The organism is Arenibacterium sp. CAU 1754 (assembly GCF_054482635.1).
Genome location: NZ_JBTLRG010000003.1, coordinates 283,431 through 337,819 on the forward strand (window position 1 = coordinate 283,431; position 54,389 = coordinate 337,819).

Genomic DNA, 54,389 nt, shown 5'->3' on the forward strand with positions numbered 1-54,389 from the left:
GTGACTGCAACGGCAACGCCCGCCCCGATGGCTAGCGTTGACCTGTCGGTTGTCGCACCCTGTCAGGGGAACGAACGCCTGACCATTCATCATACGGGCATGATGTTCACCGAAACCACAAATGCGGACGGACGTCTGGCCGTCACCATCCCGGCCCTGTCCGAGGATGCTATTTTTGTTGTCGAGTTCGAAAATGGAAAGGGCGCGGTCGCAATGGCCCATGTCCCGTCACTGGCCGAATTCGACCGCATTGCATTGCAGTGGAACGGCCACAGCGGCTTTCAGGTGCACGCCCGCGAATTTGGCGCCTCGTATGGTGACAAGGGCCACGTCTGGTCCGGCAATTCCGAAGCGGCCAGCGATATCGCCAGCGGCGGTGTTGTGACACGTCTGGGCGATGGCGAAACCCTGATCCCGCGTCTGGCCGAGGTTTATACCTATCCCACGGGCACCACGAAACAGACCGGTGTCGTGACGCTGACCATCGAGGCCGAAGTCACGCAGGCCAATTGCGGACGCGATATTGCCGCGCAGGCGATCGAACTGCGCCACGACAAAAAGCTGCGCACCCAGGATCTGGTGCTGGCAATGCCAAATTGCGGGGCTGTTGGTGACTTTCTGGTGTTGAATAATCTGGTCGATGACCTGAAGATCGCCTCCAAGTAGTCTGCGCAACACCAGGAACTTTCATGGCTTGGCATCGTGCGGCGATTTTCGCCGCACTTCTTCTTTTTGGAACGGTCTCATCTGCGCTAGCGCAGGACGTCACGCTGACATCGCGGGACGGTGCGGTTGAAATCACCGGTACCCTGCTGGGGTTCGACGGTGAATTTTATCGTGTCGATACGAAGTTCGGGGAACTGACCGTCGATGGATCGGGCGTGCTATGTGATGGGCCAGGGTGCCCGAACCTGTCTGATTTTGTTGCGGAAATCGCCTTTTCGGGTGCCTCGACCATGGCCGAGGTTCTGCTGCCCGCGCTGATCGAAGGCTTTGCCATGCGCAATGGGTACCAGGCCGAGCGCGAAAACCGGGACACCACGCATTTCACCTATGTTGTGAGGGCCGCCGACAGTGGCAAAGCAGTGGCCAGGTTCGAATTCCGGGTAACCAACACCGACGAGGGGTTTGCCGACCTGTTGGCCAACGAGGCCGATATCGTCATGGCCTTGCGCGAAATCCGCCCGGACGAGCGCAAGCGCGCGCGCGACGCGGGAATGGGCGACATGACCGGCCCTAAACGCAGCCGGGTCTTGTCGCTGGATGCGATGGTGCCCGTTGTTGCGCGAAATAACCCGGTTCAGAGAATTTCAACCGCGCAGCTGGCCCAGGTTCTTTCCGGGCAGATCCGCAATTGGGCCGACCTAAGCGGACCGGACGCGCCGATCACCGTGCACATGCCTGAAGTCGCGTCGGGCCTGTCTCAGGCGGCCGAGGATGCCTTGCTGCGCCCGTCGGGTCTGAGCCCTGCGGATGACATCGTGCGCCACATGCGCAGCAGTGCGGTCGTGGACGCGGTTCAAGGTGATCCGTTTGGCATCGGACTGGCCAGTTTTGCCGAAGCGGGCAGTGCCCGGGCGTTGATGTTGTCGGGGCAATGCGGATTTTCGCTTGCCGCTGATCGCCGGTCGATCAAGACCGAGGATTACCCACTAACCTCGCCCATGTTCCTCTATTTGCCCGCGCGTCGTCTGCCCAAACTCGGCCGCGATTTTCTGGCCTACACGCGCAGTCCGGGTGCCCAGATCGTGATCCGGCGGGCCGGATTCGTGGATCAGTCCCCCGAACAGATCCCGATCGGGGCACAGGGCGACAGATTTGCCAATGCCATTCACGCCGCCGGCCCCGAGACCCCGTTGGAAGAACTGCAGCGCATGATGGCATTCCTGCGACCAATGGCGCGGCTGACCATGTCGTTCCGGTTCGAAACCGGTTCTTCGCGCCCGGATGCCCAGTCACGCACCAACGTGACGCTTTTGGCCCGCGCGATCGAAGCCGGGGAATACGATGGGCGCCGCCTGGTGTTTGTCGGGTTCAGCGATGGAGACGGGGCGGCCAGCGGCAACAAACGGATTGCCCTGGCTCGCGCCGAAGCTGTGCGCAACGCGGTGTTGCAGGCGGCCGAGGCGGCCGGGCGCGGCAAGGTCGAGATCCGGACCGAAGCCTTTGGCGAGGCCCTTCCCATGGCGTGCGACGAAAACGAATGGGGCCGCAAAGTGAACCGCCGGGTCGAAGTCTGGATCCGCTAGGCGCGCTTACAACAAGCCTTCGCTGCGAAAGCTGAGTTCGCGCGATTTCCCGATGATCAGGTGATCATGCAGCGTCAGCCCCAGCGCCATGCAGGCGGTGTTGATCTGGTCGGTCATGGCGATATCGGATTGCGACGGAGTCGGATCGCCCGAGGGGTGATTGTGCACCAGGATCAGGGCCGAGGCATTCAGTTCCAGCGCGCGTTTTGCCACCTCGCGCGGATAGACCGGCACGTGATCAACGGTGCCTTTGGCCTGCTCTTCATCCGCGATCAGGGTGTTCTTGCGGTCCAGGTACAGAACGCGGAATTGTTCGGTTTCGCGGTGGGCCATCGTGGTATGGCAATAATCCAGGATCGCGTCCCAGCTGGATATCACGTGGCGCTGCATCACCTTGGCCCGCGCCATGCGGTGGGCTGCGGCCTCGATGATCTTGAGATCGGTGATGACCGCATCGCCAACCCCTTTGACGTCTTTCAGCCGGTCGGGCGCAGCGGTCAGCACGCGGTTGAAATCACCAAACCTGTCCAGTAGGGCGCGCGCCAGCGGTTTCACGTCGCGCCGGGGGATCGACCGGAACAGGACCAGTTCCAGCAATTCGTAGTCCGGCATCGCGGCCGCCCCGCCCTGATTGAATCGGTCGCGCAGGCGTTGCCGATGATCCGCGATATACGAGGGCAACCGCCCGGCCGCGAGCGGCGTTTCAGGCGCCTCGTCTGGCGCAAAGAGAGAAAGAGGGGCCTCACCAAAGGCATTTGAAGCGGTCATGAGCGCGAGAGTGCACGCAAGATGGTAAACCGCGGGTTAACATGGGCCTGAAACGTAACGGGGCCGCCCTGGGAAAGGGCGGCCCCGTTACTCATGACTGGTGCAATGGAGGGATCAGCCCTTCATGCCGTCCCAAAAGGATTTGACCGACGAAAAGAACGATTTGCTTTCCGGGTTGTTATCCTCGCTCAGGTCTTCGAATTCCTTGAGCAGTTCCTTTTGTTTCGACGTCAGGTTGACCGGCGTTTCCACGGCAAGTTCGATGAACATGTCGCCGGGGCCACCGCCGCGCAGGGCGGGCATGCCCTTGCCACGCAGGCGCATCTGGCGGCCCGATTGGCTGCCTGCCGGGATCTGCACGCGGCCACGGCCACCGTCGATGGTCGGCACCTCGATCGCGCCACCCAACGCGGCCTTGGCCATGCTGACCGGGACGCGGCAATAGAGGTTCGGACCGTCCCGTTCGAACAGGTCGTGCTGGGCCACCTCGACAAAGATATAGAGATCGCCCGGAGGTCCGCCGCGCATGCCGGCCTCACCCTCACCGGCAAGGCGGATACGGGTGCCGGTTTCCACGCCCGCAGGAATGTTGACGTTCAGGGCGCGGTCCTTTTCGATCCGGCCGGCGCCGCCGCACCCCTTACAGGGGTTCTTGATCGTCTGACCCATGCCCGAACAGGTCGGGCAGGTGCGTTCGACGGTAAAGAAGCCTTGTTGCGCGCGGACCTTGCCCATGCCCGAACAGGTCGGGCAGGTCGTGGGTTCGGCGCCGCCTTCGGCCCCGGTGCCTTCGCACGCGGAACAGGCCACGGCCGTCGGCACGTTGATGGTTTTCTGAACGCCGGAAAAGGCCTCGTCCAGTGTGACGCGCAGGTTATAGCGCAGGTCCGAGCCACGCGCCGCGCGGCGCCCGCCGGCCTGACGCTGGCCCCCCATGAAGTCGCCGAACAGGTCGTCGAATACATCCGAAAACGCCGATGAGAAATCGCCGCCGCCATACCCCTGACCGGGGCGCGGTCCGCCGCCACCGCCCATACCGCCTTCGAATGCCGCATGACCAAACCGGTCATAAGCAGCCTTTTTGTCGGCGTCTTTCAGGATTTCATAGGCTTCGTTGGCTTCCTTGAACTGCGACTCGGCCTCGGGGTTGTCCGCGTTGCGGTCGGGGTGCAGTTCTTTTGCCTTCTTGCGATAGGCTTTCTTGATCTCGTCGGCGGATGCGCCTTTGGACACGCCAAGCACGTCATAGAAATCACGTTTTGACATCGTCAATTCCTCTCTCCCGGAACGTATCGGGCCGGCCCGGAGACCGGACCGGCCCGTTCAGGTTCCGGTTTATGCCTCAGGCACGCTTATCGTCGTCCAGATCTTCGAAGTCGGCATCGACGATGTCATCGTCCCCACCCATATCGGCGGCTTGCGGTTCATCGCCCGGCTCTTCCTGGCTGGCCTTGTAGATGGCTTCGCCCAGCTTCATGGCCGATTCGGTGACGTTCTGGATGCCGGATTTGATCTTGTCGACATTTTCGGTTTCCAGCTCGTCCTTGAGCGCGGCAATGGCCAGTTCGATCGCTTCGATCGTGGTCGGGTCCACCTTGTCCGAATGCTCTTCCATCGACTTTTCGGTCGAGTGGATGAGGCTTTCGGCCTGGTTTTTCGCCTCGATCAGCGCGCGGCGTTCCTTGTCCGCCTCGGCGTTCTCCTCGGCGTCCTTGACCATCTTTTCGATGTCGTCGTCGGTCAGACCGCCCGATGCCTGGATCGTGATCTTCTGCTCTTTGCCGGTGCCCTTGTCCATTGCGCCCACCGACACGATGCCGTTGGCGTCGATGTCAAAGGTCACTTCGATCTGGGGCATGCCGCGCGGGGCAGGCGGGATGTTTTCAAGGTTGAACTGACCGAGGATCTTGTTGTCGGCGGCCATTTCGCGTTCACCCTGGAACACCCGGATGGTCACGGCGTTCTGATTGTCTTCGGCAGTCGAGAAAATCTGCGACTTCTTGGTCGGGATCGTGGTGTTGCGGTCGATCAGACGGGTGAACACGCCACCCAGCGTTTCGATACCCAGCGACAGCGGGGTCACGTCGAGCAGAACCACGTCCTTGACGTCGCCCTGCAGAACACCGGCCTGAATGGCGGCGCCCATGGCAACAACTTCGTCCGGGTTCACACCCTTATGCGGCTCTTTCCCGAAGAACTTGGTCACTTCTTCGACGACGCGGGGCATACGGGTCATACCACCGACCAGAACGATCTCGTCCACGTCACTGGCCGACAGACCGGCGTCTTTCAGAGCGGCCTGGCAGGGCTTCAGCGACGACTTGATCAGATCGCTGACCAGCGATTCCAGCTTGGCCCGGGTCAGTTTCATGACCATGTGCAGCGGCTGACCGCCGTTCGGGTCCATCGAGATGAACGGCTGGTTGATTTCGGTCTGGTTGGCGCTGGACAGTTCGATCTTGGCCTTTTCTGCCGCCTCTTTCAGACGCTGCAGGGCCATCTTGTCCTTGGTCAGGTCGACGCCGTTTTCCTTTTTGAACTCGTCCGCCAGATAGTTGACGATCCGCATGTCAAAGTCTTCACCGCCCAGGAAGGTGTCGCCGTTGGTCGATTTGACCTCGAACAGGCCGTCGTCGATTTCCAGGATGGTCACGTCGAATGTACCACCGCCAAGGTCATAGACCGCGATGGTATGGGTGTTTTCCTTGTCGAGACCATAGGCCAGGGCGGCGGCTGTCGGTTCGTTGATGATCCGCAGCACTTCCAGACCGGCGATCTTGCCGGCGTCCTTGGTGGCCTGACGCTGGGCGTCGTTGAAATAGGCAGGAACCGTGATGACAGCCTGGGTGACTTCTTCGCCCAGATAGCTTTCCGCGGTTTCTTTCATCTTGCCCAGGATGAACGCGCTGATCTGGCTGGGGGAGTATTTCTCGCCCTTGGCTTCGACCCATGCGTCGCCATTGCCGCCATCAATCACGTTGAAGGGCAGGTTTTTCTTGTCCTTGGCCAGGTCCGCATCGTCGAACCGGCGGCCAATCAGGCGTTTGACGCCGAAAATCGTGTTGTCGGGGTTGGTCACGGCCTGGCGTTTTGCAGGCTGCCCAACCAGGCGTTCGTTGTCCGTAAAGGCAACGATCGACGGGGTTGTGCGGGCCCCTTCCGCGTTTTCGATAACCCGGGGTTGGCTGCCGTCCATGATGGCGACACAGCTGTTGGTTGTCCCAAGGTCGATACCGATAACTTTGCTCATCTTATTTGATCCCTTCATAACTTAAGGCGATAACCCAAGGCCTGAACCCGTTTTGGCATCCGAGCCCCGATAAGTGGGCCCGCCGATCATTCCCATCAGCGGGCGTCTCGGCGTATATAGGGAGCCGATAAAGGCGCTGCAACCATCGTTAAGGCGCGTATTTCATGAATCTGTGCCGATTTTTTCAAGGCTTTGGCAAGGATTGGAGAATACCCGTTGAACCGGCTCAATATTCGCGGTGTCGATATCTGGAAATCCTACCTTTCAGGTCCTGAACAGGAAGACCTGGTTGCCCGCCTGCGCGAGGTTCTGACGGACGCCCCCGCCTATGCCCCGGATACGCCCTACGGGAAAAAGATGTCAGTCAGGATGACATCGGCGGGGCGGTTCGGATGGTATTCGGACCGGCGCGGGTATCGGTATGTCACACAGCATCCCGAAGGGCAGGACTGGCCGGACATTCCGGCGCCGGTTCTGGACATCTGGTCGCGTGTGACCGGCCTTGACCGGCAGCCCGAGTGCTGCCTGATCAACTATTACGGTGACGGCGCGCGCATGGGTTTGCATCAGGACAAGGACGAGGCCGATTTCGCCTGGCCTGTGGTGTCCGTTTCCCTGGGCGATGACGGGTTGTTCCGGATCGGCAACACGACACGGGGCGGCAAGACCGAGTCTGTCTGGCTGAATTCGGGCGACGTGGTGGTGATGGGGGGCGCGGCGCGGCTGATCTATCACGGTGTGGACCGGATCAGGTTCGGCTCTTCCCGGCTTTTGCCCAAAGGCGGGCGCATCAATCTGACCCTGCGGGTTGTGACCTGATCCTAACGCCGGGCAGCCCAGCTGACCGAGGCATGGCGGCGGGTAAAGAATTCGCCCATCATGCCCAGCATGACCAGAACGACGGCCACCCAGACCGCATATCGCCAGTCGCTGAAATGCGGGTTGTAGTTGATGAACACAAAGCCGCGCGACTGGTCGATCGTGTGAAACAGCGGGTTCCAGTTGAACAGCGGCAACATGAACCCGGGCAGCGTATTGGCCAGGAACATCTTGCCGGACGCGATCATGTTCGCGCGCTGATAGATCGTCGATGCGACACCGACGAAGGACGGAAACCAGGGTTTGAGTGCAAGAAACACCAGGCCCACGGCGCACCCGGTAAACCAGCTGAGCAGCACCATGCCAAAGGCGGCGACGGGCTGATCAATGTAGATCGGTGTGAAAATCGTGTGGTACATGAACAGGATCAGCACCATTGACAGGACTTGAATATAAAGCGTCCCCAACGCGGCGGCGGTGATCGAAATTGCCGTGTTCATCGGCGCGTGTTGCATCATCGGGCTGTTCGCGCCCTCGGCGCTGGAAACCGCCGACACGGCCTTGATATGGCACATGAACAGGAAAATGCCCGACATCACATACAGCAGGAAATCGCCGCGCACGGCCGACCCGCGCAGTTTCAGCACCGAGAACATGACATAAAAGATCGTCACGAACAGGACGGCCTGCACCATGTTCATGGCCAGCGCGATGAAGGCGTTGTTGTGGGATTTGCGCACGCTCCGCACGATCGAGTGATAGATCAGCTCGAACGTGGTTATGGCATTCGCCAGTGGTGTCCGCTTTACCCGATGTTGAAACATCTGCCTGTGATCCTGTGACGCTGAACGGTCCGGCACGGAATTCTTGCCGTTCCGTAGCTGGCGCAGCATAAGGGGCAACAAGTGAATATTCAACAAATCACCACAAGGCGGAGCTTTCTCGTGAACTATGATACCCTGGTGCCCGTAATCCGTAAGCTGGCCATCGAGGCCGGCGAAAAGATCATGGAGATCTATAACTCCGACGATTTCGACGTGAAGGTGAAATCGGACGACAGCCCCGTCACCGAGGCGGACGAGGCGGCGGATGCCCTGATTTCCGCCGGGCTGCGCGCCGCATTTCCCGACGTGATGCTTGTGACCGAGGAACAGGCCGACTCGCATGACACCACGGGAGACACCTTCCTGATTGTCGACCCGCTGGATGGCACCAAGGAATTCATCCACCGCCGGGGGGATTTCACGGTGAATATCGCCTTGGTCGAAAAGGGCGTGCCGACGCGTGGGGTGGTCTATGCCCCGGCAAAGAACCGGATGTTCTTTACCCTCGCTGACGGTCGGTCGGTCGAGGAAACCGGCGCGTTCCAGCCGGATCAGATCGGTGAGACGACTCCGATCAACGTGGCAAAATCCGACAACAGCGCCCTGATGGTCGTGGCCAGCAAATCTCACCGCGATCAGGCCACGGACGACTACATCAACAAATATGCCGTGAAGGACATGAAGAGCGCCGGATCGTCACTGAAATTCTGTCTGATCGCCACGGGCGAGGCGGATCTCTATCCGCGTGTCGGGCGCACGATGGAATGGGATACTGCCGCCGGGCATGCCGTGTTGAACGGCGCTGGGGGCAAGGTGGTTCGCTTTGACGATCACAGCCCGCTGACCTATGGCAAGGACGGGTACGCCAACCCGTTCTTCATCGCCTATGCGCCCGATGTTGACCTGAAAGACGCCTGATGTCGGTTCTGATCGTCATCCCGGCGCGCTATCCCTCGGTCCGCTATCCGGGCAAACCGCTGGTGCCCCTGACCGGGGCCAGCGGCGTCAAGCGCAGTCTGATCGAGCGGTCCTGGCTGGCGGCGGCATCCGTGGGCGGTGTCGACCGAGTCGTCGTGGCAACCGATGACGACCGCATTCGCACAGCGGCCGAGGCGTTCGGCGCCGAGGTTGTCATGACATCGGACACATGCGTGAACGGCACCGAACGCTGTGCCGAGGCGCATGAAGCGCTGGGTGGCGGGTACGAGATTGTCGTCAACCTTCAGGGTGATGCACCGTTGACGCCCCATTGGTTCGTCGAGGATCTGGTGGCCGGGTTGCGCGCGGCACCGGACGCCGGCGTAGCCACGCCGGTTCTGCGATGTGACGGTGAGATGCTGGAAGGTCTGAAAGACGACCGCCGCGCCGGGCGTGTCGGCGGGACCACCGCCGTTTTCGCGGCCGATGGCGGGGCGCTCTATTTCTCGAAAGAAGTCATCCCGTTCACGGCCAAACCCTATGACGGCGAGGCGCCGACACCGGTGTTCCACCATGTCGGTGTCTATGCTTATCGTCCGGATGCCCTTGCGGCCTATCCCGGCTGGCCCGCCGGTCCGCTGGAGCAAAACGAGGGGTTGGAACAGCTGCGGTTCATGGAAAACGGCCGCCGGGTCCAGTGTGTCGAGGTTCAGTCGCGCGGGCGTCAGTTCTGGGAACTGAACAACCCCGAAGATGTTCCCAAGCTGGAAGCGATGATGGCCGAGATGGGAATCGACTGAGGTTGCGCGGCATGTGCCGTTTCCCGCCGAGATGGGGCGAAATGACCAAAAATGCTGCGGCCTATTGTCAATTTCCCCCTAATGAAAGACAGCTAGACACAAAAAACACATTATCTGGGTGTGTGGGGGGCGTGATAATTGCTGCGGCAGTGTGTATCACGGAATTTGCGTTACGAGTTGAATGGTCGGAAAGAACTGAGGAGTGACATGGGCAAGAAAGTAACCAAGGCAATATTTCCGGTCGCAGGATTGGGGACGCGGTTCCTTCCGGCGACCAAATCGGTGCCGAAAGAGATCATGACGCTGGTTGACCGCCCGTTGGTGCAATATGCCATCGACGAGGCCCGGGCCGCCGGCATCAAGGAATTCATCTTTGTCACCTCGCGCGGTAAAAGCGCCCTTGAGGACTATTTTGACCATTCGCCGGTTCTGGAACAGGAATTGCGCAAGAAGGGCAAAACCGAGCTGTTGGAGATTCTCAAATCCACCAACATGGACAGCGGTGCGATTGCCTATATCCGCCAGCACAAGGCGCTGGGCCTTGGCCACGCGGTGTGGTGTGCCCGTCGCCTGATCGGAAACGAACCTTTTGCCGTGATGCTGCCGGACGACGTGATCGCGGCTGAAAAACCGTGTTTGCAGCAGATGGTCGAGGCCTATGAGGAAACCGGCGGCAACATGGTTGCCGCGATGGAGGTCCCGCCCGAACAGGCATCGTCCTATGGTGTGCTGGACGTCGAGGAAGACATGGGATCGATCGTGTCCGTCAAGGGGATGGTCGAAAAGCCCAAGGCCGAAGAGGCGCCCTCGAACCTGGCGGTGATCGGGCGCTATATCCTCAGCCCGTCGGTTCTTAACAACCTGAACAAGATGAAGTCCGGTGCAGGCGGTGAAATCCAACTGACCGACGCGATCGCGCAGGACATTGGCACCAAGAACACGGTCTACGGATACCGGTTCCGCGGCCAACGGTTCGATTGCGGATCCAAGGCCGGGTTCCTGCAGGCGACCGTCGCCTTCGCGCTTGCGCGCGATGACCTGCACGACGACCTGAGCCGGTACCTGAAAGAAGTCGTACAGCTCGACAAAGCCGCTGAGTGATCAGCGTTCCGGGGGGCTGGATTTGACGCATGTCTTGGTAACCGGCGGTGCCGGGTATATCGGATCACACGCGTGCAAGGCGTTGAAGGCGGCGGGGTATATTCCGGTCACCTTTGATAATCTCGTCACCGGCTGGAAAGATGCCGTGAAATTCGGCCCCTTCGAACAGGGCGACCTGACCGACCGGGCCCGGCTGGATCAGGTTTTCGAAACCTACAAACCCGTTGCCGTGATGCATTTCGCCGCGCTGAGCCAGGTGGGCGAGGCGATGCTGCATCCCGGTCTTTACTGGCGCAACAACGTCTTGGGGTCGTTGACCCTGATCGAGGCCGCGGTGGCCGCCGGATGTCTCGATTTCGTATTTTCATCGACCTGTGCCACCTATGGTGAACATGACAACGTGGTGCTGGACGAAGACACGGCACAGGAGCCGCTGAACGCCTATGGCGGCTCGAAACAGGCGATCGAACAAATCCTGCGCGACTTTGGCGCATCGGACGGTCTGAACCACGTGATTTTCCGATATTTCAATGTGGCGGGCGCAGACCCCGACGCCGAAGTTGGCGAGTTTCATCAACCCGAAACGCACCTGGTGCCCCTTCTGCTGGATGCCATTGATGGCAAGCGGGCTGCGCTGACGATTTTCGGCACCGATTACGAAACGCCGGACGGCACCTGCGTCCGCGATTATGTGCATGTCTGCGATCTGGTGGATGCCCATGTTCTGGGCCTGAGATGGCTGGCCGAGGGCAAGGGCAACCGGGTCTTCAACCTGGGCACCGGCACCGGGTTTTCGGTCCGCGAGGTGATCGATCACGCGCGTGTCGTCACCAACCGCGAAGTGCCTGTCACAACGGGCCCGCGCCGCGCGGGGGATTGTACGCGGCTTGTGTCGGGATCCGTGCGTGCGCATGACGAACTGGGCTGGACACCCACGCGATCAACGTTGGATCAGATGATCGCGGACGCCTGGAAATGGCACCAGACCGGTCACTATGACGGCTGATCCTGTCTGATGGAGCGTTCATCCCCAGACGCCTACACGTTCCCCGGGTTCTTCGCGGCCTATCTTCTGTATTTGAAACGCTGGCGCATGTTGTGGCGGTCGTTTCGCAGCCGCAGGCAGTTGTCGTCAGTCATCGACCGGACGGGGGAAATGACCAGGGATTCGGTTGTCGCGGTCATGGTGGTGCATAATGAACTGCACCGCCTTCCCTTTTTCCTCGACTATCACCGGGGCCTTGGCATCCGCCATTTTCTTGTGATCGACAACGCAAGTACCGATGGCACCGGTGCGTTTCTGGCCCGGCAGCCGGATGTATCGCTGTGGGAAACCCCGGCCAGTTACCGGGCGGCGCGGTTCGGGCTGGATTGGGTCACCTGGTTGCAGATGCGCTATTGCCACAACCGGTGGTGCCTCATGCTGGACGCGGACGAGCTTTTTGTTTTTGCCCATTGCGACAGCCGGTCAATCACCGATCTGACCGCCTGGCTGGACAGCCAGAACCGGCGGTTCCTTGGCGCGCTGATGCTGGATCTCTACCCGAAGGGGCCATTGGGCACTCAGGAAATGTCGCCGGGCGAAGACCCGCGCAAAATCTTGTGCTGGTTCGACAATGGGCCGTACCGGTCGCAACGCCAGATGCCGATGCAGAACCTCTGGGTGCAGGGTGGGGCGCGCGAACGGATTTTCTTTACCGACGATCCGCGCCGATCGCCGACCTTGAACAAGCTGCCGCTGATGCGATGGAACAGGCGGTTTGCGTTTGTGAATTCCTGCCACTCGGTTCTGCCGTCCCGGTTCAACTTTGCCTATTCGGGGCCGGGCCGGGATGAACCGTCGGCCGTGTTGCTGCACACGAAATTCATCCCCGACATTCTCGACCGCACCACCGAGGAAAAACAGCGCGGACAGCATTTTCATCATCCCGACCAGTTTCAGACCTATTACCAGGATATCGCGCGCCAACCGGACCTGTGGTTCGACGGCTCCGTCAGGCTGGGCGGGTGGCGCCAACTGGTAGACCTGGGCCTGATGTCGGACGGCGGGTGGTAGGAAAACCGGATTCAATCCGCGCACCAATGTCACAACGCGTCACATATGACGCTGAATCAGCGACTATACCCCTTGTAACCAAATATAAATTCATTGAATTTCTAAATGAGCGACAATCGGTTGCCGTTTCTGAGTGTTCCGCACACCAGGCGACGCACGGTCAACCGGACATTGCACGCAAACTGGGGATGTACTGAAACGTGGGCCTTTGGGATTCTTACCGTATGCGGGTCAGGCGTAGGCGACGCCTGTATCGGGCTGCGCGAAAATCCCTTGAGCTGAAGGTGTTCCAGGACTTTACAAAGTCGATCCGCCCGCGCGACCTCCTGCTGGTGTGCACCATGCGGAACGAACATGTGCGCCTGCCGTATTTCCTGTCCTACTACCGCGACATGGGGATCAACCATTTCCTGTTCATCGACAACGACAGCACCGATGGCACACTGGAGTATCTGGCAGGTCAGCAGGACGTGTCTGTCTGGTCCACCAAGGCCAGCTATAAAAAGGCCGCCTATGGCGTGGATTGGGTCAACTGGCTGTGCCGCAAATACGCGCATGGACACTGGACGCTGGTCGTCGATCCGGATGAGTTTTTCGTCTACCCGTTCTGTGATACGCGCCCGCTCCCGGCGCTGACCGACTGGCTCGACAATTCGTCGATCCGCAGCTTCAGTTCCATGTTGCTGGATGTCTATCCCAAGGGGCGGTTGAATGCAGAGCCCTATCAGGCCGGTCGGAACCCGATGGAAATTGCGTCGTGGTTCGATTCGGGCAACTACACGATCAAACGCAACAAGACCTATGGAAACCTCTGGATCCAGGGGGGGCCGCGCAGCCGGGTGTTTTTTGCCGACATGCCGGAAAAGGCGCCCGCCCTGAACAAGATACCTCTGGTGAAATGGGATCGGCGTTATGCCTATGTCAGTTCGACCCACATCCTTTTGCCGCGCGGGTTGAACCAGGTTTATGATGAATGGGGTGGGGAAAAGGCGTCGGGCGTTCTGCTGCATGCCAAGTTTCTTGATACGTTTTCGGCCAAGGCCAGCGAAGAACTTGACCGGAAACAGCACTATTCCGAGTCGGTGGAATACAAGGCCTATGCGGAAAAGGTACAGGAGGATCCGGACCTTTGGTGCAAATGGTCCGAAAAATACATCAACTGGCGCCAACTTGAGATTCTTGGGTTAATGTCCAAGGGGAACTGGGCATGAACGGGATGGGGAGGGTCGAGTGACGGTCGGGATCGTCATGCTGGTGCATACCGCGCTGGATCGGGCCGAACAGGTGGCCCGGCACTGGACGGCCTCGGGCTGCCCGGTGGTGATCCATGTCGACCAGGCCGTGCCGACCCGCTCTTATCAGGCGTTTTCCCGGTCCCTCGCAGATGATCCGAACATCAGGTTCAGCAAACGCCACAGATGCGAATGGGGCACGTGGGGCATCGTGGCGGCGTCGCAATCCGCCGCGGAACTGATGCTCAAGACCTTTCCGGCCGTGCGGCACGTCTATCTTGCGTCGGGGGCGTGCCTGCCTCTGCGTCCGGTGCATGAACTGGTCGAATATCTGGCCGCCCGCCCGCGCACCGATTTCATCGAAAGCGCAACAACCGCCGATGTGCCGTGGACGGTTGGCGGGCTGGACCACGAACGGTTCACCCTGCGGTTCCCGTTCTCGTGGAAAAAGCGGCGCTATCTGTTCGACAAATACGTCGATTTGCAGCGCAAGCTGCGGTTCAAGCGCAAAATTCCCGCCGGGTTGGTGCCGCATATGGGCAGCCAGTGGTGGTGCCTGACGCGCCAGACCCTGTCGGCCATTCTCGAAGATCCGGACCGCCCGGCTTACGACAGGTATTTCCAACAGGTCTGGATCCCGGACGAAAGCTATTTCCAGACACTGGCGCGCAAGTATTCGGGCAGTATCGAAAGCCGGTCGCTGACCCTGTCGAAATTCGATTTTCAGGGCAAGCCGCATATTTTCTACGACGATCACCTGCAATTGCTGCGCCGGTCCGACTGTTTCGTGGCGCGCAAGATCTGGCCCCGCGCCGAACGGTTGTACCAGTCTTTCCTGACCGACAGCGCCGGCGCGATGAAAAAGACGGAACCGAACCCCGGCAAGATCGACCGCATTTTCGCCAAGGCGGTCGAGCGGCGCACACGGGGCCGTCCCGGTCTTTACATGCAAAGCCGGATGCCGCGGCAGGGATATGAAAACGGGATCACATCGAACCCCTATTCCGTGTTTCAGGGGTTCACCGAACTGTTTGACGATTTTGAAACCTGGCTGTCCAAGGCCACCGGCGCGCGGGTGCATGGCCATCTGTTTGCGCCCGACCGGGCCGAGTTTGCGGGCGGGCAGACCCTGATCAACGGCGCGCTGTCCGACAGCGCGGAAAAGCGCGATTATGCGCCCGACTTCTTCCTGACCAGCCTGATCTGGAACACCCGTGGCGAGCGTCAGTGTTTTCAATTCGGACCGGCGGACAATCAAAAGGTCAACTGGCTGATTGCGCGCGACCCGAATGCGCAGGTGTCGGTTATATCGGGCGCCTGGGCGGTGCCGCTGTTCCGGTCGAACCGCAACTTTGCCGATCTGCGCAAAGAGGCAGCGGTGCTGCAGCGGATCGAAAGCGAGCATTTGAAAGTTTTGCGCTCGACCCATGCCAATGCGCGTATCCGCATCTGGACCATGGCAGAGTTCATCGAATCCCCGATGGAGCCTTTGCAGGCCGTGATCGACGAAATCGGCCCGGTGAACCACCGCCGGCTGAGCGAAGCGCCCAAAATGGTTGATCTCAAGGGCTTTGGTCAGTTCCTGCAGAACCTCAAGAACCAGGGGATGCACCCCTATCTGATGGGGGATTTCCCGGTCGAGCAAACCCAGGTGAACGTGCCCAAACCGCCGCGCAAACCCTATCTAGTCCGGTAACCCTGAATGACCGGGTCGTTCGACTATTTCATCGTCTTTGCCGAAATGCGCACCGGGTCCAATTTTCTTGAGACCAATCTCAACGCGCTTGACGGCGTGACGTGTCATGGCGAGGCGTTCAACCCGCATTTCATCGGCTACCCGAACAAGACCGAAATTCTGGGGGTTACCCAGACGATGCGCGATGCCGACCCGGCGGGGTTGATCCGCACGATCAGCGGCCAAAAGGGATGTCTTGGCGGATTTCGGTATTTCCACGATCACGATGCCCGTGTTCTGGACATTGCTCTGGACGATCCGCGTTGTGCCAAGATCATTCTCACGCGCAACCCGCTGGACAGCTATGTGTCGTGGAAAATTGCCAAGGCAACGGGGCAATGGAAACTGACCGATGTCAAACGCCGCAAAGAGGCGCAGGCCGAGTTTTATGCAGACGAATTTGCCGACCACGTGGCCACATTGCAGAGCTTTCAGTTGACCCTTCTGAACCGCTTGCAGGTGACCGGCCAGACCCCGTTTTACGTGGCCTATGAGGATTTGCAGGACCTTGCCGTCATGAACGGCCTGGCGAAATGGCTGGGCGTGGACAGCCGGTTGGAGGCGCTGGACAAAAGCCTGAAACCCCAGAACCCCAGCCCGGTGATCTCAAAGGTGTCCAACCCGGATGAGATGGCGCAGGCGCTTGCCGATCTTGACCGGTTCAACCTGACCCGCACGCCAAATTTCGAACCGCGCCGCGGTCCGGCGGTGCCAAGCTATGTCGCGGCGGTCAAAACGCCATTGTTGTTCATGCCGCTCAAGGGCGGGCCGGAACAGGCGGTGACCGAATGGCTGGCGGCGCTGGATGGCGTGGCGGTCGATGAGTTGCACAGCAAGCTGAACCAGAAACAACTGCGCCAGTGGAAACGCGCCATGCCGGGGCACCGGGGGTTCTGCGTGTTGCGCCACCCGGCCGCGCGGGTGCATTGGGTCTTTTGCAGGCGGATCCTGTCCACTTCTGGCGGCAGCTATGGCAAAATCCGCGAAACTCTGCGGACGCAGTTCAAATTGCCGATCCCCAAAAACGGGCCGGATGCGTCTTATTCATTGGCCGATCACCGCGAGGGGTTTGAAGGTTTTCTCGCCTTTCTCAAGGCGAATCTCGCGGGCCAGACGGCCGTTCGGGTGGACGGTGAATGGGCAACCCAATCTCAGACCCTGAGTGGATTCAGCGACTTTTCCCTGCCGGATCACGTGTTGCGCGAAGAGGAATTGCCCGATGCCCTCGATCGGCTGGCCCGTTCGGTCGGTCATCCCGATCCAGCACCTTATGCGGCGTCATTCCAGGACACGCCGTTCCAACTTTCGAATATTTACGATGACGCGTTGGAAGAGATCATCGCGGATGTCTACAACCGCGATTACATGATGTTCGGATTTCGCCCGTGGCGACCCGAGGGCGATCAGGCCGCTTGAACCGACTGGGCCTCGGTCAGGATGGCGTAAAGTGTCGCGGGGTTGGGATTGGCGCGCAGTTTCGAACACAGGGTCGAATCGCGCAGGGTGCGCGACACCAGCGCCAGCGCCTTGAGATGTTCGACACCAGCCTCTTCTGGGGCAAAGAGGGCAAAGGCGATATCGACCTGCTGACGGTCGACCGAGCCAAAATCAATCGGCTTTTCCAACAGGACAAAGATGCCAACGACCTTGTCGAGATCGGCCAGACGCGCGTGGGGCAGGGCAACGCCATGTCCCACACCTGTTGGTCCCAGGCTTTCGCGCTCAAGCAGTGCTTCGACGGTGGTAGAGGCGCCAAGACCATAGGCAGAGAACGCAATGTCACCGATTTCCTGGAACAGCCGCTTCTTGCTCGAGGCTGCGGAAAATACTTTCACCGCGTCGGGTTTCAGGATGCTCGAAAGCTCCATATTTCTGTGCTCCGCCTGTTGGCGCCCCTGTTTGGGCACGCAGGTTTAGTCCTGGCTGCGCGGGTCGATCCAACCGATGTTGCCATCGTCACGACGGTAGACCACGTTCAGCCCTTTTTTGCCTTCGTTCTGGAAAACCAGGACTGGCGCACCGGCCAGTTCCATCTGCATCACGGCTTCTCCGACAGATAACGAGGGTATCTGCGTCTCCATTTCAGCAACGATGATTGGCTGAAGTGATTCCGGCTCAGCGCTTTCCGCCTGCTCTTCCGAGGCGAGGATATAGGAGGATGCGCCAAAAAGTTCAACCGGTTCCGACCGCTCGCGGTGGTGGTCCTTGAGCCGGCGTTTGTAACGGCGCAGCTGCTTTTCCATTTTTTCGGCGCAAGCCTCGAAAGCTGCATAGATTTCAGTGGCATGCGCCTTGGCGGTGGCATTCAACCCGGTTGAAAGGTGAATTGTCGCTTCGCACACGTATTCATGGGCCGACTTGGAAAAAATGACATTGGCGTCAGTGGGCCGCTCGGCATATTTCTGAACGACCGAGTTCAGCTCGTTCTGAACATGTGTTTGAAGGGCTTCGCCAATGTCGATTTGCTTGCCACTGATTTGATAACGCATGGATACTCCTTCATAAATCGCACCCGTCCAGATTCCGCGTCAGCGGACGATCTGCATTAGAAACGGATGTCAGGGATAGACCAAACTGCGGGTTGTATTCGGTCTGACCCATCCTTTTGGGCCATTCCCGAAACTGCCTCAGACCGTAGTTTTGTCATACGACAATTGAGGCACCGTGGCGGCGCGCTGTCAACGAAAAGCAGCAAAGAAAATTTTGGAAACACTGTGTTGACGGCGCCAAATCGTGTCGGAAGTTTACGAAATGCGAAAATTTTCGCCCAGATAGACGCGTCTCACGTTTTCGTTTTCCACGACTTCTTCGGGCGTTCCCGACATCAAAACCTGCCCATCGTGCAGGATATAGGCCCGATCCACGATTTCGAGCGTTTCACGCACGTTGTGATCGGTGATCAGAACGCCGATTCCCCGCTTTTTGAGGTCGGCAACAAGATGACGGATATCGCCAACCGAAATTGGATCGACCCCGGCAAAGGGTTCGTCCAGCAGCAGGTATTTCGGCTCGGCGGCCAGGCAGCGTGCAATCTCGACCCGTCGCCGTTCGCCTCCGGACAGGGCCAGCGCTGGCGCGCGGCGCAGGTGTTCGATCGAGAAATCCGACAGCAGCTCTTCCAGGCGTTCGCGGCGTTTGTGCTGATCGCTGTGGGTGACGTCGAGCACGGCCGAAATGTTGTCTTCGACGCTCAGGCCCCGGAAAATCGACATCTCCTGGGGCAGATACCCGATGCCCATTCGTGCGCGGCGATACATCGGGAGAGAGGTCACATTGTGCCCGTCGATGGTGACGGTGCCTGCCTCGGGAAAGATCAGCCCGGCGATGGCGTAAAACGTCGTGGTCTTGCCCGATCCGTTCGGCCCCAGAAGGGCGACGACCTCACCGCGGTGCAGGGTCATCGAAACATCGCGAATGACCATTTTCTTGCGGAAAGACTTGCGCAAATGCTCGATGCGCAGACCGGATTGGCCTTCCTTCACGCTCAGGTCCGGGCCAGCCATCAGTTCTGATCCGGAATCAGGATGGTTTTGACGCGCCCGTTCATCCTGGCGGTACCTTCGGTCAGGTTGACGGTCATCCGGTCCGACGTCAGCGCGTTCTGTCCCTGGGTCAGCAACACGTTGCCCGACATGACGATGACACCGTTTTCGATGTTGTAATCGGCGCGCTCGGCCTCGGCGGCATCGGGGCCGTTGACCAGAACGACGCCACCAGTGGCCTCAAGCCGCTGAATGCCTTGCCGGTCCTGCTTGTAAATCACCAGAACGCGCTGGGCGGACAGGCGCATTTCGCCCTGACCCACCACGACATTACCCTGAAATTGTGCCGATCCGTCCGCCTGGTTCACATCCAGCGTATCCGAGGACACCTCGACCGGGAGGGTTGGATCGGCCTTGACCGTGCCAAACGCCAGGTTGGCGCTTTGTGCATTCACGGCCACCGCACACAGCGCAAGGGGCATGCACAAGATAAAGGCGCGGAGAATGGACACTGGTTATCTTTCAATCTGTTTGGGTTGGTATATCAGTTTAACGCCGCCCTTGAAAAGCATGTGCACGGGGCCGGACTGGTTTTTTGCGCTGAACTCCATCTGCCCGGCGGTAAAGTCGCCCAGCGGTCCGGTGCCCTTTATCGTGCCCGGGGCGCTGCCGGACAGATCATGCAGCCGCGTGTTCAGCTCTTCGGTGCGCACGACATACCCGGTCGAGGTGGAAATACGCACATCGCCTGAAAACGTGGCCAAATCCGCAGGCAGATCGACACTTGCCTTATCCGCGTCCAGCGTCATGCGGCCCCCGTCGGCGGCCGTGATGCGGGCGCTTACATCGGTTGCCTCGGCCGGTGTGTCCTGCCCCCCCGGACGGGCAAGCGTGGCGGTCACGATAATTTCATCGCCGTTCGGGGCGGTGCCGGAAAAGAATGGCGCAGTGATCTGTTGATCGCGCAGGCGGTCGGCCACGTCCTTTTCAGCGAAGGGAATCGCCGTGTCAGGGTCGTTTCCGCGCGACAAAAGGAACAGCGTCGCCAGAATGGCCAGCGCAGCCAGCGGCAGCAGCACCTTGAAGAACGCGACCATGCGGGAGTAGAGATCCACCGCCCCAACCCCTGTTCAACCCAGCCCGACGCGCAGGCAGTCGTGGATGTGCAGCAGCCCCTGGGCGGTTCCGTCGCCATCGGGGTCGACCACGAACAGGCAGGTGATCTTGTGCTGGTTCATGATGGCGACTGCCTCTTCGGCCAGCGCGCCGGGGGCGATGGTCGTCGGGTTCGGGGTCATGACTTCGCCCGACGTGTGATCAAGCAACCCGGTCATTTTGCGGCGCAGGTCACCGTCGGTGATGATGCCTGCCAAGGTGCCGTCCGGGTTGCTGACGCCGGCAACGCCGAACCCCTTTTGGCTGATCTCGATCAGCGTGTCGCTCATCGGGGTGTCTGTGGAGACCATGGGCAGGGCGGTGCCGGTGTGCATCAGGTCGCGCACCTTGCTGAGCCGCGCGCCCAGTTTGCCGCCAGGGTGGAATTCGCGGAAATGTTCCGGGGTGAACTTGCGATGCTCCATCAGTGCAATCGCCAGCGCATCGCCCAGCGCAAGGGTCATGGTGGTCGAAGACGTGGGCACGACGCCGGTGCCACAGGCCTCGGGCGCTTGCGGCAGGACAAGGGCAACGTCCGATTGTTTGAGCAGGGTCGATTCCGCGCGACTTGCCACGCCGATCAGCGGGATCGCAAAGCGGCGGGTATAGGCGATGAGATCGGCCAGTTCAGGTGTCTCGCCCGAATTGGACAGCACCAGCGCCACATCGCCCTGTGCCATCATGCCCAGATCACCATGGCTCGCCTCGGCCGGGTGCACGAAATGCGCGGGCGTTCCGGTGCTGGCAAAGGTCGCCGCGATCTTGCGGGCGATATGGCCGGATTTGCCCATGCCGCTGACGATCACGCGCCCCTTTGCGTTAAGCAGCAGGTCGACGGCGCGGTCGAATTCGCCGTTCAGCGCGGATTCCAGAAGGGTGAGCGCCTGCGCCTCGATGTGGATCACACGGCGGGCGGTTTCCTGAAAGGTGCCGGTCATGAATGCGCAAAGATGTCGGTTTCGGGCCAGCCGGCCAGATCCAGCCGCGCCCGCATCGGCAGAAAATCGAAACAGGCCTGCGCCATGTCGGTGCGGCCTTCGCGCGCCAGGCGATTGTTCAGCTCATCGCGCAGCCGGTGCAGGTACAAAACGTCCGAGGCCGCATAGTCCAGCTGAGCGCCCGTCAGGGTCTCGGCGCCCCAATCGCTCATCTGTTGTTGCTTGGAAATATCCACGCCAATCAGTTCCTGCGTCAGGTTTTTCAGCCCGTGCCGGTCCGTATAGGTGCGGATCAGGCGGCTGGCGATCTTGGTGCAATAGACCGGTGCCGCCAGCGCGCTAAAAGCATTGTACAGCGCGGCAATGTCGAACCGGCCGAAATGGAACAGTTTGAGCACATCGGGATTTTCCAGCATGGCGCACAGGTTCGGCGCCTCGGTCTGGCCGTTGGCGACCTGAACGATATGGGCGTTGCCATCGCCGCCTGACATTTGGATCACGCAGAGCCGGTCGCGGTGCGGGTTCAACCCCATCGTTTCGCAGTCAATTGCAACAACGGGCCCCAGGTCGAGCCCATCGGGCAGATCGTTCTGATAAAGATGGTTTGCCACGCAACAGTCCTTTGCAAAGTCCGGCCAATTGGCCCTTGGGCCGAAATAGGCGCTTTGCGTCGTGAACTCAACTGTTGTGGGGGAATGAGGGGACCAGCCGGGGGTGCCCGGCTGGCCCAAATGGCGTGGCGCGATCAGCCACCGTGCTTTTTGATCAGGGCCTTGGCCTCTTCGATCACGGCGCGACCGTCAATGCCTTTGCCTTCCATGTCGGCAACCCAGCGGTCGATGACCGGCTCGGCCTTGGCCTTCCAGCGGGCGACTTCGGCCTCGTCCAGCTGAACGATCTTGCTGCCGTTGGCGACAGCGATGTCGCGGCCCGGCTTGTCGCGGGCGAACATCTGTTCCGCTGCGAAGGTCGACAGTTTCTGACCGGATTCGCCATCCAGGATCGCCTTGAGATCATCGGGCAGGGCATCGTATTTGGCGCGGTTCATCACCAGAACGATGGTCGCCGTATAAAGCGATTCCTTGCCCATGAATTCGGTGTGGTTCTGGACCAGTTCCGACAGTTTGATCGCGGGGGTTACCTCCCACGGGATCACGGTGCCGTCGATCACACCCTTCGACAGGGCCTCGGGGATGGCGGGCAGCGGCATGCCGACCGGGGTTGCGCCCAGTTCCTTGAGCATGTCGGTGATCACGCGGGTCGGGCCGCGCAGTTTCTTGCCTTCCATGTCCTCAAGCTTGGTCACACCGGTGTTGGTGTGGATCACGCCGGGGCCATGTACCCATGCGCCCAGAACCTTGACGTCCTTGTATTCATTTTCCTGCAGATCGGTTTCGACCATTTCCATGAACGCCTTCGATGTGGCGATCGGGTCGGTCATCATGAAGGGCAGTTCAAATACTTCTGTCTTGGGGAACCGGCCGGGAGTATAGCCCACGACGGTCATCACCATGTCGGACGACCCGTCAATCGCCTGATCCATCAGGCTGGGGGGCGTTCCGCCCAGCGCCATGGCGTCGAAATGATCGATCTTGATGCGCCCGCCGGACGCCTCTTCGACCTGCGCGGCCCAGGGTTTCAGGATCAGCTTTGGCACCGTTGCAGGCGGCGGCAGAAACTGGTGCAGTTTCAGTGTCACCTCTTGCGCTGTCGCCGTCATCGGCAACATGGCCGTGGCGAATACCGCAGCGATAGCGCCTTTCATCAGGGTGCGTTTCTTCATTCTTTCCTCCCAAAAGACGCGCGGGTTTTTCCCGCGCTTTGATGATTCATTGTGTGTCAGGTTCAGTTCAAAGTCACTGGCAATTGCCGCGGTCCCCGGAATCCGAATCCGTAGAACTGCACGGCGTCGGGATCGGGCAGGGACATGTTGGGGAACCGGTCATACAGCATCGGCAGCATGATATTGGCCAGCATGCGCCGCGCGATGTGCGTGCCCTGGCAGAAATGGGGACCGTTCCCAAAGGCCTGGTGCGGTTTGCGCGGGCGGAAAATGTTGAACTTTTCCGGGTCCTCGTAAATATCCTCGTCATGGCAGGCCGAGGCCTGAACGGTCATGACGACATCGCCCTTGGGGATGTCTATTCCGCGGATTTGCGTGTCTTCCATTACCAGCCGTGAACTGGCCTGAATGGGCGCGACCCAGCGCACGCCTTCTTCGAACGCCTCACCCCACAGCGCGTCCTTTTTGGCGGCCTCGTTCTGATCGGGGTTCGTCAGTAACCCGTAGAGAATGGTCAGCAGGGCGTCGCGCGGTTCGTTGATACCGCCGCCGATGGCGATTTTCACGTTTGAGAATATCTGGCTCAGCGGGATGGGGTCTTCGGCGTTGACCATCACCGACAGGGCGCTTGCGTTCGGATCGGCCTTGTGACGCGGGATCGTCGCCTGAAACAGCGCATCCATTTCGTCATTCGCCTCATCGCATTTGGCGAACAGGTCCTCGCTCCATCCAAAGTTGCCGGCGCCATCAATCAGGGTCTGGCTCCAGCGTTCCATGTCGGCATCGCTGGCCTCTTCTATGCCCAGAAGATGTTTCAGACAGCGCGCGGCAAAGGGTCCGGCAAGTGTCGTGAACAGGTCGACCGTTTCGCCCCGTGGCAGGCCCGAGACGAAGTCCTTGGCGATGTCGGTATAGATCGGCTCCCAGCAGGCCTTGATATTGCGCCCGGTAAAGGTGGGGGCCATGGCATTGCGTTCGGCGAGGTGCGCCTCGCCATCCTTGCGCATCAGCGTATGGGCGCGAAAGGCACGTTCCATCGGCGTGCTTGGATCGTCCGAGCTGAACAGCGTGGGCGTTTCCTTGACGTATTTGGTGTCTTCCGCCTTGGTCAGCATGGTGCGGTTGATCGATTCAACGCGCAACACCGGCGTTTCCGCGCGCAGGCGCCTGTAGATGGAATACGGGTCCAGCGTCAGTTGCTGGATCGTGATATCCGCGTTGCGGGGCGCAAGGTTTTGCATGGTGGTTGTCACGGAGCTCCTCCCCAGGTTCCGGTGTTTCCGTCAACATAGGTCAGGGCAGGGGTATCTTGCAATCCGATGGGTTCAATGCACTAGATCGAAAAATTCGATACAGATACGGGTTTTTGCTGAATGACGAAACCAAGCGATCCTCTTTCGGTGGATTTCGCCGCGCTCAGAACGCTGCGGATGGTGCATGCGCTGGGGTCATTTTCGCGGGCGGCCGAAACGCTGGGGATCACCCAGTCCACCGTCAGCTATACCATCGACCGGCTGCGCCGCATCTTTGGCGACCCGCTGTTCGTGCGCCAGGGGGGCGGCACGGTGCCCACCGACAGGTGTAACGAGATCGTCAGCACCGCTGCGCGGATGACGGACGAATTTTCCGCCATTCTTGAACCGCGTGCCTTTGATCCGTTCAAGGCCCAGGCCGAGGTCACCCTGTCCTGCAACTACTATGAGCGGATCACCCTGTTGCCGCATCTGGTGCGTATCCTGCGGCAAAAGGCACCCGGTTTGCGGGTCAGGGTTCTGTCGTCCAACGTCCTGGGAAAGGATCAGTTGGAGCGCGGCGAAAGCGACATGCTGATCGGGCCGGTTCGGATCGACGACAGCGGCTATTATCGCCGTAATCTGCTGCGCGATCACTACGTCTGCATCATGGCCAAAGACAATCCGCTTGTCGGTGTCGATCTGGATACGCAGACCTATTTGGCGGCACCCCATGTGGTGGTGATCTATGGCGGAACCTGGCAATCGCGCTACCTGGTCGAAATCGAAGCGCGCGGGCATAGTTTGAATGCGGTGGTCGAAGTGCCCAGCCCGGCGGCCCTGCCTATGACCCTTCAGGGGACCGATCTGATCTCGACCGTGCCCAAGCGGATCGCGCTGGCGTTTGGCGATGCGGTCCACGTTGCCCCGACGCCGATCAAGGCGCCGTTCGACATTGATCTCTACTGGAACGCACGGACGCACCATTCGGCCATGCACAGATGGCTGCGGGCGCAACTGGCCGATCACGTGGCGCCAGCCTGCGGGACCGTTTAGCGCGGCAGAGCGATCGGAGGATGTTGTCTGACATAAATATTTTACATATACGTGAAATATGGAAACAATGCTTATCGACAAACTCTCAGTCCTCAGTCACCCCCAGCGGATGGCCATTTTCCAGCTCCTCGTGCGGCGGTGTCCCGATGCGCTGGCGGCCGGGGAAATCGCACAGGTTCTTGACCTGAAACCCAGCACGGCCTCGGTTTACCTGTCGGCGCTGACGCGGTCCGGCCTGATCACGCAAACCCGCCGCGGGACCTTTCTTTTCTACAAGATGAACCCCGAATCCGCGCAAGCGATGGTGTCGGAGTTGTTCGTCGATTGCTGCCGTGGCCGTCCGGACCTGTGCCCGCCGCTGGCCCCCCTGATGGCCAAGGGCGGCACGCCCGGCCGAAAGCACAACGTTCTTTTCATTTGCAGCGGCAATTCGGCCCGGTCCATCTTTGCCGAGGCAATCCTGCGCCACGAAGCGGGCGACAGATTCACGGCCTATTCCGCCGGGACGACCCCCTCTCCCACGCCCAACCTGCGGGCATTGGAAATGTTACGCGGCAAGGGACTCGATACCGCCGGGTTGCGGTCCAAAAGCCTGTCGGAATTCCGCGGGCCGGATGCGCCGAAAATGGATTTCGTCTTTACCGTCTGCGATCAGGCCGCGAATGAGGATTGTCCGACCTGGGCCGGTCAGCCGATTTCGGCGCACTGGGGCGTTCCCGATCCGGTTCAGGCCCAAGGGACGGACGCCGAAAGAAACTATGCCTTCCAGGAGGCATTCGGCGCGCTGCGCAACCGCATCCGCGCCTTTACCGCTCTGCCGGTGGACACGCTGGACCGGCTTTCCCTTCAAAAACACGTCGACGACATTGCACAGCAACAGGAGCACGCATGACCACCTATGCGATCAACGGATTGGGCCGTATCGGCAAGCTGGCGCTGCGCCCGCTTCTGGAACGCGGGGCCAAGTTGGCCTTTCTGAACGACGCGGTGGGCGATCCGCAGATGCATGCGCATTTGTTGGAATTCGACACTGTACATGGGCGTTGGGACGCGGATTTTTCGTATGACGACGACAGCATATCCATTGATGGTGTTCGGATTCCAACACTATGCACCCGAAACCTGAATGACTTGCCTTTGTCCGGTGTGGATGTGGTCATCGACTGCACCGGGGCCTTCAAGACCGAGGCAAAGCTGGCCCCCTATTTCGCTGCGGGTGTGAAAAAGGTGATCGTTTCCGCCCCGGTCAAGGATGGCGATGCGGCCAACATCGTATTCGGCGTGAACGACGACAGCTATGACGCGGGCAAGCACCGGATCGTCACCGCCGCAAGCTGTACCACCAATTGCCTGGCCCCGGTGGTCAAGGTGATCCACGAAAACCTGGGCATCAAACACGGTTCAATCACCACGATCCACGATGTTACCAATACCCAGACCATCGTGGACCGTCCGGCCAAGGATTTGCGCCGCGCGCGCTCGGCCCTGAATTCGTTGATCCCGACGACCACCGGATCGGCCAGTGCAATCACGCTGATCTATCCGGAACTGACCGGAAAGCTGAACGGCCACGCGGTGCGCGTTCCGCTCCTGAACGCATCGCTGACCGATTGCGTGTTCGAGGTCGAGCGCCCGACCACAGCCCAAGAAGTGAACGGATTTTTCCGCGCCGCCGCCGAGGGCGCGTTGAAGGGGATCCTCGGGTACGAGGAACGTCCGCTGGTGTCGGCCGATTACACCAACGATCCGCGGTCCGGCATCGTGGACGCGCCCTCGACCATGGTGGTGAACGGCACACAGGTCAAAATCTATGCCTGGTACGACAATGAATGGGGCTATGCGCACCGGTTGGTCGATGTGGCACTGATGGTGGGTGCGCGGTTGTGACCCGACCGGACGGCTTTGCCGCCTATATCGCGGTGACGGCGGCCTATTGGGCCTTCATGCTGACCGATGGCGCATTGCGCATGCTGGTCCTGCTGCATTTTCACACGCTGGGGTTTTCGCCGGTTCAGCTCGCCTATCTCTTTGTTCTGTATGAGGTGGCCGGGATCATCACCAACCTTTCGGCCGGATGGATTGCCGCGCGGTTTGGCCTGACCAGCACCCTTTATGCGGGTCTGACGTTGCAGGTCATTGCCCTTGTCGCCCTTGCACAGCTGAACCCGGGGTGGAGCATTTCGGCATCGGTCATCTTTGTCATGGCCGTGCAGGGCCTGTCCGGCGTGGCCAAAGATCTGGCCAAGATGAGCTCGAAAAGCGCCGTGAAACTGCTGGCGCCCGATCAGGATGACGGGTTGTTCCGGTGGGTCGCGGTGCTGACCGGATCGAAGAACGCGGTAAAGGGATTTGGCTTTCTCATCGGCGCGGGCGCCCTTGCCCTTTTCGGTTTTGTGCCTTCGGTTCTGGGCATGGCCGCCCTGCTTGCGGCCATTCTGATCGGCGTTCTGGTGGGCATGCCCGCTGGTCTGCCCGCAGGCCGCAAGGGCGTCAGGTTCCGCGAGGTGTTTTCGAAGAACCGGGATGTGAACTGGCTCAGCGCGGCGCGCGTGTTCCTGTTCGGGGCGCGGGACGTGTGGTTCGTTGTCGGGCTGCCCATCTATTTCTACGCTGTCCTGTCGGATGGCACAGCCCAAGGCAACCGAACGGCGTTTTTCATGATCGGGACATTCATGGCGGTCTGGATCATCCTTTACGGGATCGTGCAGGCCAACGCGCCCCGCCTGTTGGGCGCCAGGACTCGCAGCCGGCGAGGCATCGTGCACAGCGCCGCGACATGGGCCGGGCTGCTGTTCCTGGTCCCTGCCGCACTGGCGGTTGCCGTACTGCTGGCCGGCGAACCGACCCAATGGCTGACCGCCCTGATTGTCGCCGGTTTGCTGATCTTCGGCGCGCTTTTCGCGATCAATTCATCGCTGCATTCCTACCTGATTCTCGCCTTCACCACGTCCGATCGGGTCACGATGGACGTCGGGTTTTACTATATGGCGAATGCGGCAGGGCGATTGATCGGCACCTTGATGTCGGGGCTGACCTATCAGATCGCCGGCCTGCCCCTGTGCCTTGGAACAGCGGCGGCCCTGATCGCGCTCAGCTGGGTCAGCATCATGATTCTGGGCAGAACGCCCGACCGGCCGAACGTCCCGGCCTCTGATTAGGAGGCAAAGCCACCAGGCCGGACGCACAGAAACGCCGTTCCAACCCTGACGGTTGGCAGCATTTACAGGTTTTCTGAAAGAATTGGTGCACAGGAGGGGATTCACACACTGCAATTAAATATTTGAATACAATATGTTATTTCTCTTGTGGTTTTGCTTTATGCCCCCATTGATACCCCAATGAGATGTTGCATTAGGGTAAGGACTCATCGCCAATAGATGACGGTTGCGGCCAGCGCGATGGCTGTCTTAGATAGCGTGCAGCTTGGTGTTCATACCGCCTTTGGTCCGACCAATCAGGCGGCCCCGCCCTCCTTTTTTCGCGCCCATTCTGGTCGCGGTGCGGTGTGCTTTGAGGTAGGTTGCGTCGATCATCAAGGTCTTCTCTTCGTCGTGCTCGGCGGCCAGACCAGCCATGATGCCAGCAAAGACGCCCTTATCGCTCCGTCGCTTCCGCGGTTGATCTGCGCCGGTTGCGGGCCGTATTCCGCAGGCGCGTCACGCCATCGAAAGCCATTGCGATTGATGAAGATAATCCCACTCAAAACACGCCGATCATCGACGCGCGGCCTGCCGTGGGACTTCGGGAAATAGGGCTTAAGACGCGCCATCTGCACAGCGGTCAGCCAGAAGAGATCAGACATGTTCACCGCTCGTTTTTCGAACCGTGAATCACGAAGCGCAACAGACATCAATGGGTCCTAACCTTAGATAATATTATGAAAAAAGGCTGCGCCGCGCCATCGGGAATACCGCACCGGTATTCCCCGCATTATTCTTCCATTAACGTAAATCAATGCTCCGCGCACCTGTTACGTTAGGCTTCTGGGTCTCTGCCGCCGAACGGCTCATTCCAGGCCTGTGTGCGGCATATTGGAGGAGAGACCATGCAGATTACACCATCATTCCGCGCCATGATAATGGCAGGTGCCTTTGCGGCCGCGTCTGTCGTGGGGACGAGTCAGGCCAGCGCCGAGACGTTGCGCGCTGTCCCGCATGCGCAGTTGGAGATTCTCGACCCAATCTGGACGACTGCCTACATTACTCGCAGCCACGGCTATCTTGTCTATGATACCCTTTTCGGGCTCGATGAGAATTACGAGCCGCAGCCGCAGATGGTTGAGGACTGGGAGGTTTCCGAGGACGGGCTGGAATGGTCCTTCACCCTGCGCCCGGGCCAGAAGTGGCATGATGGAACCGATGTCACCGCTGCCGACTGCGTCGCCTCGCTGACCCGCTGGGGCGCCCGCGATGGCGTCGGGCAGGCCCTTTTTGCGCAGATCAACGCGATCGAAGCGGTGGACGAAGAGACATTCACCATCAGCCTCAGCCGCCGCTATCCCCAAATGACGGCCACGCTGGGCAAGCTGTCGTCGAACGTGCCGTTCATGATGCCGCAGCGGATCGCCGAGACGGATCCGAACGTGCCGATCACCGACCCCACCGGGTCCGGGCCGTACGTCTTTTCGATAAGCGAATGGGTTCCCGGCGAAAAGGCGGTCTACCTGCGCAATGACGCCTATGTGTCGCGTGACGAGCCTACATCGCTGGCGGCCGGTGCCAAGTATCCGTTCCTCGACCGGATCGAATGGGTCAGTTACGCTGATCAGGAAGCTGCAATGGAAGCCCTCATCGCAGACGAGGTCCAGTATCTCGAATCGCCCTCGACCGATCTGGTCCCAATGCTCGAAGGGCATGAAGGCGTCTCGTCAGTGCTCGCCGACGCCACGGGCAGCATTGGCATGGCAGTTTTCAACCACCAGATCCCGCCGTTCGACAACGCCCAGATGCGCAAGGCAATTATCGCCGCCATGAACCAGGAAGACTACATGAATGCGGCGATCGGGAACACCGACTACTGGCAGTTGTGCCCCTCGGTCTATGCCTGTGGCACACCCTACGCGACCCCGGTCGACTATCCGGCTTTCAGTACGACCAACCTCGACGAAGCCCGCACTTTGCTGGAAGAGTCCGGCTACGATGGTACGCCAGTGGTGGTGCTGGACCCGGTCGACAGCCCGGTCATTTCGGCCTTCACGGGGGTCACGATCGAGATCTTGGGCGAACTTGGGGTCGCGGTAGACCATCAGGAAATCACCTGGGCAGATTTGGTGCAGCGACGCGCCAAGCGAAGCGATGCGGAAGGCGAGGCCTGGAACATATTCCATACGTGGTGGATTGCCGAAGACCTCGCTGATCCGTTGCGCATCGCCTATTCGGGCGAACCCGAGAGCGGCTGGATCGGCTGGCCGAACGATCCCGAAGTCGAAGCCCTGCGGGCTGCCTTCATGGCCAGCGAGGACGAAGCCGAACGCGCGGATCTTGCTGAACAGGCGCAGGAGAGGATCGTCCAGCAGGGCCAATTCGCTATCCTTGGTCAGTTCTTCGAGCCGATCGCCTTCAGGACATCGGTACTGGGCCTGCAGCGACCGATCCAGATGTACTACAATCTGGCGCTCCAGCGACCATGACGGTTGCTGCAACTTCCATTGCGGCTGCACCCTAGGCGTTGGCCGCCCACCGAATTTGCACCCAAACCCCGTCCGCCTTGCAAGCGGGCGGGTGTTCTTTCTGCATTCGGAATTATGTAATCAGGCAGCCCGACGCGAAGACCGAGGAGGGAGCCGAGCGCGTTCGATGCGGCGGACGAAGGCTGCAAAAATTTACTGGAAGACCGAAAATCTCCGTGCCGAGCAGCTCGTGCTTGGTCACACCAAGAGTTACAAAACAGTGCGGTATCTTGGCGTCGAGCTGGAAGATGCGCCGGCAAGCGCCGAAGATGTTGAAATCCAGGTCCCAAGGCCGTTTTGAATGGACCGCCCAGTGCGGCCCTTCGGAGGCCGCGCGTCGAAATTGTTCTTTCCGGATTTGTTCAGGATACCGACACATTTCACAACCGCATTCGCCTTGCGCATCACCGCAGCGATCGACGCATCGGCCAGTTCGCGATCATGCGCCATTTGCAGATATTATTCTGCGACCAGAAGGAATGTTGTGCGGGTGCGTGTTTCGGCCTCAGTCTGATCCAATCGATTTTGGACGGCGGGATCCCCGCCATCAGACAGAAGTGTTCGAGCTTTGGCCCTTTTCTGACGCGCCTGAGGCAGTGACACTTCTGGATACATTCCGTTGGACAGCAACCGTTCGTTGCCAAGATGGCGGTACTTCTGTTGCCAGACCTTCGAGCCGTTCGGCTTTGCCAATAGGAACAGGCCCCCGCCGTCCGACAGCTTATATGCTTTGGAATCAGGTTTGGCCTTCCTAATTTTCAGGTCCGAAAGAGACATTGGGGGCACCGACCTCATACTGCGGGGGCGATACCAGAAATGATACCCCAAGCGGCATGTTTTGTAGGGTATCGAGTGTTCAGCTATGGTCGGATGGATAACATGGAAAAGGTCAAAAAGTCCATGTTTATGGACACTTATGAACAGCTAAGTCGGGATAAAATGGTGCCCAGGAGAGGACTCGAACCTCCACGTCCATACGGACACTAGCACCTGAAGCTAGCGCGTCTACCAATTCCGCCACCTGGGCAGGTGTCGTGAGCCGTGCGTTTAAGCCTGTATTCAGAAGGTGTCAAACGGATTTTCGCGGCTTTTTCAAACTTCGTCATTTCGCGGTGCAAAAGCCTTGCCCGGCGGGGGGCGGTCACGGGTCGGAATGCATGTTTCGCGTCCTTCGCGGCGTTTTTGCGCCTTGTTTGCCGGGGGCTGGGGCGGTAGATCAGACAGGCCTGCACGATTGGGAGCTTGAACATGTCCAAACTGGTCACAATTTACGGCGGATCCGGCTTTGTTGGCCGATATATTGCTCGACGCATGGCCAAGGAGGGATGGCGCGTGCGGGTTGCGGTACGCCGCCCGAACGAGGCGTTGTTCGTCAAACCCTATGGTGTTGTCGGTCAGGTCGAGCCGGTATTGTGCAATATTCGCGACGATGCATCGGTCGCGGCGGTGATGCACGGGGCGGATGCGGTTGTGAACTGTGTCGGTATCCTGAACGAATCTGGCAAGAACAAATTTGACGCGGTGCAGGCCGAAGGGCCGGCTCGGATTGCCCGGATCGCCGCCGAAAACGGCGTGGCGCGTATGGTACATGTCTCTGCTATCGGGGCGGATGCCGACTCGGACAGCGACTATGCCCGCACCAAGGCCGAAGGTGAGGCCGGCGTTCTGGAACATTTCCCGGATGCGGTCATCCTGCGTCCGTCGGTCGTGTTCGGCCCCGAGGACCAATTCTTTAACCGGTTTGCCGGTATGACCCGGATGGGGCCGTTCCTGCCCGTGGTCGGACCGAACACACGGTTCCAGCCTGTGTATGTGGATGACGTGTCGCGCGCGGCTGTGGCTGGAGTTTTGGGCACGGCTAAACCCGGGATCTATGAACTGGGCGGGCCCGAGGTGTGCACCTTCCGCGCGTTGATGACCCGGATGCTGGATGTGATTCATCGTCGCCGCGTTTTGGTGAGTTTGCCGTTCTGGGTGGCCGGGATCATGGCGTTTTTCCTGGACGCGGCGCAGTTCATCACCATGGGCCTGTTTTCTAACGGTGTTCTGACGCGGGATCAGCTGCGCAATCTGCGGCGCGACAATGTCGTGGCCGAGGATGCGCTCGGGTTTGACGATCTGGGTATTCAGCCCGTGGCGATGGGGGCGATACTGCCGGATTACCTTTGGCGGTTCCGCCCGTCGGGCCAATACGATGCGATCAAGGATTCGGCGCGTAACCTGCGCACCTGATCACCCGTAGGCATAGACCAGCAGGGCAAGTCCCAGAATGACCCGGTAAATCACGTAGGGCGTAAAGCTGACGCTGCGCAGCAGGCGCATCATCAGCGTCAGCGCCAGCATGGCCGACACAAAGGCCATCGCGGCGGCGATGGCGCCGTCACGGGCGGCCGCCATATTGGCGTACACCGCAACTTCGGCCCCAAGCAGAATACCCGAGGCCATGATCGTCGGAATCGACATCAGCATCGAAAGCCGGGCCGCGTCGTGGCGCGCATATCCAAGGTGCCGCGCCCCGGTAATGGTGATGCCGGACCGTGACGTGCCGGGCACCAGCGAGATGGCCTGCCACAGCCCCATCAAAAGCGCATCGCGCAGGGACCAGTCCGGGGCCGTTTTGACATTCTCGCCCACCTGATCGGCCCAGTAGAGAACGATACCGAAAATCAGCATTGTCCAGCCGATCACCGTGACCGAGCGCAACGCATCGCTGAGCCCGGTGAAATGCAGCACCGCCCCCAGCAAGATTACCGGAATGGTAGCGATGATCAGGTGGAACGCCAGCCGTGCGCCGCGCGTCTGTGTTTGCCCGCGCATCAAATCGACAAGGCCGATCAGCCCCTCTTTTACATCGCTCCAGAAATAGACGATGACCGCCCCAAGGGTTCCGACATGGACCGCAACGTCGATCAGTTGCCCTTGGTCATCCAGTGCCGTCAGCCCCGGCAACAGAATCAAATGTCCCGAGGAAGAGACCGGCAAAAACTCGGTCAGCCCCTGAATGACGGCCACGAGGATCAGTTGGAAAAGCGGCATTAGCGACGGCATCCAAGGAGGGGTGGAAATTCAGGCATATGTATAAGTACCCAATTTCAAAAGAAAAGCGATCAATTGGGTCCGGTTCGGACCATCTTTTTGCTGTACTGCAGCACGAAAATCAGCCTACATCAAAAATATTGATGATTTAGGTCATAATTACTGACTTTTAATCCGTGTGCCTTTCTCATAAACAAGCGCAACCAAGAAATCGTGGAGAGTGACTCGTGGCGAAACAGCCTATGCTCAAGTTCGTGCAGATTGAACGCGACATGCCGCAAAAGCGGGATGCCGCCGAACGTCGTGAAGACTTTCACGAGATCTATGCAGAATACGCAGATTCCAAGGCCAAGGAACAGGCCAGCCGATGCAGCCAGTGCGGTGTGCCCTATTGCCAGGCGCACTGCCCGCTTCAGAACAATATTCCCGACTGGCTGCGCCTGACCGCCGAAGGGCGTCTGAAAGAGGCGTATGAGATCAGCCAGGCCACCAACACGTTTCCGGAAATCTGCGGCCGTATCTGCCCACAGGACCGTCTGTGTGAAGGCAACTGTGTTATCGAACAATCCGGGCACGGCACCGTAACCATCGGGTCGGTCGAGAAATACATCACCGACACGGCGTGGGAAAAAGGCTGGGTTCAGCCCGTCAAACCGGCGCAGGAACGCAGTGAAAGCGTTGGCATCATCGGTGCGGGCCCCGGCGGGCTGGCAGCGGCGGACATACTGCGCCGGGCCGGTGTGCAGGTCACCGTTTACGACCGCTATGACCGCGGTGGCGGGTTGCTGACCTATGGCATCCCCGGCTTCAAGCTGGAAAAAGACGTGGTGATGCGCCGGAACGAGCAGTTGGAACAAAGCGGTGTGACATTCAGGCTCAACTGCAACGTGGGCGAAGACATCACATTTGACGAGATTCGTGATAAGCATGACGCGGTGATCATCGCGACGGGCGTTTACAAATCGCGCGACCTGGCGATGCCAGGAAGTGGTGCAAAAGGTATCGAGCGGGCGATCGATTTCCTGACCGTCAGCAACCGCCGCAGCTTTGGCGACACGGTGGAAGAATTCGACTCGGGCCGCATGAATGCCGAGGGCAAGCGGGTCGTGGTGATCGGCGGCGGCGACACGGCGATGGACTGTGTGCGCACCTCGATCCGCGAAGGCGCGACATCGGTCAAATGTCTCTATCGCCGTGACCGTGCCAACATGCCCGGTTCGCAGCGCGAAGTGCAGAACGCCGAGGAAGAAGGCGTCGTATTCGAATGGCTGAGCGCACCCAAGGGGTTTGTCACCGGCGACGATGACAAGGTCACCGGCGTGATGGTGCAAAAGATGCGTCTGGGCGCACCGGATGCATCAGGCCGTCAGGCACCCGAGGTGATCGAAGGCGCCGATTACGTGGAAGAGGCCGATCTGGTCATCAAGGCGCTGGGCTTTGAACCCGAAGACCTGCCCACGCTCTGGGATCAGCCCGAACTGACCGTCACCAGTTGGGGCACCATCCGGGCCGAGTTCACCAGCGGCAAGACCGATCTGCCGGGCGTCTACGCCGTGGGCGACATCGTGCGCGGTGCGTCATTGGTGGTTTGGGCCATCCGCGACGGGCGCGACTGTGCCGCGGCCATTCTGGACGATCTGAACCAGGCCAAGGCGGTTGCGGCTGAGTAAGCGCAAAAAGGGCAACAGGATGAGCGAACGGACGGGAAAATGCATGTGTGGCGCGGTGTCCTTCACTGCCAAGAACGTGCCGGATCATTTCGGCGCGTGCCACTGCGAAATGTGCCGTCGCTGGACCGGGTCCGCCTTTCTGGGCATCACGGTGCCCCGCAAAGATGTGACCTGGACCGGTGAGGCCCATATCAAGACGCTGCAAAGCTCGGACTGGGCCGAGCGGGCATGGTGCCAGCGCTGCGGATCGGGGTTGTATTACCACGTAACAGCCGAAGGCCCGATGTCCGAAAGCTACGAGATACCGATCGGTCTGCTGGATGATGCCAACGGGCTGACCTTCAAAAGCGAAATATTTATCGACCACAAGCCCGATTCATTTGCCTATGCAGGCGAACGGGACCGGCTGACCCGGAAACAGGTGCTGGAAAAATTCGGCATTCCGGATGATGGAGAGTGACATGACCAAATTCGACGAAAACTGGGCCCGCGCCGAAGAAGAAAAGCGCAAGTGGCTGGCTGAAAACGGTCTCTATTCCGAGGAGGAAGAGCATTCTTCCTGCGGCGTTGGCCTTGTCGTTTCCGTGGACGGAAAGAAAAGCCGCAAGGTTGTTGAATCGGGCATCAAGGCGCTAAAAGCGATCTGGCACCGTGGGGCAGTGGACGCGGACGGTAAAACCGGTGACGGCGCAGGTATCCATGTCGAAATCCCGGTGCCGTTTTTCTACAACCAGATCGAACGCACCGGCCACAAGCCGCGCAAGAATGAACTGATCGCCGTGGGTCAGGTGTTTCTGCCGCGCACCGATTTCGGGGCGCAGGAAACCTGCCGGACCATCGTGGAGTCCGAAGTGCTGCGGATGGGGTATTACATCTATGGCTGGCGCCATGTGCCGGTCGATGTGACCTGCCTGGGGGAAAAGGCCAACGCCACCCGGCCCGAGATCGAGCAGATCATCATCTCGAACTCGAAAGGCGTGGACGAAGAAACCTTTGAGCGGGAACTCTATGTCATTCGCCGCCGTATCGAAAAAGCGGCGGCTGCCCAGGGCATTGGTCAGCTTTATATCGCGTCGCTGTCCTGCCGCAGCATCATCTACAAAGGCATGATGCTGGCCGAGCAGGTTGCCGTGTTCTATCCCGATCTTCTGGATGAACGGTTCGAATCCGCCTTCGCGATCTATCACCAGCGCTATTCGACCAACACCTTCCCGCAGTGGTGGCTGGCACAGCCGTTCCGCATGCTGGCGCATAACGGTGAGATCAACACGCTCAAAGGCAACGTCAACTGGATGAAAAGCCATGAAATTCGCATGGCGTCGGGCACCTTTGGCGACATGGCCGAAGACATCAAACCGATCATCGCAGGCGGGTCGTCTGACTCGGCGGCGCTGGACGCCGTGTTCGAGGTTCTGGTGCGCGCCGGCCGAAATGCACCTATGGCGAAAACCATGCTGGTGCCCGAAAGCTGGTCCAAGCAGGCGGTGGAATTGCCACAGGCCTGGCGCGACATGTATTCCTACTGCAACTCGGTGATGGAGCCGTGGGACGGCCCCGCCGCACTGGCCATGACCGATGGCCGCTGGGTCTGTGCCGGTCTGGACCGGAACGGCCTGCGCCCGATGCGCTATGTCGTGACCGGCGAAGGCTTGCTGATCGCCGGGTCCGAGGCGGGCATGGTCCCGATCGACGAGGCCGACGTCGTGGAAAAGGGCGCCCTGGGTCCGGGTCAGTTGCTGGCCGTGGACATGAAGGAAGGCAAACTGTTCCACGATACCGAGATCAAGGACCAACTGGCCGCATCGCAGCCCTTTGGCGATTGGGTCGGCAAGATCAACGATGCCGACGAAGCGCTGTCCGAGGTCGAGGAAGCGCCGATCTTTGCCGGTGACGAACTGCGCGCGCGCCAGATTGCGGCGGGTTACACCATCGAGGAACTGGAGCAGATCCTGGCGCCGATGGCCGAGGACGGCAAGGAAACGCTGGCCAGCATGGGCGATGACACGCCCAGTGCGGTGCTGTCCAAGCGGTATCGCCCGCTCAGCCATTTCTTCCGCCAGAATTTCAGCCAGGTGACCAACCCGCCGATCGACTCCTTGCGCGAATACCGCGTGATGAGCCTGAAAACCCGGTTCGGAAACCTGAAAAACGTGCTGGACGAAGACAGCAGCCAGACCGAGATCGTCGTGCTGGACAGCCCCTTTGTCGGCAACGCCCAGTTCGAGGCGCTGAAACATCAGTTCAACGCACCGCTGATCGAAATCGACTGTACCTTTGCGCCCGGCAACCGGGCCCTGAACGAAGGTCTGGCGCGCATCCGGTCCGAGGCCGAGGATGCCGTGCGTTCGGGCGCGGGTCACATTGTTCTGACCGACCAGCATTCCGGACCGGACCGTGTGGCGATGCCGATGATCCTGGCGACCAGCGCGGTGCACAGCCATCTGACGCGCAACGGTTTGCGGACCTTCTGTTCGCTGTCGGTGCGTTCTGCCGAATGTATTGACCCGCATTACTTTGCCGTGCTGATCGGATGTGGTGCGACCATCGTGAACGCCTATCTGGCCGAGGATTCGCTGGCCGACCGTATCGAACGCGGTCTGCTGGACGGCACCCTGACCGAGGCGGTTGCCAAGTATCGCGAAGCCATCGATCAGGGCCTGCTCAAGATCATGGCCAAGATGGGTATTTCGGTGATTTCGTCCTATCGCGGCGGTCTGAATTTCGAGGCCGTCGGCCTGAGCCGCGCCATGTGCGCCGAATTTTTCCCCGGCATGACCAGCCGGATCAGCGGCATCGGCGTCAGCGGCATTCAGCACAAGGCCGAAGAGGTCCACAAGCTGGGCTGGACGTCGGGTCTCGACATTCTGCCGATCGGCGGCTTCTACAAATCGCGGGCGTCGGGCGAAACCCACGCCTGGGAAGCGACCAGCATGCACATGCTGCAAATGGCGTGTAACAAGGCGTCTTTCGCCCTGTGGAAGCAATATTCGGCCAAGATGCAGAGCAATCCGCCGATCCACCTGCGCGACCTGCTGGACATCAAACCGCTGGGCAAACCGGTTCCAATTGAAGAGGTCGAAAGCATCACCTCGATCCGCAAGCGGTTCGTGACGCCGGGCATGTCGCTGGGCGCGCTCAGCCCCGAGGCGCACAAGACGCTGAACGTGGCGATGAACCGGATCGGGGCGAAATCGGACAGCGGCGAAGGCGGCGAAGATCCGGCCCATTTCGTGCCCGAGCCCAATGGCGATAACCCGTCCGCCAAGATCAAACAGGTCGCGTCGGGCCGCTTTGGCGTGACTGCCGAATACCTGAACCAGTGCGAAGAGCTGGAGATCAAGGTCGCCCAGGGTGCCAAGCCCGGCGAAGGCGGTCAGCTGCCGGGGATGAAAGTCACCGACCTGATCGCCCGTCTGCGTCATTCGACCAAGGGTGTGACGCTGATTTCGCCGCCGCCGCACCACGATATCTATTCGATCGAGGATCTGGCGCAGCTGATCTATGACCTGAAACAGATCAACCCGCGCTGCAAGGTGACGGTGAAGCTAGTCGCAAGCTCGGGCGTTGGCACGATTGCCGCCGGCGTGGCCAAGGCCAAGGCCGACATCATCCTGATTTCGGGCCACAACGGTGGCACCGGGGCGTCGCCCGCGACCTCGATCAAATATGCGGGTCTGCCGTGGGAAATGGGCCTGACCGAGGCGCATCAGGTTCTGGCGATGAACAAGCTACGCGATCGCGTCACGCTGCGCACCGACGGTGGGCTGCGCACGGGCCGTGACATCGTGATGGCCGCGATGATGGGGGCCGAGGAATTCGGCATCGGCACCGCCGCCCTGATCGCGATGGGCTGTATCATGGTGCGCCAGTGTCAGAGCAACACCTGCCCCGTTGGTGTGTGTACCCAGGACGAAAGCCTGCGTGCCAAGTTCACCGGGAACGCGGACAAGGTGGTGAACCTGATCACCTTCTATGCGCAAGAGGTGCGCGAATTGCTGGCCTCGATCGGGGCCCGGTCGCTGGATGAGGTGATCGGCCGTGCCGACCTGCTGGCGCAAGTCTCGCGCGGATCGGCACATCTGGACGATCTGGACTTGAACCCGCTGTTGATCACCGTCGATGGCGCGTCCGAGATCAAGTACAACCGCGACAAGGACCGCACCGCCGTGCCCGACACGCTGGATGCCGAAATCGTCCGTGATGCGGCCCGGTTCCTGAAGGATGGCGAAAAGATGCAACTGTCTTATGCGGTGCAGAACACGCACCGCACCGTGGGCACCCGCACCAGCAGCCACATCGTTCAGAACTTTGGCATGCGCAATTCGTTCCAGCCCGATCACCTGACGGTGAAGCTGCAGGGGTCGGCCGGTCAGTCGCTGGGCGCCTTTGCGGCGCCGGGTCTGAAGCTGGAGGTCTCGGGCGATGCCAACGATTACGTCGGCAAGGGTCTGTCAGGCGGTACCATCGTGGTGCGCCCGCCGATGAGCAGCCCGCTGCAGGCCGATCAGAACACCATCATCGGGAACACCGTTCTTTATGGTGCCACCGACGGGTATCTTTTCGCTGCCGGACGCGCCGGTGAACGGTTTGCCGTGCGCAACTCGGGCGCCAAGGTGGTGATCGAAGGCTGCGGATCGAACGGGTGTGAATACATGACCGGCGGCATTGCCGTGATCCTGGGTGAGATCGGCGCCAACTTTGGTGCGGGCATGACCGGCGGGATGGCGTATCTTTATGATCCGGACGACAAGGCCCAAACGCTGATGAACATGGAAACCCTCGTGACCTGCCCGGTGACGGTGGACCATTGGGAGGACCAGCTAAAGGGTCTGATCCAGCGGCACGCAGACGAGACCGGCAGCCGCAAGGCCGCCGATATCCTGCAGCACTGGGATCTTGAGCGGGACAACTTCCTTCAGATTTGCCCGAAAGAGATGCTGGAGCATCTGCCCGCCCCTCTGAGCGTGGAAAAAGACGTTATTCCGGCGGAATAGGGTCAATGCCGCAAACCTGCGAAGGCGTGGGTTTGCGGCGATTTCGTCCGATTTGAAACTTCGTTGCTTTTCTGACCGGATGGGGATGCTATAGCTGCCCCATGGCAAAATCGGCGAAAACCGGACGCAAGGCCCAGCCTGCGCGAAAATCCAAGGCCAAGACAGGCAAGTCGACCAGCAAACGGGAAAAGGCGACCGAAAAGCCATTTCGCCCGATGCGGTGGGTCGGCTTTCTCGTCCTGCGTGCTGCGACCGTGTTCATCCTGCTGATCCTGGCGATGGTCTTGCTGTTCTCGGTCGTGAACCCGCCAACCACCCATACAATCTGGTCCGAAAAACGCCGTCTGGGGCATATCGACCGGGAATGGGTTCCGATCGAGGGTATCGCGCCTGTCATGGCCCGGTCTGTCGTCGCGGCCGAGGATGCCAATTACTGCCTGCACTGGGGGTTCGATGTGGCCGCGATCCGCGCCGCGATCGAAGCGGGTGGATCACGCGGCGGATCGACCATCAGCCAGCAGGTCGTCAAGAACGTATTCCTCTGGCAGGGGCGCAGCTGGATCCGCAAGGCGCTGGAAACCGCGATCACACCGGCGGTCGAGGCGCTTTGGTCCAAGCGTCGGATCGTCGAGGTGTATCTGAACGTGGCCGAGATGGGACCGGGCATTTTCGGCGTCGAGGCCGCCGCGCGCCATTACTTTGACACCGGCCCCGAAGAATTGACCCCACGGCAGGCCGCGCTGATTGCCGCCATCCTGCCATCGCCCCGCACCAGGTCGGCGTCGAAACCATCGGCATTGGTGCGTCGGCGGGCCGCGGCCATTCAGGATGGGGCAGCCACGATCCGCGCAGATGGACGCGCTGCGTGTTTCGAGGATTGAAAATCTTTGCCGCAGCGGGCATTGGTTCTCTGGTTACCGATACATCTGGATTGTCATGGCGCGCCTGTTTCACGTTCCCCTGTCCCCGTTCTGCCGCAAGGTGCGGCTGAGCCTCGCGGAAAAGAAAATCGAAGTAGAACTGGTCGAGGAGCGGTATTGGGAAGCCGATCCCGATTTCCTGCGCCGCAACCCCGCGGCCAAGGTGCCGGTGATCCGTCTGGACGGTCTGATGATGGCCGAAAGCGCGGCGATCTGCGAATATATCGAAGAAACCCGCCCCGAACCTCCCCTTATGCCCAAGGACCCCGAGGGCCGGTTCGAAGTGCGCCGCCTTGTCGGCTGGTTCGATGACAAGTTTCATAACGAGGTGACCTCGAAACTGCTTTATGAGCGGGTGAACAAAAAGGTGACCGGCGCCGGTTATCCCGACAGCCGCAACGTCAAGGACGGCGCCAAGGCGATCAAATACCATCTGGATTACATGTCCTGGCTTTTGGATCACCGTCGCTGGCTGGCCGGGGACAGCATGACACTGGCTGATTTCGCCGCCGCCGCGCATCTCAGCTCGCTCGATTATATCTCGGACGTGGACTGGAACCGGTCGGCCGTGGTCAAGGATTGGTACGCCAAGATCAAATCGCGCCCGGCGTTCCGCTCGATCCTTGCCGATCAGGTGCCCGGTTTCCGCCCGCCGCCCCACTATGCCGATCTTGATTTCTGATCTGTCCCTGACTGCCGGCGCGGCCCCGATATGGAGCCGCTGAAAACCCGACTGGCGGACGCGGCCCGGGACATGGGCTTTGTCGCGTGCAAGGTGTGCCGCCCCTGGGATGTGCCGCAGGTGCCCGACAGGTTGGAGGCGTTTCTGAACGCCGGCTATCACGGTCAGATGTCATGGATGGCGGAACGGACCCACTGGCGGGCAAACCCTGCCGCCCTGTGGCCCGAGGCGAAATCGGTCATCATGCTGGCCGAAAGCTATGCGCCTGATCACGATCCGCTTGAGATTCTCGGCCACAAGGATCGCGGCGCGATTTCCGTCTATGCGCAAAACCGCGATTACCACGATCTGGTCAAGAAACGGCTGAAACGGCTGGCCCGATGGCTGATCGAGCAGGACCCCTGCGAGGTAAAGGTGTTTGTCGACACCGCCCCCGTCCCGGAAAAGCCGTTGGGACAGGCCGCCGGTCTGGGCTGGCAGGGCAAGCACACCAACCTTGTCAGTCGGGATTGGGGCAATTGGGCCTTTATAGGGTCTGTTTTTACAACGCTGGACCTGCCGGCCGACGCCTCCGAGGTGGATCATTGCGGATCATGCCGGGCCTGTCTGGATATCTGCCCGACGGATGCCTTTCCGGCGCCTTACCAACTGGATGCGCGGCGCTGCATTTCCTATCTGACGATCGAACACAAAGGCCCGGTTGATCCCGGCCTGCGGGCGCGGATGGGCAACCGGATTTATGGCTGTGACGACTGTCTGGCCGCCTGTCCCTGGAACAAGTTTGCCGTCGCCGCCAGCGACATGCGCTATGCCGCCCGCGCCGAGTTGACCGCACCGCCGCTGGCGGATCTGGCCATGCTGGACGACAGCGCCTTTCGCGCGATGTTTTCTGGCTCGCCGATCAAACGCATCGGGCGGGACCGGTTTGTGCGCAATGTGCTCTATGCGATCGGCAATTCCGGCGATGAGCGTTTGTCCCCGATTGCCCAAGGCCTGACCGGTGATGCGGATGAAACTGTGGCCGATGCCGCACGCTGGGCCGTTCAGCGACTGGCCGGGTGACGCAAACAGGCTGGACGCGGCCCCTGCAACAGGTAAACCCCAAGGCAACTGGGCAAGGAGGAACCCGCATGGCCGTGCTGCTGGGGGTGGATACAGGCGGAACCTATACCGACGCGGTACTGCTGCGCGACGAGGCCGATGTGATCGCCAGCGCCAAGGCGCTGACCACGCGGCACGATCTGGCCATTGGCGTGGGCGCGGCGGTGCGCGCGGTTCTGGATCAGTCCGGTATCGCGCCCGCCCAGATCGCGCTGGCGTCCCTGTCCACGACATTGGCCACCAATGCCTTGGTCGAAGGGCAGGGCGGGCGCGTCGCGCTGGTCTATATCGGGTTTGGCGTCGATGATCCTGACAAACACGGGCTGACCGAGGTGCTGCGCGGTGACCCGGTTCTGGTCTTGGCTGGCGGGCACAACCACGCCGGTGCCGAGGTTACGCCCCTCGATACGAACGCGCTAAATACCTTTTTAGAGACACATATGGACAGCGTTTCGGCCATCGCTGTCGCCGGACAATTCGCCACCCGAAATCCCGCGCATGAGCTTGAGGTGGCGCGCATCATCTCTGCTCGCAGCGATGTGCCTGTGACCTGCTCTCACCACCTGTCATCGCGGCTGAACGGGCCGAAACGGGCGGTGACGGCGGTGTTGAACGCGCGGCTGATCGGCATGATCGACCGTCTGATCGGACGGGCGCAGCACACGTTGCACGACCTTGGAATTGCCGCGCCGATGATGGTGGTGCGCGGTGACGGGGCGTTGATGTCCGCGGAACAGGCGCGCACCCGGCCGATCGAGACCATCCTCAGCGGCCCGGCGGCCTCGATCGTGGGGGCGCGGTGGCTGACCGGGGCACAGGATGCCCTGGTGTCCGATATTGGCGGGACGACGACCGATGTGGCCATCCTGCGCGACGGGCGCCCCGCCATTGATCCGGCGGGGGCCCGCGTCGGGGCGTTCCGCACCATGGTCGAGGCAGTTGCCATGCGCACCACGGGGCTGGGCGGTGACAGTCAGGTCCATGTGCAGACCGAAGGGTTGCAGGGCGGTGTCACGCTGGGCCCGCGCCGCGTGGTGCCCGTGTCCCTGATGGCGCTGGACGCCCCCGAGGTGGTGCATCGCGCGCTCGATTCCCAACTGGGTGCACAGACCGTGGGCGAACATGACGGTCGGTTTGTGCGCGCCGTTCAAGGGATCGGCGCGGACGGGATCGGCACACGCGAACGGGACCTGCTGGACCGGATCGGAACTGATGTGCACCCGTTGGGGGCCGTTCTGCGGACGCGGATGGAGAATGGCGCCCTGACCCGGCTGGTGGATCGCGGGCTGGTGCAGCTGGCGGGCGTGACGCCCTCGGACGCGGCCCATGTTCTGGGCCGGTTGGACAGTTGGGACGGATATGCCGCACGCAAGGCGCTGGTCATCCTGGCGCGGCGGCGCACCGGATCGGGCGACCGGTTGGCCCCGGATCCGGGGCAACTGGCCCAGATGATCATCAACCAGCTGACCGAACAGACCGCTTTGACCCTGTTAGAGATTGCTTTTGCCGAGGAAGACGAGGATTTCGGCCTGCCGCCCGATCAGCTGGCGCGCCATGTGCTGATGCGAAAGGGCCTGGACAATCACCGGGGGATTGTCGCGCTGGATGCCGGGCTGAATATCGATGTCGTGGGGCTGGGTGCGTCGGCCCCGACCTATTACCCCGTGGTCGGCGAGCGGTTGCACTGCCGGATGATCCTGCCCGCGCATGCGGGTGTGGCCAATGCGATTGGCGCAGTGGTTGGGCGGATCACAATGCGCAAGAGCGGGACAATCACCTCGCCCTCCGAAGGCCGATACCGGGTGCATCTGGCAGAGGGGCCAGAGGATTTCGCCTCGGCAGACGCGGCAATGGCCCGGTTAGAGACTGTTTTGCGCGACCAGACCGAGCGAGAGGTCCGCGAGGCCGGTGCTGATGATGTCCATGTCGAGGCGACCCGCGACATCAGGACCGCGCGCGCCGAGGCGCGCGAGGTCTTTGTCGAAGCCGAGGTTACGGTCGAGGCCAGCGGACGCCCCCGCATGACGCGCGACTGAGGGCGGTCTCAGGACGCCTTACGCTTGGGCAGGACCCAATCGGGGCGGATGAAATGACAGGTGTACCCGTTGGGCAGCCGTTGCAGATAATCCTGATGCTCTGGCTCGGCCTCCCAGAAATCGCCGACCGGTTCCAGTTCGGTCACCACCTTGCCGGGCCACAGGCCCGAGGCGTTCACATCGGCAATGGTGTCTTCGGCGACGGTTTTTTGGTCGTCATCCGCGTAATAGATGGCCGAGCGATAGCTGAGCCCGACATCATTGCCCTGACGATTTGGCGTGGTCGGGTCGTGAATCTGAAAGAAGAATTCCAGAATGTCGCGAAAGCTGATCACCGCAGGATCAAAGATGATCTCGATCCCCTCGGCATGGGTGCCATGGTTGCGATAGGTCGCGTTGGGCACATCGCCGCCAGTATACCCGACGCGGGTCGAAATCACGCCGGGGCGTTTGCGGATCAGATCCTGCATGCCCCAGAAACATCCACCTGCAAGCACTGCGCGTTCGGTCATGTCACATCCTCCACTTGGCCAAGATATTCGCCGTAGCCTTCGGCCTCCATATCGTCGCGATGGACGAACCTGAGAGAGGCCGAATTGATGCAATAGCGTAGCCCGCCCCGGTCGCGCGGACCGTCGGGAAAGACGTGGCCCAGATGGCTGTCGCCATGTTTCGAGCGAACCTCGGTCCGGATCATGCCAAGACTGCGATCTTCCAACTCGTCCACGTTGGCGGGCACGATCGGTTTGGTGAAACTGGGCCAGCCACAGCCGCTTTCGTATTTGTCGCCCGATGCAAACAACGGTTCGCCCGACACGATGTCGACGTAGATGCCCGGTTCCTTGTTGTTGAGCAACTTGCCGGTGCCCGGCCGTTCCGTGCCGCTTTGCTGGGTAACGTAATATTCCTCTTTGGACAGGCTTGCGATTGCCGCCGGATCCTTGGTGTATTGTGTCATGGTGTCCTCTGCGCTGCCTTTGGTCAGTAAATGGGGCGATGCCGGCAAAATCAAAGCAATATTACACCCGCTCGCATTTGTGTGTGTATCGTGGAATGTGATCCAATCGCTCTGCCTGAGCGTAAACAGAGTGTAAATCAGGGGAGAAAATCTGATGACACGCCTTCTACTGGTGCTTTTCCTGACGGTCGCGGCGCAGATGGCACCTGCCAAGGATATTGGCGGAACGTTTGCGTCCATCGACGGCGGGACGCTGGCGATCGAACAGTGGCGCGGACAGCCGATCCTCGTGGTCAATACGGCCTCGCAATGTGGGTTCACCGGGCAATATGAGGGTCTGCAAAAGGTTTATGATCGGTATCGCGACCGCGGGCTGGTTGTGCTGGCCGTTCCGTCGAATGATTTCCGCCAAGAGCTGGGCAGCGCCGAAGAGGTCAAGGAATTTTGCGAATTGACCTATGGGCTTGATATTCCGATGACCGACATCACCCATGTGCGCGGGTCCGATGCGCATCCCTTTTTCAAAGCGGTGAAGCAGGAAACCGGGTTTGAGCCGGGTTGGAATTTCAACAAGGTCCTGATCGGGCCTGACGGTGGGGTAGTGGCCACCTGGGGGTCGGTGACCAAGCCCGAGTCACGCGTGATCACCAAACAGATCGAAGCGTTGTTGAACTAGGCCTGATCAGGGACGTTTCACCGGCGGCTGACGCGACATCTGAACCGCGAGAATGCCCATGGTGACGATCAGAACGCCGATCACATCCCGTGGTCCGATGTTTTCCCCTAACAGGGCGGCGGCGATTGCCACACCGAATACCGGGTTCAGAAAATGGAACGTGGCCGCGCGGGTGGGGCCGATGCGGTCAAGCAGCAGGAACCAGACGAACGTCGCCGCAAGGCCGGGAACAAGTGTGGTATAGGTAAAGGCCGCGGCCAGTTTCCAGGTCGGATTGACGTAAAAGGTTTCCACCATCGGGGCCGCCGTGAACAGGATCACCGACCCGACAAGCATCTGCAAACCGACGATCATCATGAAATTTCCGCCCGACGTGGCGCCGCGCACGGCCAGGGTCGCAAAAGCCAGGGCCAGAACAGCGATGCCGCACAGGGCGACGCCGTAAAGATCGACGCCGTTGCTGATCCGGCTGCCCATGATCAAGACGACACCCCCGACACCCGCAAGCAGGCCCAGAACACCCAGCGGCCTGAGCCGTTCGCCAAGGAAAATCGCGCTGGCCATCGCCACCAGCAGCGGCATGGTTGATGCGATGATCGAGGCAAGACCGGCCTCGACCGTTTGCATGGCGACGAAATTCAGACCCAGATAAAGGGCATTCTGGCAAATTCCGAACAGGATCGTTGCGTACCATTGCCGGGGCGTCAGCCGCCAGCTTTGGCCAAGACTCCGCGCGATGGCCACACCCAGCAGACCCGACACAAGAAACCGGAGCGCCAGTGAATAAAGCGGCGAGGCATCCGCCACGATGATGCGCGCCGAGGTAAAGGCCGAGGACCACATGAAGGCAAAGGCCAGACCCATCAGAATTGCGCGCGTGTCCATGCGGTTTGCCTTGTGCTTCGGGATGTCGTGACCCCGTTTGGAAATTCGATGCGGATTTGCGCGCCAAAGAAAAAGGGCCGCCACGAGGGCGACCCTTTCCGAAATTCATGCCTGATGCAAGATCAGCCGTTCACGCTGTCTTTCAGCGCTTTGGCGATGGTCATCTTGACGACCTTGTCGGCTTCTTTCTTGAACTGTTCGCCGGTGGCGGGGTTGCGCACCATACGCTCAGGACGTTCGCGGCAATAGATTTTGCCGACGCCGGGCAGGGTCACTGCGCCGCCGCCCGATACTTCGCGTGTGATCAGGGCGCATACTGCGTCCAGAGCGCCGCCTGCGACTTTCTTGTCAGTGCCCATTTCGTCGGCCAGCGCAGCGACAAGCTGAGTTTTGGTCATTGGTTTTGCCATTGTTTTTCTCCTTCAACTGCCCGAGCTATTGGGCCTCATTCCCGTGTTTTAACGGAATATGGTGGGAGAACACAACGAATAGTGGTCTTTGCCAAGGGCAAAACGTGCATTTTTTGGCCATTTCTTGCGTTTAAAGGAATGCCGTTTCGTCAAATGACCGCAATTTCCTGCTGTGAAGCCGTTCAAGGGGCATGGTACGCAGGGTTTCCATTGCCCGGATTCCGATGCCCAGGTGGCGCGAAACCTGTTCATTATAGAAATCCGACGCCATGCCGGGCAGTTTCAATTCCCCGTGCAGCGGCTTGTCCGACACGCACAGCAAGGTGCCATAGGGCACCCTGAACCGGTATCCGTTCGCGGCGATTGTCGCGCTTTCCATGTCCAGCGCGATGGCGCGCGATTGCGACAGGCGCTGCACCGGGCCGGACTGGTCGCGCAGTTCCCAGTTCCGGTTGTCGATGGTGGCGACGGTGCCGGTGCGCATGATGCGCTTCAACTCGTACCCCGAAAGTTCGGTCACTTCGGCGACGGCCTGCTCCAATGCGATCTGGATTTCGGCCAGGGCCGGGATCGGGGTCCAAACGGGCAGATCATCGTCCAGAACGTGATCTTCGCGCAGATAGGCGTGGGCCAGTACGAAATCACCCAGCGCCTGTGTGTTGCGCAGCCCGGCGCAGTGCCCGACCATCAGCCAGGCATGCGGGCGCAGCACGGCAATATGGTCGGTCGCGGTTTTTGCGTTCGACGGGCCAACCCCGATATTGACCAGCGTGATCCCCGACCCGTCCGGACGCTTGAGGTGATAGGTCGGCATCTGCGGCAGCTTCAACGGCGGTTCGATCACCGTTTGCGCGTCGGTGATTTCGATATTCCCCGTGCTGACAAAGCTTGAGTAACCGCTGTCCGGGTCCGACAGCCGGTCCCGGGCATAGGCCTCGAACTCGGATACGTAAAACTGGTAGTTGGTGAACAATACGTGGTTCTGAAAATGTTCGGCATTGGTGGCCGTGTAATGGGACAGGCGCGCCAGCGAATAATCAACGCGCTGGGCGGTGAACAGGGACAGCGGCCCGACGTGGTCCGGCCCGACATAGGTTCCGTTGACGATGTCGTCGTTCGTTGTGCTGAGATCGGGAACGTCAAACACATCGCGCAGGGTGAAATCGGTGGCGCCGTCCTGTGGTACGGTGATGTCGGGCCGGGTCGAGACGGCAAAATGGACCGGAATGGGGGTATCTGACGGGCCGACAGTGACCGGCTGACCGTGATTGCGGATCAACAGGCCGATCTGCTGGATCAGGTAGTTGCGGAACAGGTCGGGCCGGGTGACCGTCGTGGCATAGGTGCCCGGCGCTGATACATGGCCATAGCTCAGCCGGGTGTCGACCTGCGCATAGGTCGTCGTGGTCACGCGGATTTCCGGGTAAAAGGCACGGATGCGATGGGCGGGCGCGCCGTTTTGCATCACTTGCACGAAATGCGTGCACAGGAAATCGGTCGCCTGGCTGTAAAGTTCGATCAGCCGGTCCACGGCTTGGGTCGCGTCGGTGAACTGTTCTGCCTGAATGGTGCTTGGCGTGTCGATGATGCTCATGAATCGGGCTCTAACAAAGGGATTTTCTTGAATTCGCGCACATCCACAAGACCCAGGTCGGATATCCGCAATTCCGGAATGACGACCAGCGCCAACAGGGAGTGCTGCATATAGGCGTTGTTCAGGGAACAGCCGCAGTCGCGCATCGCCTGCATCATCTGGTCGGCCCTGGCGGCCACGTCCTGGGCGGGGCTGTCGGACATCAGCCCGGCGATTGGCAGTTCGACCAGCGCCAGTTCGCGTCCCTCGCGAAAGACGGTGATGCCGCCGCCCACCTCGGCCAGCCGGTTGGCGGCCAGCGCCATCTGGTCCCTGTCGGTGCCCACCACGATCATGTGATGGCTGTCATGCGCCACGGTCGAGGCCATGGCCATGTTTCCGGTGTAGCCAAAGCCCGACACGAACCCGTTGACCACGCCGCCAGTGGCGCGGTGCCGTTCGACCAGCGCGATCTGGCACACATCCTCCGTGCCCTGTACCAGGCCGTCCTGCACCGGCAGATCCAGTTGCAGTGCCTTGGTCGGGGCCTGATTTTCAATCACGCCAATCACGTTGGCGCGGGCGGCATTGGCACCGTCCGGTGCGGGAATTTCGAAATCGGCGTCGGTCAGCGCATGGCCCAGATGCACGGTGTTGCGGGCACTGTCGGGCCAGTCGAAATGCGGGCAGTCCACCAGGCAATTGCCATCCCTCGCCACGGTGACGCCGCGGGCAATGACATGTTCGATGGGCAGCGTCGTCAAATCCGAGCTCAGGATCACATCGGCGCGCCGTCCGGGCGTAACAGAGCCTATTTCCCGCTCAAGTCCGAAATGCGTGGCGGTGTTGATCGTCGCCATCTGCAGGGCGATCAGCGGATCGCATCCACAGGCAATCGCATGGCGCACGACCCGGTTCATATGCCCGTCGTTGACCAGCGTGCCGGAATGACAATCATCCGTACACAGGATGAAATTGCGCGGGTCCAACCCTTTTTCCGTCACGGCGGTGATCTGGCTTTCCACATCGTACCAGGCGCTGCCCAGGCGCATCATCGACCGCATGCCTTGCCGGACACGGGCAATGGCGTCGGCCTCGCAGGTGCCTTCGTGATCATCCGCAGGGCCACCGGCGACATAGCCGGCAAAATCGGGGCCCAGATCGGGCGAGGCATAGTGCCCGCCCACCGTTTTACCGGCCCGTTGGGTGGCGGCGATTTCGGCCAGCATCTTGGGGTCGGCATTGGACACGCCGGGAAAGTTCATCATCTCACCCAGACCGATGATGCCCGGCCAGTGCATCGCCTCGGCCACATCCTCGGGCGTGATTTCGACGCCCGTTGTCTCCAGGCCGGGCGCCGAGGGCGCACAGGACGGCATCTGGGTGAAGATGTTGATCGGTTGCAGCAAAGCCTCGTCATGCATGTAACGCACGCCGGGCAGGCCCAGAACGTTGGCGATTTCATGCGGGTCGGTGAACATCGACGTGGTGCCATGCGGAATGACCGCGCGGGCAAATTCGGCCGGGGTCAGCATGCCGGATTCGATATGCATATGCGCATCGCACAGACCGGGCAGCATGAAGCGTCCGTTGGCCTCGATCACCTCGGTTTCGGGGCCGGTGCAATGGGCGGCGTCCGGCCCGACAAAGGCAATACGCCCGGCCGCGATGGCAATGTCATGACCGGGCAGGCATTCGCGGCTGTGCACGTTCACCCAGGTCCCGCCGCGAATGACCAGATCGGCCGGCTCGCGCCCTGTTGCAACGGCAATCAGGCGGGCGGCCACATCTGGCCAGCTGGGAAAGGGTGTGTGTTCCATGCGCCAATTGTCCTGAACCCGGGGATGGGCGCAACCCCAATCGGACGCCCGATCCTGTCGTGACCCGGGGCAATCGGCGTTGCCAAACGGGACGAACTGCGCAACCCTCTGGACATGAATTACGAAACCATATCGGCCGAAGATTTCGGCAAATCCCTGAAAGGCATCGGGCTGAACCTTTTGGTACAGGACGTGCGGGCGCAATGTGCCTTTTTAGAGACTGTTTTTGGCGTCATCCCCCATCAGGTAACGGATGACTTCGCCATCGCCCAATACGGCGATCAGGTATTTCAGATCCATTCGGACGGCACCTATCATTCCAACCCGCTGCTTTCGCTTGTGCAAGAAACCCCGCCGCGCGGTGGCGGCATCGAAATTCGGCTTTATGACAGTGACCCCGACGATGCCGTCGCCCGCGCGCAAAGTGCAGGCGCAATCGTCCTGCAAGCCCCGACCGACAAACCTCATGGCCTGCGCGAGGCCTATATCCTGTGTGAAAACGGCTATGCATGGGTGCCCAGCCGCCCATTGTGAAAATGTCGCAAACAGGCATGAGAGGTCTGAATTTCACCGTCACGACTGACCCAAAGGAGACTACCGATGCTCGTCACTGAATTGCGCCCGAACATGTCCCATTGGCAGGAGCGGGTCGATCTTGCCGCCGCGTTCCGCTGGACCGCGCGTCTGAACATGCACGAAGGCGTGGCAAACCATTTCTCGCTGGCGATCAATGACGATGGCACCAGGTTCCTGATGAATCGCAATCAGGTGCATTTTTCGCGCATTCGCGCCAGTGAGTTGCTGGACCTGGACGTGAATGACCCTGAGGCCATGACCGGACCGGATGCGCCCGACCCGACCGCCTGGGGTCTGCATGGCGGCGTGCATCGGTATTGCCTGCATGCGCGCTGCGTGATGCATGTGCATTCGATCCATGCCACGGTTCTGGCGTCACTTGCCGACAGCAGCCTGCCGCCGATCGACCAGAATTGCGCGACGTTCTTCAACCGTTATGTGATTGACGACCACTATGGCGGTCTTGCCTTCGAGGACGAAGGCAAACGCTGTGCCGGGTTGCTCACCGATCCGAAGAAAAAGGTCATGATCATGGGCAATCACGGTGTGCTGGTCATCGGCGACAGTGTCGCGGACACCTTTAACAGGCTCTTTTATTTCGAACGCGCCGCCGAGACCTACATCCGGGCGCTGCAGACCGGTCGGCCGTTGCGTGTCCTCCCCGACGAGGTTGCCGAGAAAACCGCGCAGGAACTGGAAACCTATCCCGAACAGGGCGACCGGCACCTGGCGGAACTCAAGGCCATATTGGACCACGACGGCGAAGATTACGCGACTTAATACAGGAAATTCCCAATGCAATATGGCCTGAACGACGCTCAGGAAATGATCGCCTCGACCGTGCGCAGTTTCGTGGAAAAGGAAATCTATCCGCACGAAGACCTGGTTGAGCGGACGGGCGAAGTGCCCCACGAGATTGCGCAGGAGATCAAGCAAAAGACCATTGATCTGGGGTTTTACGCGTGCAATTTCCCTGAAAGCGTTGGCTGCGCCGGGTTGAACCACCTGGAGTTTGCGCTGGTTGAGCGTGAATTGGGGCGCGGGTCGATGGCGTTGAACCATTTCTTCGGGCGCCCGCAAAATATCCTGATGGCCTGTGTAGGGGAGCAAATAGACCGCTACCTGATGCCTGCCGTGCGCGGAGAGCGAATGGATGCGCTGGCGATGACCGAACCGGGGGCCGGATCGGACGTGCGCGGCATGAAATGCGCCGCGCGCCGCGAGGGCGGCGATTGGGTGGTCAACGGGACCAAGCATTTCATCTCGGGCGCGGATCACGCGGATTTCCTGATTGTCTTTGTGGCGACCGGTGAAGATCAGACAGAAAAAGGGCCTAAAAAGAGAATTACGGCCTTTCTGGTCGATAGGGCGACGCCCGGATTCACCATCCGGGACGGATACAAATCCGTCAGCCACCGCGGCTACAAGAACATGATCCTGGAATTTGACGATTGTCGACTGCCCGATGCACAGGTTCTGGGCGAGGTGGACGGCGGGTTTCAGGTGATGAACACTTGGCTTTACGCCACACGCATTACTGTGGCGACCATGTCCGTCGGCCGGGCGCGACGTGTGTTCGACTATGCGCTCGACTATGCGGCCACGCGCGAACAGTTCGGTCAGACGATTGGCAAGTTCCAGGGCGTCAGCTTTCAGATCGCGGACATGATCACCGAAATCGATGCGGCCGATCTTTTGACGCTGGCAGCGGCCGACCGGTTGGATCAGGGGCTGTCGGCGAACCGGGAAATCGCGTCGGCCAAGCTGTTTGCAAGCGAAATGCTCGCCCGGGTGACAGACGCGGCCATTCAGATCCATGGCGGCATGGGGCTGATGGACGATTACCCGCTTGAGCGGTTCTGGCGCGACGCGCGGGTGGAACGGATTTGGGACGGTACATCCGAAATTCAGCGCCATATCATCAGCCGCGAATTGCTTCGGGCGCTGGGGGCATGAGAATGGTTTCGCCGCGCGCGCGCGGCGACC

50 protein-coding genes, 1 tRNA gene and 1 pseudogene (1 of these 52 only partly in view) are annotated in these 54,389 nt (G+C 60.4%); 28 read left to right on the forward strand and 24 right to left on the reverse strand.

Features of this window, described 5'->3' with window-relative positions:
- Both ACXYMO_RS14075 and ACXYMO_RS14080 read left to right on the forward strand, forming a co-directional pair.
- Positions 1-666, forward strand: partial view of a hypothetical protein gene (locus tag ACXYMO_RS14075; RefSeq protein ID WP_458879353.1) — the 3' portion only. It extends 126 nt beyond the left edge of the window; the window shows 666 of its 792 coding nt (coding positions 127-792); the start codon falls outside the window, past its left edge; its stop codon occupies positions 664-666.
- Positions 667-689: 23 nt separating this feature from the next.
- Complete coding sequence (locus ACXYMO_RS14080; RefSeq protein WP_458879354.1) at positions 690-2,249, forward strand: phosphate ABC transporter substrate-binding/OmpA family protein; 1,560 nt, start codon at positions 690-692, stop codon at positions 2,247-2,249.
- Positions 2,250-2,255: 6 nt separating this feature from the next.
- Here the strand turns inward: ACXYMO_RS14080 and radC are convergent, their stop codons facing one another.
- The 3 genes from radC to dnaK all read right to left on the reverse strand — a co-directional run bounded on the left by radC (position 2,256) and on the right by dnaK (position 6,267).
- A complete protein-coding gene (radC, locus tag ACXYMO_RS14085) occupies positions 2,256-3,017 on the reverse strand; it encodes a RadC family protein (RefSeq protein WP_458879355.1) in 762 nt (253 codons plus the stop codon).
- A gap of 114 nt (positions 3,018-3,131) precedes the next feature.
- Positions 3,132-4,283 (reverse strand): molecular chaperone DnaJ, encoded by a 1,152-nt coding sequence (dnaJ, locus tag ACXYMO_RS14090; protein ID WP_458879356.1) that lies wholly within the window; start codon positions 4,281-4,283, stop codon positions 3,132-3,134.
- A 76-nt stretch (positions 4,284-4,359) separates the two neighbouring features.
- On the reverse strand, positions 4,360-6,267 hold the full coding sequence (gene dnaK, locus ACXYMO_RS14095) for a molecular chaperone DnaK (protein ID WP_458879357.1): 1,908 nt from the start codon (positions 6,265-6,267) through the stop codon (positions 4,360-4,362).
- A 216-nt stretch (positions 6,268-6,483) separates the two neighbouring features.
- Here dnaK and ACXYMO_RS14100 point away from each other — a divergent pair, with 216 nt between their 5' ends.
- Complete coding sequence (locus tag ACXYMO_RS14100) at positions 6,484-7,086, forward strand: alpha-ketoglutarate-dependent dioxygenase AlkB family protein (RefSeq protein ID WP_458879358.1); 603 nt, start codon at positions 6,484-6,486, stop codon at positions 7,084-7,086.
- A 2-nt stretch (positions 7,087-7,088) separates the two neighbouring features.
- Here the strand turns inward: ACXYMO_RS14100 and ACXYMO_RS14105 are convergent, their stop codons facing one another.
- Positions 7,089-7,910, reverse strand: coding sequence for an ABC transporter permease (locus ACXYMO_RS14105; RefSeq protein ID WP_458879360.1), 822 nt, complete (start codon positions 7,908-7,910; stop codon positions 7,089-7,091).
- Positions 7,911-8,030: 120 nt separating this feature from the next.
- Between ACXYMO_RS14105 and cysQ the strand changes: the two genes are divergently transcribed.
- The 8 genes from cysQ (at position 8,031) to ACXYMO_RS14145 (ending at position 17,168) form a co-directional block, all read left to right on the forward strand.
- Positions 8,031-8,828 (forward strand): 3'(2'),5'-bisphosphate nucleotidase CysQ, encoded by a 798-nt coding sequence (cysQ, locus tag ACXYMO_RS14110; protein WP_458879361.1) that lies wholly within the window; start codon positions 8,031-8,033, stop codon positions 8,826-8,828.
- Positions 8,828-9,628, forward strand: coding sequence for a 3-deoxy-manno-octulosonate cytidylyltransferase (locus tag ACXYMO_RS14115; RefSeq protein WP_458879362.1), 801 nt, complete (start codon positions 8,828-8,830; stop codon positions 9,626-9,628). Before cysQ ends, ACXYMO_RS14115 begins: the two co-directional genes overlap by 1 nt.
- A 207-nt stretch (positions 9,629-9,835) precedes the next feature.
- The gene (gene galU, locus ACXYMO_RS14120) at positions 9,836-10,729 is read left to right on the forward strand and encodes a UTP--glucose-1-phosphate uridylyltransferase GalU (protein ID WP_458879363.1); all 894 of its coding nucleotides are present in this window, start codon (positions 9,836-9,838) and stop codon (positions 10,727-10,729) included.
- Positions 10,730-10,751: 22 nt separating this feature from the next.
- Entirely contained in the window at positions 10,752-11,735 is a 984-nt protein-coding gene (gene galE, locus ACXYMO_RS14125) for a UDP-glucose 4-epimerase GalE (RefSeq protein WP_458879364.1), read from the forward strand.
- A 150-nt stretch (positions 11,736-11,885) separates the two neighbouring features.
- Positions 11,886-12,785, forward strand: a complete 900-nt coding sequence (locus ACXYMO_RS14130; protein ID WP_458879365.1) for a glycosyltransferase family 2 protein — start codon at positions 11,886-11,888, stop codon at positions 12,783-12,785.
- A gap of 224 nt (positions 12,786-13,009) precedes the next feature.
- A complete protein-coding gene (locus tag ACXYMO_RS14135) occupies positions 13,010-13,996 on the forward strand; it encodes a glycosyltransferase family 2 protein (RefSeq protein ID WP_458879366.1) in 987 nt (328 codons plus the stop codon).
- Between the two features lie 37 nt (positions 13,997-14,033).
- Entirely contained in the window at positions 14,034-15,713 is a 1,680-nt protein-coding gene (locus tag ACXYMO_RS14140; RefSeq protein WP_458879478.1) for a DUF5927 domain-containing protein, read from the forward strand.
- 6 nt (positions 15,714-15,719) lie between these two features.
- Complete coding sequence (locus ACXYMO_RS14145) at positions 15,720-17,168, forward strand: nodulation protein NodH (protein ID WP_458879367.1); 1,449 nt, start codon at positions 15,720-15,722, stop codon at positions 17,166-17,168.
- On the opposite strand, the gene ACXYMO_RS14150 is transcribed toward ACXYMO_RS14145, so the two are convergent.
- From ACXYMO_RS14150 to ACXYMO_RS14190, 9 genes are all read right to left on the reverse strand, one after another.
- Positions 17,156-17,620, reverse strand: coding sequence for a PTS sugar transporter subunit IIA (locus tag ACXYMO_RS14150; protein ID WP_458879368.1), 465 nt, complete (start codon positions 17,618-17,620; stop codon positions 17,156-17,158). The two genes, ACXYMO_RS14145 and ACXYMO_RS14150, sit on opposite strands and share 13 nt — an antisense overlap.
- Before the next feature lie 45 nt (positions 17,621-17,665).
- Entirely contained in the window at positions 17,666-18,241 is a 576-nt protein-coding gene (gene hpf / locus ACXYMO_RS14155) for a ribosome hibernation-promoting factor, HPF/YfiA family (protein ID WP_458879369.1), read from the reverse strand.
- 255 nt (positions 18,242-18,496) lie between these two features.
- Positions 18,497-19,255 (reverse strand): LPS export ABC transporter ATP-binding protein, encoded by a 759-nt coding sequence (gene lptB, locus ACXYMO_RS14160; RefSeq protein ID WP_458879370.1) that lies wholly within the window; start codon positions 19,253-19,255, stop codon positions 18,497-18,499.
- Positions 19,255-19,746 carry an LptA/OstA family protein gene (locus ACXYMO_RS14165; RefSeq protein WP_458879371.1) on the reverse strand — a complete coding sequence of 164 codons (492 nt, stop codon included), beginning with the start codon at positions 19,744-19,746 and terminating at the stop codon, positions 19,255-19,257. Before ACXYMO_RS14165 ends, lptB begins: the two co-directional genes overlap by 1 nt.
- Positions 19,747-19,749: 3 nt before the next feature.
- Complete coding sequence (locus tag ACXYMO_RS14170; RefSeq protein ID WP_458879372.1) at positions 19,750-20,349, reverse strand: hypothetical protein; 600 nt, start codon at positions 20,347-20,349, stop codon at positions 19,750-19,752.
- 15 nt (positions 20,350-20,364) lie between these two features.
- Complete coding sequence (locus tag ACXYMO_RS14175) at positions 20,365-21,327, reverse strand: KpsF/GutQ family sugar-phosphate isomerase (protein WP_458879373.1); 963 nt, start codon at positions 21,325-21,327, stop codon at positions 20,365-20,367.
- Entirely contained in the window at positions 21,324-21,938 is a 615-nt protein-coding gene (locus ACXYMO_RS14180) for a ribonuclease D (protein WP_458879374.1), read from the reverse strand. Before ACXYMO_RS14180 ends, ACXYMO_RS14175 begins: the two co-directional genes overlap by 4 nt.
- A gap of 134 nt (positions 21,939-22,072) precedes the next feature.
- Positions 22,073-23,110 (reverse strand): TRAP transporter substrate-binding protein, encoded by a 1,038-nt coding sequence (locus ACXYMO_RS14185; RefSeq protein ID WP_458879375.1) that lies wholly within the window; start codon positions 23,108-23,110, stop codon positions 22,073-22,075.
- A 62-nt stretch (positions 23,111-23,172) separates the two neighbouring features.
- Complete coding sequence (locus ACXYMO_RS14190; RefSeq protein WP_458879479.1) at positions 23,173-24,351, reverse strand: cytochrome P450; 1,179 nt, start codon at positions 24,349-24,351, stop codon at positions 23,173-23,175.
- 132 nt (positions 24,352-24,483) lie between these two features.
- Here ACXYMO_RS14190 and ACXYMO_RS14195 point away from each other — a divergent pair, with 132 nt between their 5' ends.
- From ACXYMO_RS14195 to arsJ, 4 genes are read left to right on the forward strand one after another with little or no spacing between them, the layout of a single operon-like run.
- Entirely contained in the window at positions 24,484-25,398 is a 915-nt protein-coding gene (locus tag ACXYMO_RS14195) for a LysR family transcriptional regulator (RefSeq protein ID WP_458879376.1), read from the forward strand.
- A 58-nt stretch (positions 25,399-25,456) separates the two neighbouring features.
- Positions 25,457-26,290, forward strand: a complete 834-nt coding sequence (locus ACXYMO_RS14200; RefSeq protein ID WP_458879377.1) for an arsenate reductase/protein-tyrosine-phosphatase family protein — start codon at positions 25,457-25,459, stop codon at positions 26,288-26,290.
- Complete coding sequence (locus tag ACXYMO_RS14205) at positions 26,287-27,285, forward strand: ArsJ-associated glyceraldehyde-3-phosphate dehydrogenase (RefSeq protein WP_458879378.1); 999 nt, start codon at positions 26,287-26,289, stop codon at positions 27,283-27,285. Before ACXYMO_RS14200 ends, ACXYMO_RS14205 begins: the two co-directional genes overlap by 4 nt.
- Positions 27,282-28,556: an organoarsenical effux MFS transporter ArsJ gene (gene arsJ, locus ACXYMO_RS14210; protein WP_458879379.1), complete on the forward strand. Its 1,275-nt coding sequence runs from the start codon at positions 27,282-27,284 to the stop codon at positions 28,554-28,556. Before ACXYMO_RS14205 ends, arsJ begins: the two co-directional genes overlap by 4 nt.
- A 252-nt stretch (positions 28,557-28,808) precedes the next feature.
- Here arsJ and ACXYMO_RS14215 read toward each other — a convergent pair.
- Positions 28,809-29,200: pseudogene (locus ACXYMO_RS14215) on the reverse strand (transposase); the annotation flags it as partial.
- A gap of 243 nt (positions 29,201-29,443) precedes the next feature.
- Here ACXYMO_RS14215 and ACXYMO_RS14220 point away from each other — a divergent pair.
- Positions 29,444-31,027 carry an ABC transporter substrate-binding protein gene (locus ACXYMO_RS14220; protein WP_458879380.1) on the forward strand — a complete coding sequence of 528 codons (1,584 nt, stop codon included), beginning with the start codon at positions 29,444-29,446 and terminating at the stop codon, positions 31,025-31,027.
- A 249-nt stretch (positions 31,028-31,276) separates the two neighbouring features.
- Here the strand turns inward: ACXYMO_RS14220 and ACXYMO_RS14225 are convergent, their stop codons facing one another.
- The 3 genes from ACXYMO_RS14225 to ACXYMO_RS14235 all read right to left on the reverse strand — a co-directional run bounded on the left by ACXYMO_RS14225 (position 31,277) and on the right by ACXYMO_RS14235 (position 32,093).
- Entirely contained in the window at positions 31,277-31,516 is a 240-nt protein-coding gene (locus ACXYMO_RS14225; RefSeq protein ID WP_458879481.1) for a hypothetical protein, read from the reverse strand.
- A gap of 9 nt (positions 31,517-31,525) precedes the next feature.
- Positions 31,526-31,843 carry an Arm DNA-binding domain-containing protein gene (locus tag ACXYMO_RS14230; RefSeq protein ID WP_458879381.1) on the reverse strand — a complete coding sequence of 106 codons (318 nt, stop codon included), beginning with the start codon at positions 31,841-31,843 and terminating at the stop codon, positions 31,526-31,528.
- Positions 31,844-32,006: 163 nt separating this feature from the next.
- Positions 32,007-32,093 (reverse strand) — tRNA-Leu (locus ACXYMO_RS14235).
- A gap of 221 nt (positions 32,094-32,314) precedes the next feature.
- Between ACXYMO_RS14235 and ACXYMO_RS14240 the strand changes: the two genes are divergently transcribed.
- Positions 32,315-33,298 carry a complex I NDUFA9 subunit family protein gene (locus ACXYMO_RS14240; protein ID WP_458879382.1) on the forward strand — a complete coding sequence of 328 codons (984 nt, stop codon included), beginning with the start codon at positions 32,315-32,317 and terminating at the stop codon, positions 33,296-33,298.
- On the opposite strand, the gene ACXYMO_RS14245 is transcribed toward ACXYMO_RS14240, so the two are convergent.
- On the reverse strand, positions 33,299-34,102 hold the full coding sequence (locus ACXYMO_RS14245) for an undecaprenyl-diphosphate phosphatase (protein ID WP_458879383.1): 804 nt from the start codon (positions 34,100-34,102) through the stop codon (positions 33,299-33,301).
- Between the two features lie 227 nt (positions 34,103-34,329).
- Here ACXYMO_RS14245 and ACXYMO_RS14250 point away from each other — a divergent pair, with 227 nt between their 5' ends.
- The 7 genes from ACXYMO_RS14250 (at position 34,330) to ACXYMO_RS14280 (ending at position 45,505) form a co-directional block, all read left to right on the forward strand.
- A complete protein-coding gene (locus ACXYMO_RS14250) occupies positions 34,330-35,772 on the forward strand; it encodes an NAD(P)-dependent oxidoreductase (RefSeq protein WP_458879384.1) in 1,443 nt (480 codons plus the stop codon).
- A 19-nt stretch (positions 35,773-35,791) separates the two neighbouring features.
- Entirely contained in the window at positions 35,792-36,232 is a 441-nt protein-coding gene (locus ACXYMO_RS14255) for a GFA family protein (RefSeq protein ID WP_458879385.1), read from the forward strand.
- A 1-nt stretch (position 36,233) separates the two neighbouring features.
- Complete coding sequence (gltB, locus tag ACXYMO_RS14260) at positions 36,234-40,766, forward strand: glutamate synthase large subunit (protein WP_458879386.1); 4,533 nt, start codon at positions 36,234-36,236, stop codon at positions 40,764-40,766.
- 101 nt (positions 40,767-40,867) lie between these two features.
- Complete coding sequence (mtgA, locus tag ACXYMO_RS14265; RefSeq protein ID WP_458879387.1) at positions 40,868-41,647, forward strand: monofunctional biosynthetic peptidoglycan transglycosylase; 780 nt, start codon at positions 40,868-40,870, stop codon at positions 41,645-41,647.
- Between the two features lie 55 nt (positions 41,648-41,702).
- Positions 41,703-42,368, forward strand: coding sequence for an FtsZ-binding protein FzlA (gene fzlA, locus ACXYMO_RS14270; protein WP_458879388.1), 666 nt, complete (start codon positions 41,703-41,705; stop codon positions 42,366-42,368).
- 30 nt (positions 42,369-42,398) lie between these two features.
- On the forward strand, positions 42,399-43,430 hold the full coding sequence (queG, locus tag ACXYMO_RS14275) for a tRNA epoxyqueuosine(34) reductase QueG (RefSeq protein ID WP_458879389.1): 1,032 nt from the start codon (positions 42,399-42,401) through the stop codon (positions 43,428-43,430).
- 68 nt (positions 43,431-43,498) lie between these two features.
- The gene (locus ACXYMO_RS14280) at positions 43,499-45,505 is read left to right on the forward strand and encodes a hydantoinase/oxoprolinase N-terminal domain-containing protein (RefSeq protein WP_458879390.1); all 2,007 of its coding nucleotides are present in this window, start codon (positions 43,499-43,501) and stop codon (positions 45,503-45,505) included.
- An 8-nt stretch (positions 45,506-45,513) separates the two neighbouring features.
- Here the strand turns inward: ACXYMO_RS14280 and msrA are convergent, their stop codons facing one another.
- Both msrA and msrB read right to left on the reverse strand, forming a co-directional pair.
- The gene (gene msrA, locus ACXYMO_RS14285) at positions 45,514-46,017 is read right to left on the reverse strand and encodes a peptide-methionine (S)-S-oxide reductase MsrA (RefSeq protein WP_458879391.1); all 504 of its coding nucleotides are present in this window, start codon (positions 46,015-46,017) and stop codon (positions 45,514-45,516) included.
- Positions 46,014-46,463, reverse strand: a complete 450-nt coding sequence (msrB, locus tag ACXYMO_RS14290; protein ID WP_458879392.1) for a peptide-methionine (R)-S-oxide reductase MsrB — start codon at positions 46,461-46,463, stop codon at positions 46,014-46,016. Before msrB ends, msrA begins: the two co-directional genes overlap by 4 nt.
- A gap of 154 nt (positions 46,464-46,617) precedes the next feature.
- Between msrB and ACXYMO_RS14295 the strand changes: the two genes are divergently transcribed.
- Entirely contained in the window at positions 46,618-47,139 is a 522-nt protein-coding gene (locus ACXYMO_RS14295) for a glutathione peroxidase (RefSeq protein ID WP_458879393.1), read from the forward strand.
- Positions 47,140-47,145: 6 nt separating this feature from the next.
- Here the strand turns inward: ACXYMO_RS14295 and ACXYMO_RS14300 are convergent, their stop codons facing one another.
- The 4 genes from ACXYMO_RS14300 to ade all read right to left on the reverse strand — a co-directional run bounded on the left by ACXYMO_RS14300 (position 47,146) and on the right by ade (position 51,827).
- On the reverse strand, positions 47,146-48,024 hold the full coding sequence (locus ACXYMO_RS14300) for a DMT family transporter (RefSeq protein WP_458879394.1): 879 nt from the start codon (positions 48,022-48,024) through the stop codon (positions 47,146-47,148).
- 122 nt (positions 48,025-48,146) lie between these two features.
- Positions 48,147-48,434 (reverse strand): HU family DNA-binding protein, encoded by a 288-nt coding sequence (locus tag ACXYMO_RS14305; RefSeq protein ID WP_458879395.1) that lies wholly within the window; start codon positions 48,432-48,434, stop codon positions 48,147-48,149.
- 130 nt (positions 48,435-48,564) lie between these two features.
- Positions 48,565-50,028, reverse strand: coding sequence for an AMP nucleosidase (locus tag ACXYMO_RS14310; protein WP_458879396.1), 1,464 nt, complete (start codon positions 50,026-50,028; stop codon positions 48,565-48,567).
- Positions 50,025-51,827, reverse strand: coding sequence for an adenine deaminase (gene ade / locus ACXYMO_RS14315; protein ID WP_458879397.1), 1,803 nt, complete (start codon positions 51,825-51,827; stop codon positions 50,025-50,027). The genes ACXYMO_RS14310 and ade overlap by 4 nt, the downstream gene beginning before the upstream one ends.
- A gap of 114 nt (positions 51,828-51,941) precedes the next feature.
- On the opposite strand from ade, the gene ACXYMO_RS14320 reads away from it, so the two are divergent.
- The 3 genes from ACXYMO_RS14320 to ACXYMO_RS14330 all read left to right on the forward strand — a co-directional run bounded on the left by ACXYMO_RS14320 (position 51,942) and on the right by ACXYMO_RS14330 (position 54,359).
- The gene (locus tag ACXYMO_RS14320) at positions 51,942-52,361 is read left to right on the forward strand and encodes a VOC family protein (RefSeq protein WP_458879398.1); all 420 of its coding nucleotides are present in this window, start codon (positions 51,942-51,944) and stop codon (positions 52,359-52,361) included.
- Positions 52,362-52,427: 66 nt separating this feature from the next.
- The gene (locus ACXYMO_RS14325) at positions 52,428-53,183 is read left to right on the forward strand and encodes a class II aldolase and adducin N-terminal domain-containing protein (protein WP_458879400.1); all 756 of its coding nucleotides are present in this window, start codon (positions 52,428-52,430) and stop codon (positions 53,181-53,183) included.
- Between the two features lie 15 nt (positions 53,184-53,198).
- Positions 53,199-54,359, forward strand: coding sequence for an acyl-CoA dehydrogenase family protein (locus tag ACXYMO_RS14330; RefSeq protein WP_458879401.1), 1,161 nt, complete (start codon positions 53,199-53,201; stop codon positions 54,357-54,359).
- Positions 54,360-54,389: the final 30 nt, after the last annotated feature.

Excerpts from the sequence above, each read along its gene's own strand:
- ACXYMO_RS14080 (WP_458879354.1), top strand. The coding sequence starts at position 690 with ATGGCTTGGCATCGTGCGGCGATTTTCGCCGCACTTCTTCTTTTTGGA.
- radC (WP_458879355.1), bottom strand. The coding sequence starts at position 3,017 with ATGACCGCTTCAAATGCCTTTGGTGAGGCCCCTCTTTCTCTCTTTGCG.
- dnaJ (WP_458879356.1), bottom strand. The coding sequence starts at position 4,283 with ATGTCAAAACGTGATTTCTATGACGTGCTTGGCGTGTCCAAAGGCGCA.
- dnaK (WP_458879357.1), bottom strand. The coding sequence starts at position 6,267 with ATGAGCAAAGTTATCGGTATCGACCTTGGGACAACCAACAGCTGTGTC.
- ACXYMO_RS14105 (WP_458879360.1), bottom strand. The coding sequence starts at position 7,910 with ATGTTTCAACATCGGGTAAAGCGGACACCACTGGCGAATGCCATAACC.
- ACXYMO_RS14115 (WP_458879362.1), top strand. The coding sequence starts at position 8,828 with ATGTCGGTTCTGATCGTCATCCCGGCGCGCTATCCCTCGGTCCGCTAT.
- galU (WP_458879363.1), top strand. The coding sequence starts at position 9,836 with ATGGGCAAGAAAGTAACCAAGGCAATATTTCCGGTCGCAGGATTGGGG.
- ACXYMO_RS14130 (WP_458879365.1), top strand. The coding sequence starts at position 11,886 with ATGACCAGGGATTCGGTTGTCGCGGTCATGGTGGTGCATAATGAACTG.
- ACXYMO_RS14135 (WP_458879366.1), top strand. The coding sequence starts at position 13,010 with ATGCGGGTCAGGCGTAGGCGACGCCTGTATCGGGCTGCGCGAAAATCC.
- ACXYMO_RS14140 (WP_458879478.1), top strand. The coding sequence starts at position 14,034 with ATGCTGGTGCATACCGCGCTGGATCGGGCCGAACAGGTGGCCCGGCAC.
- ACXYMO_RS14145 (WP_458879367.1), top strand. The coding sequence starts at position 15,720 with ATGACCGGGTCGTTCGACTATTTCATCGTCTTTGCCGAAATGCGCACC.
- ACXYMO_RS14150 (WP_458879368.1), bottom strand. The coding sequence starts at position 17,620 with ATGGAGCTTTCGAGCATCCTGAAACCCGACGCGGTGAAAGTATTTTCC.
- hpf (WP_458879369.1), bottom strand. The coding sequence starts at position 18,241 with ATGCGTTATCAAATCAGTGGCAAGCAAATCGACATTGGCGAAGCCCTT.
- lptB (WP_458879370.1), bottom strand. The coding sequence starts at position 19,255 with ATGGCTGGCCCGGACCTGAGCGTGAAGGAAGGCCAATCCGGTCTGCGC.
- ACXYMO_RS14175 (WP_458879373.1), bottom strand. The coding sequence starts at position 21,327 with ATGACCGGCACCTTTCAGGAAACCGCCCGCCGTGTGATCCACATCGAG.
- ACXYMO_RS14185 (WP_458879375.1), bottom strand. The coding sequence starts at position 23,110 with ATGAAGAAACGCACCCTGATGAAAGGCGCTATCGCTGCGGTATTCGCC.
- ACXYMO_RS14190 (WP_458879479.1), bottom strand. The coding sequence starts at position 24,351 with ATGCAAAACCTTGCGCCCCGCAACGCGGATATCACGATCCAGCAACTG.
- ACXYMO_RS14195 (WP_458879376.1), top strand. The coding sequence starts at position 24,484 with ATGACGAAACCAAGCGATCCTCTTTCGGTGGATTTCGCCGCGCTCAGA.
- ACXYMO_RS14200 (WP_458879377.1), top strand. The coding sequence starts at position 25,457 with ATGGAAACAATGCTTATCGACAAACTCTCAGTCCTCAGTCACCCCCAG.
- ACXYMO_RS14205 (WP_458879378.1), top strand. The coding sequence starts at position 26,287 with ATGACCACCTATGCGATCAACGGATTGGGCCGTATCGGCAAGCTGGCG.
- ACXYMO_RS14220 (WP_458879380.1), top strand. The coding sequence starts at position 29,444 with ATGCAGATTACACCATCATTCCGCGCCATGATAATGGCAGGTGCCTTT.
- ACXYMO_RS14225 (WP_458879481.1), bottom strand. The coding sequence starts at position 31,516 with ATGGCGCATGATCGCGAACTGGCCGATGCGTCGATCGCTGCGGTGATG.
- ACXYMO_RS14230 (WP_458879381.1), bottom strand. The coding sequence starts at position 31,843 with ATGTCTCTTTCGGACCTGAAAATTAGGAAGGCCAAACCTGATTCCAAA.
- ACXYMO_RS14240 (WP_458879382.1), top strand. The coding sequence starts at position 32,315 with ATGTCCAAACTGGTCACAATTTACGGCGGATCCGGCTTTGTTGGCCGA.
- ACXYMO_RS14245 (WP_458879383.1), bottom strand. The coding sequence starts at position 34,102 with ATGCCGCTTTTCCAACTGATCCTCGTGGCCGTCATTCAGGGGCTGACC.
- ACXYMO_RS14255 (WP_458879385.1), top strand. The coding sequence starts at position 35,792 with ATGAGCGAACGGACGGGAAAATGCATGTGTGGCGCGGTGTCCTTCACT.
- gltB (WP_458879386.1), top strand. The coding sequence starts at position 36,234 with ATGACCAAATTCGACGAAAACTGGGCCCGCGCCGAAGAAGAAAAGCGC.
- mtgA (WP_458879387.1), top strand. The coding sequence starts at position 40,868 with ATGGCAAAATCGGCGAAAACCGGACGCAAGGCCCAGCCTGCGCGAAAA.
- fzlA (WP_458879388.1), top strand. The coding sequence starts at position 41,703 with ATGGCGCGCCTGTTTCACGTTCCCCTGTCCCCGTTCTGCCGCAAGGTG.
- queG (WP_458879389.1), top strand. The coding sequence starts at position 42,399 with ATGGAGCCGCTGAAAACCCGACTGGCGGACGCGGCCCGGGACATGGGC.
- ACXYMO_RS14280 (WP_458879390.1), top strand. The coding sequence starts at position 43,499 with ATGGCCGTGCTGCTGGGGGTGGATACAGGCGGAACCTATACCGACGCG.
- msrA (WP_458879391.1), bottom strand. The coding sequence starts at position 46,017 with ATGACCGAACGCGCAGTGCTTGCAGGTGGATGTTTCTGGGGCATGCAG.
- msrB (WP_458879392.1), bottom strand. The coding sequence starts at position 46,463 with ATGACACAATACACCAAGGATCCGGCGGCAATCGCAAGCCTGTCCAAA.
- ACXYMO_RS14295 (WP_458879393.1), top strand. The coding sequence starts at position 46,618 with ATGACACGCCTTCTACTGGTGCTTTTCCTGACGGTCGCGGCGCAGATG.
- ACXYMO_RS14300 (WP_458879394.1), bottom strand. The coding sequence starts at position 48,024 with ATGGACACGCGCGCAATTCTGATGGGTCTGGCCTTTGCCTTCATGTGG.
- ACXYMO_RS14305 (WP_458879395.1), bottom strand. The coding sequence starts at position 48,434 with ATGGCAAAACCAATGACCAAAACTCAGCTTGTCGCTGCGCTGGCCGAC.
- ACXYMO_RS14310 (WP_458879396.1), bottom strand. The coding sequence starts at position 50,028 with ATGAGCATCATCGACACGCCAAGCACCATTCAGGCAGAACAGTTCACC.
- ade (WP_458879397.1), bottom strand. The coding sequence starts at position 51,827 with ATGGAACACACACCCTTTCCCAGCTGGCCAGATGTGGCCGCCCGCCTG.
- ACXYMO_RS14320 (WP_458879398.1), top strand. The coding sequence starts at position 51,942 with ATGAATTACGAAACCATATCGGCCGAAGATTTCGGCAAATCCCTGAAA.
- ACXYMO_RS14325 (WP_458879400.1), top strand. The coding sequence starts at position 52,428 with ATGCTCGTCACTGAATTGCGCCCGAACATGTCCCATTGGCAGGAGCGG.
- ACXYMO_RS14330 (WP_458879401.1), top strand. The coding sequence starts at position 53,199 with ATGCAATATGGCCTGAACGACGCTCAGGAAATGATCGCCTCGACCGTG.